Origin of the sequence: Pseudomonas farsensis, assembly GCF_014268805.2 — a bacterium.
Taxonomy (GTDB): Bacteria; Pseudomonadota; Gammaproteobacteria; order Pseudomonadales; family Pseudomonadaceae; genus Aquipseudomonas; species Aquipseudomonas farsensis.
In genome coordinates this window covers 400197-457867 of sequence record NZ_JABWRF020000001.1, presented here as the reverse complement: position 1 = coordinate 457867, position 57671 = coordinate 400197, and the positions used below count along the sequence as shown (strand labels likewise).

The window sequence follows — 57671 nt, the reverse complement described above, 5'->3', positions numbered from 1 at the left end:
GGTTGGATGAGCCGCAAGATCAGGGGCCTGGCGAAGCGCAACAAGGTGGACTATTCGTTCTTGTTCGTTCGGCCTGATGGGGCGCAGCTTGGGGAGATAGGCAAGTTGGTTGAAGCGGAGCGGATCAAGCCGGTGATTGATCAGGTGTTTGCCTTCGATCAGGCGCAGCAGGCGCTTGATTACCTGGCCCAGGGGCGGGCTCGGGGGAAGGTTGTGGTGAAAGTTCGCTCAATGGATGGCTGAAGCTGGTCGGGCAAGAGCGTTCTCAATCACTGCGGAACATGCGTCGCATGCGCCATAACGCCACAAGCCCGCAAGACAATTAGCGGGCAAGCGCGATCACCGTAGCGGATGGCCCGCTGATCAGGGCTATGAGATATAAAACAAGCAGTAGTCCAACAGTGCCTTTTCGACACTTTGCTTATCTCTCAATACCAGTGCAACTACGATGGCCTGATCGTCCTCCACAATCTCGTAGAAAACGCGGTATCCGTTCGAATTGAGTTCTCGGTATTGAGAAATGCCCAGTTCCCCTGCTTGCGAGCTAACTGGGTACCTTGACGGAGCACCAAGGAGCTCGCCCTCAATGACGCGGATCTCGTCAGTAATTCGCTCGAACGCGGAAGAGAATCCCCTATAGGGTGCCAGATATTCGATCTGGTCTTCGATGCTTTGTTGCGCAACTTCTGTGTAGCGGATGTTCAATGTGGTCGTTTGAGTTCCTATCTCATTTGTGGGCGAACCTCCTGCTCAGGCGGGCTTTCAGGTCATCAGCCGAACAGTGTTTTCCTCGGGCATACTCGCGGGAACTCAGAGCAAGCATTTTCACCAAGGCGATTGCTTCATCGCAACGTTTACGCTCTGCGTAAGACTCAACAACATAGGCAGGAATACCGTTTTGCGTAACGACCATTGGCTCATCAAGAGGCAGGTCGGATGCGTATTTTTTCAAAAAGCTAACTGTTTCAACTCTCATGAGCGAAACCTCCATCATGGTGACGTGGCCATCTTGAGGGCTACGCCATATAGGGACCGATTCTGGGCGACGCTATACCCAGAATATCCATCGTGTTTCTCATAAACACTCATTATATCTGACGGTTTTATCGATACGTCACGGGCAAAAATACAGCAAATTAAGCCCAAATCAAGACCGAATAAAAAATAGATTATTGACTTTTTGTCAATTTTTATTTGAGATAAATTTTTTCGCGCGCGCTAGCCACTTCGTTACCACGAAGGCCCTCCCACAAAAAAGCCCGCAATTATGCGGGCTCTATGGATCCATCACTTATGGATTCGGGGCAATACTGAGATCATTCCCACTCAATCGTAGCCGGCGGCTTGCTCGACACGTCGTAAGTAACGCGCGAAATACCTTCGATCTCGTTGATGATACGGCCGCTGACGGTTTCCAGCAGTTCGTACGGCAGGTGCGCCCAGCGTGCGGTCATGAAGTCCACAGTCTCTACGGCGCGCAGCGCCACGACCCAGGCGTAGCGACGGCCGTCGCCGACCACACCCACCGACTTGACCGGCTGGAATACAACGAAAGCCTGGCTGGTCTTGTGGTACCAGTCAGCCTTGCGCAGCTCTTCGATGAAGATATGGTCGGCGCGACGCAGAATGTCGGCGTATTCCTTCTTCACTTCACCCAGAATGCGCACGCCCAGGCCTGGGCCCGGGAACGGGTGGCGGTAGACCATGTCGTACGGCAGGCCCAGCTCCAGGCCGATGCGGCGCACTTCGTCCTTGAACAGCTCACGCAGCGGTTCGACCAGCTTGAGGTTCATTTCCTCTGGCAGGCCACCGACGTTGTGGTGCGACTTGATCACGTGGGCCTTGCCGCTCTTGGCGCCAGCCGACTCGATCACGTCAGGGTAGATGGTGCCCTGGGCGAGGAACTGGATGTTATCCAGCTTGCTGGCCTCGGCATCGAAGATGTCGATGAAGGTGCGGCCGATGATCTTGCGCTTCTTCTCCGGGTCCGCTTCGCCTTCGAGGTTATCGAGGAACTGCTTCTCGGCATCGGCACGGATCACCTTGACGCCCATGTTCTCTTTGAACATGGCCATCACCTGGTCGCCTTCGTGCAGGCGCAGCAGGCCGTTATCGACGAATACGCACGTCAGCTGGTCGCCGATGGCGCGGTGCAGCAGCGCGGCAACCACCGAGCTGTCGACGCCGCCGGACAAGCCCAGCAACACGTTGGCCGAACCGACTTGTTCACGCACCTGGGCGATCGCATCTTCAACGATGTTGGACGGCGTCCACAGGGCTTCGCAGCCACAGATGTCCTGCACAAAGCGCGACAGAATGCGACCGCCTTGCTTGGTGTGGGTGACTTCCGGGTGGAACTGCACGCCGTAGTAGCCGCGCGCATCGTCGAACATGCCGGCAATCGGGCAGCTTGGGGTGCTGGCCAGTACATGGAAGTCGGCTGGCATCTGGGTGACTTTGTCGCCGTGGCTCATCCACACGTCCAGGCCCAGTACGCCGTCTGCGTCGACATGGTCTTCGATGCCGTCGAGCAGGCGGCTCTTGCCGACCACATCAACGCGGGCGTAGCCGAACTCGCGCAGCTCGGAGCCTTCGACCTTGCCGCCCATCTGCTCGGCCATGGTCTGCATGCCGTAGCAGATACCCAGAACCGGGACTTTCAGGTCGAACACCGCCTGCGGCGCGCGCGGGCTGTTGGCTTCGTGGACCGACTCGGGACCGCCGGCCAGGATGATGCCGCGTGGATTGAATTCGCGGATCGCTTCATCGGCCATGTCGAACGGGTGCAGTTCGCAGTACACGCCGATTTCGCGCACGCGGCGGGCGATCAGCTGGGTGTACTGGGAACCGAAATCGAGGATCAGGATACGGTGAGCGTGAATATCGAGGGCCATGACTCAATCTCGTCAGTGGAAATCGGAAACGACGCGGGGCTGTCATGACAGCCCCGCTTCAAAGGTTTAACTGGAAGCTCAACCTACGCGGTAGTTAGGGGCTTCTTTGGTGATCTGCACGTCATGCACGTGGGACTCGGCCATGCCGGCACCGGTGATGCGTACGAATTCAGGCTTGGTGCGCATTTCTTCGATGGTGGCACTGCCGGTGTAGCCCATCGACGAACGCAGGCCGCCCATCAACTGGTGGATGATCGCGGACAGCGCGCCTTTGTAGGGTACGCGGCCTTCGATGCCTTCCGGGACCAGCTTCTCGGCACCGGCCGAGGAGTCCTGGAAGTAACGGTCGGAGGAGCCTTGCGCCTGCGCCATGGCGCCCAGCGAGCCCATGCCGCGATAGGCCTTGTACGAACGGCCCTGGAACAGCTCGACTTCACCCGGGGCCTCTTCGGTACCGGCGAACATCGAACCCATCATCACGCACGAGGCGCCAGCGACGATGGCCTTGGACAGGTCACCGGAGAAGCGGATACCGCCGTCGGCGATCAATGGCACGCCAGTGCCTTCGAGTGCAGCTGCAACATTGGCGATGGCGCTGATCTGCGGCACGCCGACACCGGCAACGATGCGGGTGGTGCAGATGGAACCTGGGCCGATACCCACCTTGACGGCGTCGGCCCCCGCGTCGGCCAGGGCCTTGGCGGCAGCGCCGGTGGCGATGTTGCCGCCGATCACCTGCACTTGCGGGTAGGTTTCCTTGACCCAGCGCACGCGGTCGATCACGCCTTTGGAGTGACCATGGGCGGTGTCTACGACCACAACGTCAACGCCTGCAGCTACCAGGGCTGCAACACGTTCGCCGGTATCTTTGCCAGTACCGACCGCAGCGCCGACACGCAGACGACCTTGGTCGTCCTTGCTGGCCAGCGGGTAGGCCTTGGCTTTTTCGATGTCCTTGACGGTCATCATGCCCTTCAGGTTGAACGCGGCATCGACGATCAGGACTTTTTCCAGACGGTGCTTGTGCAGCAGCTCGCGGACTTCGTTCTTGTCGGCGCCTTCGCGGACGGTGACCAGACGCTCTTTAGGCGTCATCACGTCGCGGACTTTTGCATCCAGGCGGGTTTCGAAACGCACGTCACGGGAGGTGACGATGCCGACCAGGTCGCCGTTCGCCAGCACCGGCACGCCGGAGATGTTGTTCAGGCGGGTCAGGTCGAACAGGTCACGCACAGTGGCGTCGGCCTCGATGGTGATCGGGTCCTTGACCACGCCAGCCTCGAACTTCTTGACCTTGCGAACTTCGCCGGCCTGCTGCTCGATGGTCATGTTCTTGTGGATGATGCCGATGCCGCCTTCCTGGGCCATTGCAATGGCCAGACGCGCTTCGGTCACGGTATCCATGGCAGCGGAGACCAGGGGAATGTTCAGCTCGATGCCACGAGTCAAACGGGTCTTGAGACTGACTTCATTGGGCAATACCTCGGAGTAACCAGGTACAAGGAGGATATCGTCGAAGGTCAGGGCTTCTTGGCTGATACGCAGCATCGCGGGGGCTCCCGGGCGGGAAAAATGGAAGCGCGCCATTATACTCATGCACGGCGCGCCGCTCAATGCAAAATAAGGGCCTTCGGTCAGCCGTGTGGCAGTTTTACCTGCACCACCGCCACCGGCTGGTCGAGCCAGTCAGCAAAACTGTCGAGAAAGGCCTGGGTAAAACCGGCCTCGCCCCAGTTGTTGAAGATGAACCCCAGGTTGGAAAAGGCACATGGCTGCAGGTAAAGAAAGCCATTGATGTCATCTTCGAAGCCGCACAGCGGGCAGGTGAAGTTGTCGCTCACCCCCGGCATCCATTCTTCGAGGCTTTCGAACAAGGGCTCGCCGACCTCGCGCCGGCACTCCGGGCAGCCGGCTTCTTCGACAAAACCTTCGGTGGGGGTATAGATGCAGCGCTTGAGCATCACCTCAAGGCCGTTGACCGGCTCGCCAAACGGCAGCAGCTCGGGGCGCAGGGCAACCTTGCGGGCGCCCTGGGCCAGCCTGTAACCCATGCGGTTGCCGGTGCGCCCGCAGGTGGTCAGCTGCTCTTCGACGACTTTTTCGCGCACCAGCCAGCGCAGGATGGCCCGGGCGCGGGCTTCATGCGACGGCACGGTAGACAGTTTGGGGACGATGATGCTTTGCGTGTTCATGAACGAAAAGAGCCTGCGAACTGCGGTAATGGCGCAATTCTACCCCCTGCTCAGCTGCTCAGGTAGCGGCCGATCAGTGCCAGGCCACTGGCCAGTACCAGCCAGGTGACCAGCCGCACGAAGGCCTCGCGCGACAGTTTCAGGCTCAGGCGCCGGCCAGCCCACAAGCCGAGGAACATCACCGGCAGCAGGCAGGCCGCCAGCATCAGCAGCGCGGTGTCGGCATACACCCCGGCAATCAGGAACAACGACAGCCGCACCAAGGTGCTGCAACTGATCAGCGCACTTTGCGTGGCGCGCACTTGCTCCTTCGCCTCAAGCCGCGCGCTGAGGTAGATGGCATACAAAAAACCGCCGCTGCCGAACAGCGCGCCGAACAAGCCACCTACCGTACCCATTGGCACCGCCCACAGGCCGGACAATTGCGCCGGCCGGGCTTTGACCGCCAGGCTGTAGATGGCATAGGCGGTAACGAACAGGCCCATCAGCAACAGCAGCAGGTCGGACTTCAAGTGCAGCAAGAAGATCACCCCAAGGGTGCAGCCCAGCGCCATGCAGGGCAGCAACCGCAGCAGTTCGCTGCGCACCACATCGCGCCGTGACGGCAGCAGGTTGCCAAACGCTGCGACAAAATCCAGCAGCACCAGCAGCGGAATGATTTGCGACAGCGGCATGAAGTGGATCAACACGGGGCCGGCGACCAGCGCGGTGCCGAACCCTGCGATACCGAAGACAATGTAGGCCGCGGCGATGGCCAGCAGGATGGGCAACCAGTCGAGGCCGGTAAAAGACAGTTGGGCAAGCATTGCGGCAGCTCCAGAAAAGACAGCTGAAGGTTAGCCAGTGACGAGCCATGCCGACTAATATGCTTTTTCGCTACAAGCCATCTCAAAAAGGCATGCCATGAGTTCGATCCGCCAATTGCGCTATTTTGTCGAAATCGCCGAAAGCGGCAGTTTCAGCGCCGCCGCCGAGCGGCTGTACGTTGCCCAATCGGCGCTAAGCCGGCAAATCAAGGAGCTGGAAACCCAACTGGGTACCGCATTATTCGAGCGCACCGCCCGGCTGCCTCGGCTGACCGTGGCGGGCGAGGCCTTCTTGCAGCGTTGCCGACGGCTGCTGGCAGACCTCGACCAGGCCGAGCACCTGGCCCGCGAAATTGGCCAAGGCCTGCGCGGCAACCTGCGCCTGAGCCATTCCAGCACAGTGCCGCTGACTGGCCAGTTGCTGCAACGGCTCAGCGGGTACCTGGGTGCCAACCCAGACGTAACCCTGGAAATCGCCCAGCAGTCATCAGAGGCGCAACTCGAAGACATCGCCGAAGGGCGCCTGGATATCGGCCTGCTGCGCCTGCCGGTGCTGCGCCAGCACGAGGGGGTGGTGCTGCATGCATTGTTCGATGAGCCGCTGCTGCTGGCAGTGGCAGCGCAGCACCCGCTGGCCGCCGAGGCTTCGGTGCAACTTGAGCAGTTGCGCGAAGAACGCTTCATTTCTGTGCCGCACCGCCAGCGCGGCGGTTTGAGCTATCTGTCGGCATCGCTCTGCATGCAGGCTGGTTTTTTTCCGCGGGCGGCGCAGGTGGTGTCGCGCAAGACCACGCAATTGCAACTCATCCAGGCCGGTCTCGGGGTGGCGTTGCTGCCTGCCAGCATGCAGGACATCGCCCCGCCGACGGTGCGTTTCATCGCGCTGGCCGAGGCCTGCCAGAGCAGCGTGGCACTGGCCTGCCATCGCGATGCGGCCCCTTTGACGCGACAGTTTGCCGAGGCGATGGGGCCTGCGCCAGCCGCGCGGGCGGACGCTCAAACGGGGTAACGCTCCACCAGTGCGTAAAGGATCGCTGCGGTTTCACTGTCGAGCCTGCCGCTGTAATCGGCCGGCCGGAAGTGTAACTGGAACGCCCGCAAAACCCCACGAACAAAGGCATCGTCGGGCTGCTCGGGCACGCTGTAACCGTACTGGCGAAGCCTATCGAGCACCTGTGCCAGCTCAGGCATTTGCTGCGCAAAAATCGCCTGATAGTGCACTTTGCGCGCTTCTTCATACCAAGCGCCGATACCCGCCTGATGCAGGGCCTGCCAAGGGAACGCGGCACCGGGGTCGCTCTTGCGCCCGATGGACACATCGCTGTGAGCCAACACCGCAGTGGGTGAGATGGCCGGGTAGCGCTGCAAAATCTCCTGGCACAACTGCGTCAGCGCGGCGATCTGTTGCGCAGGATAGGCCGGGAAAACAAACTGGCCATTACGAACCGCAGCCTGATTGACCAATTCGATGCCGATCGCGGTGTCGTTCAGGCCACTGTGCCCGGCCCAGGCGCTGACCCCGGCATGCCAGGCGCGCTGGGGCTCATCAACCAGCTGGAACAGGCGTACCTCGTCAAAGCCCGCCTTGCGGTAGCTGGCATCCAAAGGGTCAGGCACCAGGTAGTGAGCGCTAACGGCATCGCCTTTGGCCAAGGCATTGATCGAGCCGTTGAAATTGACAGCCGTGTAATGAAGCAACAGAAAGCGCACCTCGCCCTTACGCTGATTAAAAGCCTTGGAGCGGTAGGTGGTGGAGTCGATGGTATACATGGTCAACCTCGCTGTAGAAGTTTGACCAGCGTGCTCACAGGCGCTTGGGCAAATAAGCGGCGAAGTCCGGTCAAGATCGCCGGCAAGTCTTGCGAGGCCATGGGAAAATCGGCCTGCGGCCGTCAGCACGGTGCATCTGCGCGTCGCCTCCTTTATAGTGCCCAGCATGATCAAAGACCCCTTCGAACGACTCGGCCTGGACCGCGAAGTCCTCACCGTCAGCCAGCTCAACGGCCGCGCCCGGGTGCTGCTGGAAGATGTGTTCCGCAGTGTCTGGGTGGAAGGCGAGATTTCCAACCTCGCCCGCCCGGCCTCCGGCCACCTGTATTTCACCCTCAAGGACAGCGGCGCGCAGATCCGCTGTGCGCTGTTCCGCCAGAACGCCGCCCGTGTGCGCCAGGCGCTGCGTGATGGCCTGGCGGTACGGGTGCGTGGGCGGGTTTCGTTATTCGAGGGCCGTGGCGACTATCAGTTGATCGTCGACAGCGTCGAGCCTGCCGGCGACGGCGCGCTGCGCCTGGCGTTCGAAGCGCTGAAAGAAAAGCTCAGCGCCGAGGGCTTGTTCAGCACCGAGCGCAAGCGGCCATTGCCTGCCCACCCGCAGCGCATCGGCATCATCACCTCGCCCACCGGGGCGGTGATTCGCGACATCATCAGCGTGTTCCGCCGCCGCGCGCCGCAGGTCGAGTTGAACCTCATTCCCACTGCGGTGCAGGGCCGCGAAGCCATCCGGCAGATCGTCCAGGCCCTGCAAATGGCCGACCGGCAAGGCTTCGATGCGCTGATTCTGGCGCGCGGCGGTGGCTCGCTGGAAGACCTCTGGTGCTTCAACGAAGAAGCCGTAGCCCGCGCTGTAGCGGCCTGCGTCACCCCGATAGTCAGCGCCGTCGGCCACGAAACCGACGTTTCGATCAGTGACTTTGTCGCCGACGTGCGTGCCCCCACGCCATCGGCTGCTGCCGAACTGCTGGCGCCCGACAGCAGCGGCCTGCAACAGCGCCTCGACAGCCTGCAGCGGCGCCTGCTGCTGCGCATCCAGAACCGCCTGTTGCACGACCGCCTGCGCGTCGATGGCCTGGCCCGGCGCCTGCGCCACCCCGGCGAGCGGTTGCGCCAGCAGGCGCAGCGTCTTGACGACCTGGACATGCGCCTGCGCCGGGCCTTCGCCCAGGACCTCAAGCAGCGCCACGACCGCCTCGGCCGGCTCGACATGCGCCTGGCCGCGCAGCATCCAGGGCGCAACCTGACCCTGCTCAGGCAGCGCCTGGACGCCCTCGGCGAGCGGTTGCCACGGGCCATGCGCGAGCTGCTCAAAGACCGCCGCCAGCGCTTTCAAGCGCAACTGCAAACCCTGCAAGTGGTCAGCCCCTTGGCCACCTTGGCGCGCGGCTACAGCATCCTGCTCGACGAGCACGGCCAGGCGGTGCGCAGCGCGGCGCAAACGCACAATGGCCAGCGCCTGACGGCGCGCCTTAACGAAGGCGAACTCAAGGTGCGTGTCGAAGACAACCACCAGACCCCGGTCACCCTTTCGCTACTGGACTGACACATGCCCCGTCTCTTTGCCTCCCTGCTGGCCTTCGCCCTGCTGCTGCCACTCAGTGCTGCCCAGGCCAGCTATATCACCCGCGCCCTGAACAAGCCGGTGCCCGGCGGCGTTGCCGTGGTCGACCTGGGCCCGGCGGCCAGCGCCCCCAGTGCCCGTTTTGATGGCAAGCCGGTGCTGGTGGTCAAGGAGCAGGACACCTGGCTTGCAATCGTCGGTATCCCGTTGACGCAAAAAACCGGCGCTGCGGTGCTGACACAGGGCGGCCGTTCGCTGCCGTTCACCGTTGGCAGCAAGAAATACCCCGAGCAGCACATCACCTTGAAGAACACGCGCCAGGTCAACCCGAACCCTGATGACCTCAAGCGCATCGACCGGGAGCTGGCCGAGCAGATCAAGGCCTACCGTAGTTTCAGCCCCGCGCTGCCCAGTAACCTGATCCTCGACAAGCCGGTCAACGGGCCGCTGTCGAGCAAGTTCGGCGTGCGCCGTTTCTTCAATGGCGAGGAGCGCAACCCGCACGCCGGCCTGGACTTCGCGGTGCCCGCAGGCACGCCGATCAAGACCCCGGCCAATGGCAAAGTGATGCTGGTGGGCGACTACTTCTTCAATGGCCGCACCGTGTTCGTCGACCATGGCCAAGGTTTTATCAGCATGTTCTGCCATATGTCGAAGATCGACGTGAAGCCCGGCCAGGTGCTGCGCCGTGGCGATGTGGTAGGGCGCGTGGGCTCGACCGGCCGTGCCACCGGGCCGCACATGCACTGGAACGTCAGCCTGAATGATGCGCGGGTCGACCCGGCGATTTTCATTGGGGCATTCCAGCCCTGATTGACCAGCGCGGGGCCCGGGGTTTTCCAGTGGGCGCAGGCTTGCCCCGCGATTTGCGCAATCAAAAAGCATCAAGCAACGAGCAATCAACAAAACCCATAAAGCAGACATAAAATCTCGCATAAATAGCTTTTTTAAGCATTTATCTCAATTTTTCCGCAGTGCTTGCCATCCCTCACCCCACTGGTTAGGGTTGAGCACATGAAAACCTCCAGCACCCTCATCCTGCTCCGACAACATCGCAGCCTCAACCTGGTCAGCGCACGACTACCAGGCTGAATCCCGCCGCCCCGCCTTTCATCTCGTTTTGCCCGGCAGGCCCGATTCAGGCCGCACACAAAAGGATTGCTTCCATGACCATGCTCAAAGACCCGTCGAAGAAATACCGCGCCTTCCCCACCATCGACCTGCCAGACCGCACCTGGCCGTCCAAGGCCATCACCGAGGCGCCAATCTGGTGCAGCTCAGACCTGCGTGATGGCAACCAGTCGCTGATCGAGCCGATGGATGCAGAGAAGAAACTGCGGTTCTGGAAGACGCTGGTCCAAGTGGGCGTGAAAGAAATCGAAGCTTCGTTCCCGTCGGCCTCGCAAACCGACTTCGACTTCGTGCGTACCCTGATCGAAGACGGCCACATCCCTGACGACACCACCATCCAGGTGCTCACCCAGGCCCGTGAAGACCTGATTGCCCGCACCTTCGAGTCGCTGCGCGGGGCCAAGAAGGCCATCGTCCACCTGTACAACGCCACCTGCCCGTCGTTCCGCCGCATTGTCTTCAACCAGGACAAGCAAGGCGTCAAGGACATCGCCGTCAACGCCGCCAAGCTGTTCGTCAAGTACGCAGCACAGCAGCCAGAAACCCAGTGGACGTTCCAGTACTCGCCAGAAACCTTCAGCGCCACCGAGCTTGAGTTCGCCAAAGAGGTGTGTGACGCGGTGATCGAGGTGTGGAACCCGACCCCGGACCACAAGATCATCCTCAACCTGCCGGCTACCGTTGAAGTGGCCACGCCGAACGTCTACGCCGACCAGATCGAGTGGTTCTGCCGCAACGTCAGCCGCCGCGACAGCGTGATCATCAGCCTGCACTGCCACAACGACCGTGGCACCGGCATCGCTGCCACCGAGCTGGGCCTGATGGCCGGTGCCGACCGCGCCGAAGGCTGCCTGTTCGGCAACGGCGAGCGTACCGGCAACGTCGACCTGGTGACCTTGGCGCTGAACCTCTACACCCAAGGCATCGACCCACAACTGGACTTCTCCGACATCGACGGCGTGCGCAAGGTAGTCGAGGAGTGCAACCAGTTGCCGGTGCACCCGCGTCACCCGTACGTGGGCGACCTGGTCCACACCGCATTCTCTGGCTCCCATCAGGACGCCATTCGCAAAGGCCTCACCAAGCAGCAAGAAGGCGAGCTGTGGGAAGTGCCGTACCTGCCGATCGACCCGGCCGACATCGGCCGCAGCTACGAGGCGGTCATCCGCGTCAACAGCCAGTCGGGCAAAGGCGGCATCACCTACCTGCTCGAACAGGAATACGGCATCAGCCTGCCGCGCCGCATGCAGATCGAATTCAGCCAGGTGGTACAGGGTGAAACCGACCGCCTGGGCCTGGAAATGACCGCCCAGCAAATCTACAAGCTGCTGCACAAGGAATACCTGCAGGCCAACGCCCCGTACGCCCTGGTCAGCCATCGCCTGCAAGAAGAAAACGGCAGCAGCAAGGTGGAAGTGGAAGTGGCCGGTGAAGGCGAAACCAACCTGCACTGGCACGGCAAGGGCAACGGCGCCCTGGAAGCGCTGGCCGCCTGCATGCCGGTAGCTGTGGAAATCATGGACTACAACGAGCACGCCATTGGCGCCGGCACCAACGCCAAGGCTGCGGCCTACATCGAGCTGCGCGTTGCCGGTGGCCGCCCGGTGCATGGCGTGGGCATCGATGAAAACATCACCACGGCAAGCTTCAAGGCGCTGTTCAGTGCCCTGAACCGCTCGCTGAGCCAGGAAGAGGCGAAAGCCGCCTAAGGCCAGCCCCTGTGCAAAAGCCCGCAGCGATGCGGGCTTTTTTGTGCGCGCAGGCTTTGTCGCCAAGGCCATCATTTTGCCGCGCAGACTGGATATACTGCGCCAGCCCTTCCCCCCCTCATGCAAGGACACCCATGAGCCACCTGCAGGACTGCACCCGATGAGTGTTTCGCTGAGCGAACAGATCGGTGCCATGGCCCTGGTCGATCAGCTTCGCCATCGCGAGATGGAAATCCAGGAGCACCTCGACCTGCCGCAACGCCGCGCCGAAGTGGCCGAGCGCATCCGCACCTATTACCAGAACAGCAGCATCAGCTTTGACGACGCGCAGATAGAAGAAGGCGTGCACCAGTTCTTCTCGCGCCGGCTAATGTTCGAAGCCCCGCCCCTGGGCCGCGTGCAACGCCTGCTGGTGCGCCTGATCATGGCCCGCCGCAAGCTGCTGAGCTGGGCCGGCGCCGCGCTGCTGACAGCACTGCTGAGCCTGGGTAGCTTCGCCCTGATGGAGCGGCGTCAGAACCTCATGGTGGAGCAGAACGCGCACCAGTTGATCCTCGACAGCCGCAGCTTGCAAAACGACATCACCCTCCAGCGCCAGCGCCTTGAGCAGGTGCGGGCACGCCTCAAAGCCAAGCCGCAGGCGCTGGTGGCAGACCTGGCCGAGAAGATCGAGCTCAGGCTGCCCAAGGCCTTGCCTGCGCCCATCGAGCTGCCGGCGTCGATCGACCGCGACAACCGCGGCCCGCTCAAGGCCCGCATCAGCCAGGCGCAGGCCGAGCTGAACGCTGCGCGCGAGAACGTCACTTCCGCGACCCGCCGCTTGAACCGAGTGGACAGCGTCTACGCGAGCCTGGACTACCAGCAGCAAGTACTCACCCGCCTCGACGCCATGCCGCTGTCCGCCGCCGATCGCAAACTACTGCTCGCCTGGAACACAGAAGCCAGCAACGACATCGCCGCGCTACGCCTGAAAAAAGCCAACGCTACCCTCAATGTACTCAAGGACTACCTTGATTATGCTGCGCGCCCGCTGAGCATCGAGCTGGTTGATCGGCCCGGGGTCAAGTCCGGGGTCGAGCGCTGCTACGAGGCGGCCGGGTGCAGCAAGAACAGCACCCGCGGCAAGAGCTGGTACCTGGTGGTCGAGCCGCTCGACGCCACGGGCAAGCCGACGAGGATGCCGGTTACCAGCGTGGAAACCGGCCAGACCCAGTGGGCCGACCTGTTCGCCGTACGCGTCAGCCGCGAGGAATATCTCAAGGTGCGCCAGGACAAGCTCGACGACGGCCATATCAGCGAGCGGATGATGGGCAACAAACCGGCCAACAGCCTGATGCCCCTCTTCAATCAACGCACCAGCAGTATCCCTGACATGATCCTGGAGTGGTAAGCCCATGACCCCGAGCGCACTCTTTCGCGCCCTCGAAGACAACTCGCGCCAGGCCGAACAGCAACTGCGCGAGGCTGAGCAAGCGCTGTATGAAGGGTCCGAGCAACAGGCCCGGCTGGAACAGCGGATAGCCTCCAGGCTAGGCGATATCGTCAGCCTGCAACTGCAGGACACCGCCGCCTTGGATGAACGCTCCCGCCAGCAGCTGGAGCAACGCGAGCAGGCCCAGGCCGCACTGCTGCAGACCTTGGAGCAGGCCGAGCGGATCATCGGCAATACGCTGACCAAGCACTATGCCCTGCGCCAGGACATCGCCAAGCTGGATGCCCAGGCCCAGGAGCACCTTGAACAAGACCCGGCCTCGCGCCAGTTGCTCAGCCAGCTCGAAGCCGCCCAACAGGCCGAACAGAGCGCCCACAGCGGCTACCAGGAAATTCGCGATGAATGCGCGAGCAAGTTGCAAGGCTACGCCGGCAACCCGCTGTACGCGTTCCTCAAAGCCCGCCACTACGGCACCCAACACTACCGCCCCTACCCACTGCAGCGCCCGCTGGACAACTACCTGGCCCGGCGCGTCGACTTTCATGCCAACCTGGCCAATGAGCAGATGCTGCTGGCCATGCAGGCACGCAACGAATCGTTGCGCCCGGCCCGCAGCACGCTGCGCGAGCAACTCGAGGCCCAATACCAACCACTACTGGAGCAGGCCCGCCAGTTGTTCGGCATGCCAAAACTGCAAGCCGAGGAGCAGGTGCTAAGCACCCTGTTGAGCGAATCCAAGGTGCGCGCCGCGTCGCTGCAGGCACAGCTGACCGAGTTCGCCGAACAGCGCGACCCGTACCTGTCGAGCATTCGCCAAACCATCACCGAACGGCTCAAGGCTCGCCCCCTGGCCGAGCTCGTGGCCGCCGCCGCACAAACCCCGGACACCCGTGACGACGTGCTGGCAGCCGAGTTGCAGGTTTTGCACGCGCGCCTGGAAGACCTACGCAAGGGCCAGAAAACCCTGCAGAAGCGGGTAGCCAATCGCCGCTTGTACTACGAACGCGCCAAGGCCATCGAGCACGCCCTGCGCACCGAGCATTTCCAGGACGCTCGCCACGAGTACACGCTGCGCCACTCCATCGAGCAGATTCTCGGCGAATACATGCGCGGCGCTGCGGACCAAAAGGCGATTGAAAAAATACTCAATGAAGCCCGCGAATACGTGACGCCCCGCCACCGTGGCTCTACGCGCTCCTCAAGCTCGGACAGCTTAAGCAGCTCAAGCAGCTCAAGCAGCAGCAGCGGTTTCCGAACTACCAGCAGTTCCGGTGGTGGCGGGTTCCGCACTACCGACAGCTTCTAAGCCCATCCCATCCAGACACCTACTCATGCAAGGACTCCCATGAGCCAATACCTCGAACGCGCCCTCGAAGGCCTGCGCAAACTCGGCATTTCCTTCGGCCAGCCCGCGCAACCTGCGCCGGTACTGATGCTGCTGGACAAGGTCGCGCACTATGACAACCAGCGCATCGCCGGCATCGCCGCGGTGTTGCAGCAGGCGACGCTGTTCAACCAGACCGTGCGTGAACAGATCGCCGGCATGGACATCTCCGACCGCTACCTGAACATCACCGACAGCTTCACCTCGATTCGTGAAGATGCCGCGGCCATGGCGTCGTGGATGGATGACGGCCGCCTGGATACCCTCGAACGCCTGAAGATGGCCTGGATGCACATGGTCCGTGGCTCGATCCCGAGCCGCTTCGAGGACATCCGCAAGCACTACCTGGATGTCAGCCTGGCCGCCAGCGACCAGATCCGCCGCGAAAGCCTGATTCTTGAGTCGTACATGGATTTCCGCCTGGCGATGAAAACCGCCGAAGTGGACGCACAGCAAGTGCTGGCCCTGGCCGGCAACGCCCTGCAAGAGCGCACCCAGGCGCTGGACGCCGCCAACGCCAGCGTCGCGGCCGCCGAAGGTGCAGACCCCGCCAGCCGCGCCGCGCTGGAACTGAGCCGCGACGAAGCGGTACGGGCGCTGCAGAACGAAGACAAGAGCTACCAGATCGTCAAGGACATCGCCGATGACCTGCGCGTGGGCTACAACACCGCCGAGATGGTGTTTGCCCGCATCAGCCAGGTGCATGTGGTCAAGGAGCGCCAGTACCAGCGCATGGTGTCGTTCTTTGCCACCAACGAGGTAGTGCTCACCAGCCTGGCGGTGTCGTTCACGGCCAACCAGGGCATGGCCGAAGCCACCCACACCCTCAACGCCACCACCGACGGTATCAACAAGGGCCTGGAAGCCCTGGGCGAGTTGGGCAACAAGCAGCTGGGCGCGGCCATGAAAGCCAGCTACGGTTCGACCTTGCGGGTGGAGTCGGTGCGCGCGCTGGCCCAGGCTACCCTGGACTTCCAGAGCGACATGAAAGGCCTGACCGCCACCTACCGCGCCGAGTCGAGCAAAGCGGCACAGGAAATTGCCGACGCCGTCGAGGATGCCAAGCGCGCGTTCTCTGCACTGCTGACCAAAGCCGCGCAGTAACGCGCCGAGCTGAAAAAAGCTGACCGTGTAAGATTCCATGTTTTGCGCAAGCTAGTGCTGGCCTCATCGCAGGCTGGCGCCAGCTCCCACAGAGACCGAGCGCCGCAGCAATATTGAGGTCTGGCTCGGATTCCTGTTGGAGCTGGCGATAGCCTGCGATGAGGCCGGAACAAGCCTGCACATAACTGCGCCCCAAAACTTGGCGTGCTCAGAAACCCTGCCGGTTTTTTTGGCTGATCAGCGCGGTCAGTCCTGGGCGCCTGTGCTATCGCAGGCGGTGTAGTCGATAGACCACAGGCCTTCATTGGTTTCAGGGTCGTAACCTTTCATCAATGCAGCCTCCTGAATGTCTTCCCAGCTCAACATCGGCACGCAGTGCTCCGAAGACACCGGCACGAGGGTATCGGTGGCAATCGAGGTCATGAAGTAAAGGTCCACGCGATCCGGGTGCTCTTCTGTCGGCCGGGCAAGGGTCTTGGCGTACTTGAAAGACCCGGCATGGTCTGCGGCCGACGTGGCGCAGTGAGCATGGACGATGTGCAGTTGGTAGACGCTGAAACCACCCGGCCCCTCCACTTCCACTTTGTGGACGCGAGCATTGGACCCATGTATACCTTCAGTAACGCCGTTACGGACCCTGCCACTTTCGCCCATGACTTCGTTAAAGTCCTTCGCCTGCACTTTCTGAACGCGGGCATTCGACCCATGGATGCCTTCAGTAACGCCGTTGCGGACCCTGCCACTTTCGCCCATGAACGGGTTAAAGTCCTTGCCCAGCCCCACCTCGGTTTTCACGTTTGAGTAGAAGGCGTTGCTGTAGCCTTCGACTGCCGAAATTTCCTGCTGATGCTTGGCCTTGCCGGGCACCGTGATGGTTTCAACCTGGACCAGGTAGGCCATGACCGGCACGCTGTAGGTTGCCCAGCCTTGCCCACCGATTTGCACGTCAGCGCAGACGGTATCCGCGCTGATCCAACAGCCGGGAATTACACCGTTGGTGCTGCGGAACAGGTGATTTTCGATTTCGTCGGGGGTCTCAAGATGCTCGAAACCGGCAATGATGCGCTCTGCGTTGTTGCTCATGATCCAATGTCCTCTTGCTTGATCGGAATGGTAGTGACCGCCACCAATCTAGAGCGCAGGCGCCGGCGAGCGCAGAGGGACAGGCTGCCCTTGCCGCTGCAAAGGCAGTGAGCCGGCAAGCGGGCTTAACCGAGGACAAAAAAAGGGGCGCCGACCAAGCGCCCCACAAGCCGTGCAACACACAACGAAAACGATCAGTCCAGCAGTGCCATCGCCTCGGCGCTGCACGCCTCGATGCGCGCCCAGTCACCGTTCTTGATCCAACTGCTGTCGAGCATCCAGGTGCCGCCTACGCACATGACGTTGGGCAGGGCCATGTAGTTGCGTACATTGGCAGGGTTGACCCCGCCAGTTGGGCAGAAACGAATATCACCGAACGGGCCGCCAAACGCCTTGATCGCCGCCACGCCGCCGCTGATCTCGGCGGGGAACAGCTTGAAACGCCGGTAACCGAGGGCATAGCCCAGCATGATTTCCGATGGCGTGCTGATGCCGGGCAGCAGCGGGATATCGCTGTCCACCCCGGCCTGCAGAATGTCCGGGGTAATGCCGGGGGTGACCACGAACTGCGCCCCGGCCGCCTCGACAGCGGCGAACATGCTGCGGTCAAGCACCGTGCCGGCGCCGACGCACAGCTCTGGGCGCTGCTCACGCAGCACCTGGATGGCCTTGAGGCCGTGCTCGGAGCGCAGGGTGACTTCCAGGGTGCGGATGCCGCCTGCAGCCAGGGCATCGGCCAGCGGCAGGATGTCCTGCTCGCGGGCGATGGTGATCACCGGGAGGATCCGCGCCTTGGCGCAGATGGCATCGATACGGGCGGCTTTCTCGGCCATCGAGAGCAAAGGCTGTGGGCGTTCGAGGGTGGTCATGACAGTGGATCCTTGGCTCATGGGCACCAGTAGATGCTCAGGGGGTCGTGAAGAAAGGCGCGAATCGGCATTTCGGAAAGGTCGTCGCCTGCCAGCGCGGCGCGCAGGGTAGCGAGTTTGCCCGCCCCTTGCACGGCCAGCACGATCAGCCCGGCGCTGGCCAGCAGTGCGCGGGTCATCGACAGGCGCTGGTGCGGCACGCTTGGCGCCAGCATGGCCAGGCAGCGACGGCGATTGGCAAGGTCCAGGCCTTGGGCAAGGTTGGGGCTGGCCGGGAACAGCGAGGCGGTGTGGCCATCGTCGCCCATGCCCAACACCAGCACGTCGATAGGCGGCAAGCCCGCCAGAGCCTCATCAGCAAGCTCCGCCGCGATGCCCAGGCTGGCAGCAGGGTGATAAAGCCCGATAAAGCGCGCCTTGGCCGCAGCCCCCTTGAACAGATGACGCGCCAGCAGGCCGGCGTTGCTATCGGCGTGCTCAACTGGCACCCAGCGCTCATCAGCCAGGCTCACCGTGACCTTGGGCCAGTCCAGCGGCTGTTGCGCAAGGGCCTCCAGAAACGGCACCGGGCTACGCCCGCCGGACAACACCAGGCAGGCCTGGCCTTGGCTGGCAATCGCCTGGCGCAGGCTTTCGGCAACGTCCGTGGCCTGGGCCTGTGCCAATTGGCTGGCATTGGCCAACGCATGTACCGTCACGTTCGTCGGCAGTTGCAGTTCAGATATCGCCATACCAGGCCCTCCCATCTCGTGTAATCAATGCGATCGAGCTCATCGGCCCCCAGGAACCTGCCGCATAGGGCTTGGGCGCCTCACCGCTGTTTTTCCAGCCGGCTATCAGCTGGTCGCACCAGGTCCAGGCGTATTCGATCTCGTCCTTGCGCACAAACAGGTTCTGGTTGCCACGCATCACCTCCAGCAACAGGCGCTCGTAGGCATCCGGAATCCGCGCGCTGCGCCAGGTATCGGAGAAATTAAGTTGCAGCGGCCCGCTGCGCAGTTGCATGCCTTTGTCCAGGCCCTGCTCTTTGGTCATCACCCGCAGCGAGATGCCTTCGTCCGGTTGCAGGCGGATGATCAGCTTGTTGCCGATTTGCAAACGCTGTTCCGGGGCGAAGATGTAGTGCGGGGTTTCCTTGAAGTGGATGACGATCTGCGACAGTTTTTGCGGCATGCGCTTGCCGGTGCGCAGATAGAACGGCACCCCCGACCAGCGCCAGTTGCGGATGTCGGCGCGCAGGGCAACGAAGGTTTCGGTGTCGCTCTGGGCGTTGGCGTTGTCTTCTTCCAGGTAACCGGGCACCGGTTTGCCATCGCTGTAGCCAGCAATGTACTGACCACGCACCACACGGGTGCTCAGGCCTTCGCCGGTGATCGGTGCCAGTGCCTTGAGCACCTTGACCTTCTCGTCACGAATACTGTCGGCGGACAGGTCGCTCGGCGGGTCCATGGCAATCAGGCAGAGCAACTGCAACAGGTGGTTCTGGATCATGTCGCGCAGCTGGCCGGCCTTGTCGAAATAGCCCCAGCGGCCTTCGATGCCGACTTTCTCGGCCACGGTGATCTCCACATGGGAGATGGAATTCTGGTTCCACTGGGTTTCGAACAGGCTGTTGGCAAAGCGCAGGGCGATGAGGTTTTGCACCGTCTCTTTGCCCAGGTAATGGTCGATGCGGTAAACCCGGCTTTCGGGGAAGAACCGCGCCACCGCATCGTTGACCCGGCGTGACGACTCAAGGTCGTGGCCAATGGGTTTTTCCAGTACCACCCGGGTGCGCGCGGCCAGGCCAACCTTGTCGAGGTTCTCGCAGATCGCGCCGTACACCGCTGCGGCCGTGGCAAAGTAGGCAATCAGCGGCCCATCAGCCGGGGCTTGTGCGGCCAGGGCCTGGTAGCCCTCGGCCTCGACGAAGTCCAGGTGCAGGTAGTCCAGGCGCGCCAGAAAGCGGCCCAGCGAGGCGGCGTCGATATCGGCCTCGGGCACATGGCGGCGCAGGTGCGCCTCGATGTTGTCCAGATGCGCCTGCGCACTGCCGGCCTCGCGGGCCAAGGCCAGCAGACGGGTATCGGCGTGCAGCAAATTGGCGCGGTCCAGCTGGTAAAGCGCCGGAAACAGCTTGCGCAATGCCAGGTCGCCCAACGCGCCAAACAGGGCAAAGGTGCAAGGTTCTACACTGATCGCAACCATGATGTTGGTTCTTTTATAAAGTTAACCTAGGAATAACCCGTTCAACCCTGTTTTTCAAGGGCCAATGTAGTAAAAACAACAACATTACCCACGTACCGTACAGACAAGTGGTGTGACAACCACGGCGACAGTACGATAGACAACTTTGCAAAAAGCCTGCTGTTACCACTGCCGGCTGTCTGCCCGAGCCGACTTTCCGACCCAAGGACACCCACCATGGACCGCGTGCGCAACCTCCTGGAACAAATCCAGGGCCGCCTGGACGAGCTGAACAAGGCCGAACGCAAGGTCGCCGAAGTTATCCTGCTCAACCCGCAACAAGCCACTCGCTTCAGCATCGCCGCCCTTGCCCAGGCCGCCAAGGTCAGCGAACCCACCGTCAACCGCTTCTGCCGCTCGTTCGGCGTCAGTGGCTACCCCGAGCTCAAGCTACAGCTGGCGCAAAGCCTGGCCAGCGGCGCAGCCTATGTCAGCCGTGCGGTTGAAGCCGACGACGACCCGGCAGCCTACACCCAGAAAATCTTCGGCAGTGCCATCGCCTCGCTCGACAGCGCCTGCCAGCAACTCGACCCGCAGCAGGTCAGCCGCGCCGTGGACATGATGATCCAGGCCCGGCAGATCCACTTCTTCGGCCTCGGCGCCTCGGCGCCCGTGGCGTTGGATGCGCAGCACAAGTTCTTCCGCTTCAACCTTGCCGTGTCGGCCCACGCCGATGTGCTGATGCAGCGCATGCTGGCCTCGGTGGCGCACACCGGCGACCTGTTCGTGATCATTTCCTACACCGGGCGCACCCGCGAGCTGGTCGAAGTTGCGCGCGTGGCCCGCGAAAACGGCGCCTCGGTGCTGGGCCTGACGGCAGCAGGCTCGCCATTGGCCCAGGCCTGCAGCATGAGCCTGCATATCCCGCTGCCCGAAGACACCGACATTTATATGCCGATGACCTCGCGGATCATCCAGCTCACCGTGCTCGACGTGCTGGCCACCGGCATGACCCTGCGCCGGGGCGTGGACTTCCAGCCGCACCTGCGCAAAATCAAAGAAAGCCTCAACGCCAGCCGCTACCCCGTCGAGGACGACGACCTCAACTGAGCCGGTGCGCCTGCAAACGCAGGTGCGCGCGCTCACCCGGCGCCAGGCTCAGGCCGGCATCGCTGCCGCTTGCCGCCTCGACACAGACAAACCCCTGGCACTCGCGCCCGCTTACACCCATCAGCGGCCGTCGGCCCGGGTGCCACACCACGGTGTCGTCGCTGTCGCCGGTATCGATGCACAGCTCGCGCTGCCAGGCCGGGTCATGCAACTGCACCTTGGGCGTGCCGGGGTACACCTTCTGGCAGCCGCCGCGCAGTTTCAGGGCACCGTCTTCACGGCAGGCCTGGCGGTTGAGACGGTCATAGCCTTCGATATCCTCAAGCCCGGACAGCGCTACCTTTGACACGTCACTGATACGCCAGTAAGCCAGCAGCGCATGGCTCAACTGGCAGGGTTCGCTGTCCTGGTGCTCGGTGCTCAGGCTCAGCTCCATGCTCGCCCCCAGCCGCGCGTGCAGGTCAACCTGCCAGTCGCACAGGTCCAGGCGCCACTTCAGGCTCACGCCGTCTTCGTCTTCAGAACTTTCGACCAGCTTCCAGTCCAGCAGCCGTGCCCAGCCATGGGCCGGCCACAAGTCCTCGCTGGGGTGGCGGCCGTACCACGGCCAGCACACCGGCACGCCGCCACGGATAGCGCCCACCTGCGGCCACTGTTCGGCGCACCACAACCAAGGCTTTTCGCCAGCAGGCTGGAAGTGCAGCAACTGCCCGCCCTGACGGCTGAACACCGCCTGGCAGCGAGGGTGGTCGATGATCAGGACATCGCGCTGCTGGTAACGCTCCCACTCGAACGTCGGCCGTGGCCGTTGCGTGGTGAAGAAGCGATGTAGCGGATGTTCAGGCATGGTTCCAGGCTCATTGTTGTTTGAGATAGCGCTGTCTCGACCCCGGCGCGCTAACCACTGCAGACCAGTGGTTAGCGGTAGGCCGAAAATGGATGGCGTAAATTTACAACAATTTTTCTCAGAATGACGACTGAATCTTCAGCCCTGCGACCAACGCGTTGTCCACCTGGTCAACGCCACCTGGGCTCTTGATGTACTGCAGGTTGGGCCGCACGGTCAGCCAGTTGGTGACGTGGAAGCCGTAATACAGCTCGGCGTTGTACTCGGTGCGCTGCAGCGGCACGAAGCTTGGGTTGTCGTAATCGTTGATACCGCTGATGGCATTGAGCTGCTCGGCGCGCTTCTTCACATCGTCGTTGACGTGGATGCGGGCGATGCCGAAACCGATGTCATCCTTGGGCCGGCTGTCGAAGGCGCCCTTGTAGACCATGCCCACCTGTTGGTAGTTGTCGACCACGTTGGTGGCCTTGTCGTGCACGGTGAAGTTGGCGAACAGGCTCAGGCCGCGGCTGGCATCGCTGGCGTGCGAGGTGACCTGCTGCTGCGCCACCACCCACCAGCCATGCTTGCTCGAATGCGACTTGAAGCCTGCACCGGTCAGGCCCTGCGGGTTGCCGTTGACGTCGTCGTAGACATCCTCGGCCTTGGCAGTGCTGTAGTAGTAACCCAAGCGGTATTCGCCGGGCAGGCCATTGACCTGCGGCGACCAGACCATTTCCACCGGCAGGATCGTGCCCTTGGTGCCGCTGCCGCTGAGCTTGAAGCCATTGCCGGTTTCAAGGTTGGAGGGGTTCTGTTCGAAGGCGCCCACCTGGACGAAGAATTCCGGGGTGATGTTGTATTTAACCCGCAGCGCCCACTGGCTGACGGGCCAGTTGTACCAGATGCCGCCCACCCAGTTGCCCACCTGCGAGCCGCAGAACGCCAGGTTCTGGAAGTCGCAGGGGAAGCTGTTGAAGTCCTCGCCGGGGCCGAAGCGGCCGGCTTTGACGTCCAGCGCCCCGTCGAAGTACTTCTGCTTGACCCACATCTGCGTCAAGCGCCAGGTCTGGCCACGCCCCCACACTTCCTGCACCGAGCTGAACTGCCCGGCACGCGGGTCGCTGATGCGGTCGTTGGACAGGTTTCGGCCGCTACGCTCGGTGATCGCCAGTTTGAATTCGGCATCATGCCAGCCGAAGATCTTTTGCAGGTCCAGGTGCGCGCCGAGGGCGAACTGGTCGCTGTAGCGTGCGGTTTTGTCGTCGTTGTAGCCCCCGTTGAGGTTGCCGGCCACTTCACCGACGTAGTCGAGGGTGAAGTCGTAGCCTTTGTCGAGCAACTCGGTGCGAGTGCCGCCCCAGTCGCCGGTCATCCATTTGGACTCCGACGAGAAAGCTTCGCCAGCCTGTGCGCCACTGCTGCCCACGATGGCCAACAAAGCCAGCGAGCCCAGCGTCCTGATGCGATTGCGCTGTTCCATCCCTTTGTGTCCTCTTTTCTTGTTATCGGTTGTACAGAACGGTGTATCAATCGTCTCTTCTGCAGGAGCGGCCTTGTGCCGCGAACGGCTGCAAAGCAGCCCCGGCAGGTTTGCAGGAGGCCCAGGCAGTGGGCCCGCTACGCGCGCCTTTCGCGGCACAAGGCCGCTCCTACACAGGGACCGCGTCGGGTTTGACGGCCCTTGAAAGGTCCAGCCGCTCGCCAGTGCTGGCATCGAACAGCAGCACCCGCTCCGGGTCGAACTGCAGGTCGAGGCTGTCCCCCACCCGGCATGCCACATCCGGGGCCAGGCGACAGCAGACCTTGGTCTGGTTGAGGGTGACGAATACCAACAGGTCCGGCCCGGTCGGCTCGGTCACCTGCACCTCGGCGCGGATACCCGGCAAACCATTGCCCGGCGCGCTGCCCAGGGTGATCTGCTCGGGGCGCACGCCAAGCATCAGCTCACGCCCTTCAAGGCCATCACCGGCGCTGCCCAGCGGCAGCTCGCAGCGCGCCTGGCCGCTGTCGAGCAGCGCCAGCACGCGGCCGTCCTGGCGGCTCAGGCGCACCGGGATGAAATTCATCGGCGGTGAACCGATGAAGCTCGCCACGAACAGGTTGGCCGGGTCGTTGTAGATCTGCTGCGGGGTGCCGAACTGCTGGATGATGCCGTCCTTCATCACCGCCACCTTGTCGCCCAGGGTCATGGCCTCGATCTGGTCATGGGTGACGTACACCGTGGTGGTCTTCAGGCGTTGGTGCATCAGCTTGATCTCGGTGCGCATCTCCACCCGCAGCTTGGCGTCGAGGTTCGACAGCGGCTCGTCGAACAGGTAGATCTTCGGCCGCCGCGCCAGCGCCCGGCCCATGGCCACACGCTGCTGCTGGCCACCGGACAGCTGCCCAGGCTTGCGCCCCAGCAGGTGCTCGATCTGCAGCAGCTTGGCCACCCGTGCAACTTCCTCGTCGATGGCCGCCTGGGGCAGCTTGCGGATCTTCAGGCCGAAGGCGATGTTGTCGCGCACGCTCATGGTCGGGTACAGCGCATAGGACTGGAACACCATGGCGATGTCGCGATCCTTCGGGCTCATGCCGCTGACGTCCTCGTCGTCGATCAGGATCGCACCGCCGCTGATGCTTTCAAGCCCGGCGATGCAGTTCATCAGGGTCGACTTGCCGCAGCCCGAAGGCCCCACCAGGATCAGGAACTCGCCATCGCGGATGGCCAGCTGGATATCCTTGAGGGTGTCCGGCAGGCCGCTGCCGTAGGTCTTGTGCACATTGCGTAGTTCGAGTGTTGCCATGATTTACCCCTTGACTGCGCCGGCGGTCAGGCCGCGCACGAAATACTTGCCTGCCACCACGTAGACCAGCAGCGTCGGCAGCCCGGCGATCATCGCGGCGGCCATGTCGACGTTGTATTCCTTGGCCCCGGTGCTGGTGTTGACCAGGTTGTTCAGGGCCACGGTGATCGGTTGCGAGTCGCCACTTGAAAACACCACGCCGAACAGGAAGTCGTTCCAGATCTGGGTGAACTGCCAGATCAGGCAGACCATGATGATCGGCGTCGACATCGGCAGGATGATCCGCCCGAAAATGGTGAAAAACCCGGCACCGTCCAGGCGCGCAGCCTTGACCAGCGCATCGGGAATGCTCACGTAGTAGTTGCGGAAAAACAGCGTGGTAAAGGCCAGCCCGTAGACCACATGCACCAGCACCAGGCCCGTGGTGGTGCTGGCCAGGCCTAGCTTGCCGAGGGTGAACGAGGCCGGCAGCAATACGGTCTGGAACGGCAGGAAGCAGCCGAACAGCAACAGCCCGAAGAACAGCTGCGAGCCACGGAAACGCCACATCGACAGCACATAGCCATTGAGCGCGCCGATGCTGGTGCTGATCAGCACCGCCGGCACCGTGATCAGGATCGAATTGACGAAGTAGCCACTGACCGTCGCCCAGGCCTTGCTCCAGCCGCTGCCGGTAAACTGAACCGGCCAGCTCAGCAGGTTGCCCGTACTGATGTCCTCGGGGGTTTTGAAGCTGGTCAGCAGCATCACCACCAGCGGCACCAGGTACACCAGCACGGCCAGCAACAGCACCGCATAGATGGCCAGGCGGCTGAGGTTCAGCGCAGGTTTTGCGTTCAGGCTAGTCATGGCGTTTGCCCCGCAGTTCCGAGTACAGGTAAGGCACCAGGATCGCCAGGATGGCGCCGAGCATCAGGATGGCGCTGGCCGAGCCCATGCCCATCTGCCCTCGGCTGAAGGTGAACGAGTACATGAACATCGCCGGCAGGTCCGAGGAGTAGCCAGGGCCGCCTGCGGTCATCGCCGCCACCAGGTCGAAGCTCTTGATGGCGATGTGCGAAAGGATCATCAGCGAGCTGAAGAACACCGGGCGCAGGCTGGGCAGCACCACGGTCCAGTAGATACGCGGCAGGCTGGCACCATCGAGCTGGGCGGCGCGGATGATCGACTGATCGACCCCGCGCAGGCCGGCGAGGAACATCGCCATGATGAAGCCCGAGGCCTGCCACACAGCGGCGATCACCAGGCAGTACACCACCCGGTCGGGGTCGATCAGCCAGTCCAGGCGAAACCCTTCCCAGCCCCAGTCACGCAGCAGCTTGTCAAGCCCCATGCCGGGGTTGAGCAGCCATTTCCAGGCGGTGCCCGTGACGATCATCGACAGCGCCATCGGGTACAGGTAAATGGTGCGGATGAAGCCTTCGCGGCGGATGCGCTGGTCGAGCAGCACCGCCAGCAGCACGCCGATGGCCAGGCTGATGGCGATGAACAGGCCACCGAACAGCAGCAGGTTCTTGCTCGCCACCCACCAGCGGTCGTTGTCGAACAAGCGTGCGTACTGCGCCAGCCCCGCCCACTTGTAGGTGGGCAGGAACGTCGAGGTGGTGAACGAGAGGACAAAGGTCCACAGGATGTAGCCGTAGAAGCCCACCAGCACAATGAACATGCTCGGCGCCAGCACCAGTTTCGGTAGCCAGCGCTGTAGCGCGTCCAGGGGTGAGGCCCGCAGGCGGGCGGTTGTTGCGGTCATGGTTCACCTCAAAGGCGCTGCACTCCCTGTAGGAGCGGCCTTGTGCCGCGATGGGCTGCACAGCAGCCCAAGGGCGCAAAGCCAACACCTACCTGAAAGATCGAGTGCGCAGGTTCAGGGGCTGCTGCGCAGCCCATCGCGGCGCAAGGCCGCCCCTACAATGGTTCGCGTCGGCTTTACTTGGCGGATTTGACCGCGGCGTAGAGCTTCTTCGCCGCATCGGCGGGGTCAGCCTTGGGGTCGTTGATGTAGTTGGTCACCACATCGAAGAACGCGCCCTGTACCGCCAGGGTGGTGGCCATGTTATGCGCCATGCTCGGCTGCAGGCCGCCGCTCTTGGCGTCGGCGAGGAAGTCCTTGGCGGCGGTTTGCGCGCAGCTGTCGAAGCCATATTTGCCCATGTCGGCGAGCATGTCGTTACGCACCGGTATCGAGCCCTTGTTGATGCTGAACACCTTCTGGAAGTCCTGGCCGAGCACCTTGCGCGCGATGTCCTGCTGGCCGGCTGCGGTGCCGGCGTCCTTCTGCTTGAACACCACCAGCGAGTCGATGTTGTACAGGAACGCGTTTTGCGTGCCGGGGAACGCTACGCACTGGTAGTCGGTGCCGGCGGTTTTCCTGGCCAGGGTCCATTCACTCTTGGCCCAGTCGCCCATGATCTGCATGCCGGCCTTGCCGTTGATCACCTTGGCCGCTTCCAGGTTCCAGTCCTGGCCCTTGCCGTCCGGGTCCATGTAGGTGGCGACCCTTTTCAGTTCGGTCAGCGACTTGACCATGCCCGGGCCGGTCAGGGCGTCTTCGTCCAGGTCGACCAGGGCCTTCTTGTAGCCATCGACGCCCATCACCGCCAGCACCACGCTTTCGAACACGGTGCTGTCCTGCCAGGGCTGGCCGCCGTGGGCGAGTGGGATGAAGCCTGCTGCCTTGAGCTTGTCGGCGGCGGCGTAGAACTCATCGAGGGTGGTCGGCGCCTTGGCGATGCCGGCCTTCTTGAATACGTCCGGGTTGATCCACAGCCAGTTGATGCGGTGGATGTTCACCGGTACGGCCACGTAGTTGCCTTCGTACTTGACGGTGTCGGCGACTTTCTTGTCGAGCAGGCCGTCCCACTGTTCCTGCTTGGCCACATCCTTGAGCACTTCATCGTCGAGCAGGCCGGTTGCGGCCCATTCCTGGATGTCGGGGCCCTTGATCTGCGCAACGCCCGGCGGGTTGCCGGCAACTGCGCGGCTTTTGAGCACGGTCATCGCGGTGGCGCCACCACCACCGGCAACGGCGCCATCCTTCCAGATGAAACCGTCTTTTTCGACCTGGGCCTTGAGCACATCGACGGCGGCTTTTTCGCCGCCGGACGTCCACCAATGGACCACTTCCACGCTGCCTTTGGAGTCGGCGGCATGGGCGCTGAGCGAGCACAGGGAAGCGAGGGAAACGGCAGCGGCGAGACGGAGCGTCGGGTGCATGGGAATACCTTTCTTGTTGTTATGCATGGCAAGACTGTCGCTTGCATTGCATGGAGTGTAAGTAGCGCGCGCCGCCCGGCAGGTAACGAACGGATGCGCGAATGTCATCAAATGGTTACAAAGCGAGAGCGCTGGCCAGGCTTGGCGCCAGCGGCAGGCGCGGCAGCAGCAGCGCCTGCAGGGCGTGATACAGGTCGGGCTTGCCGCCCCAGATACGCGCGCCGGGCAAGTTGGCGGGGTCGAGTTCGTGGTGCCAACTGCCATGCACAGGGTCGATGAAGTACTCGGCGATAAAATCCCAGATGCGGCGATAACAGCACTCGTACTGGCCTTCACCAGTACGTTTGAGCAGCGCTGCCGCCGTGGCACTGGCCTCGGCGTGTACCCAATGCAGGCGCTCGCGCACTACCGGGCGATTGCCCCAATCGAGGGTGTAGACCAGCCCCGGCGCGCCATCGACATGCCAGGCGTTGTGCCAGGCGCTGTCGAACAGCCCGCGCGCAGCCGGCAGCAAGCCGTCTGGCGCAGGCAGCCCAGCCCGTTGCAGCGACGCCTCCAGGTGCAGCAGCAGCCGCGCCCATTCGAAAGCATGGCCCGGGGTGGTGCCGTAGGGGCGAAAACCATCGGCGGGCAGGTTTTGGTTGTAGTCGGGCTGCGGCTGCCAGTGGCTATCGAAGTGCTCGGTAACACGCAAACCATCACCGGCGGCCTGGCGCAGAATCAGCCGTTGCACCACCGCCACTGCACGCTCCAGCCAGCGTGGCTGGCCGGTGACATCGGCTAGCGCCAGAAACGCCTCGACCCCGTGCATGTTGCTGTTGGCGCCACGGTAGGCTTCGCAGCTTTGCCAGTCGCGGCTGAACGATTCGCGCAGGGCGCCTTGTTCTTCGCACCAGAAATGCCGTTCGATCACCTCGATTGCGTCAGCGAGCAAGGCCTGCGCCTCGATCACCCCGGCCACCACGGCCGAGCTTGCCGCCAGGGCGACAAACGCATGCAGATACGCCGCCTTGCGCCCGTCGCCGTGCCCTTCGGGGGCGGCCAGCCAGCCGCCATGCAGCGCATCGTGCAACGGCCCTTGCAGGGCGGCGACGCCATGCTCGACCAGCCCTTTGCAGCCAGGCACGCCATGCAGATGGGCCAGGGCAAAGCTGTGGGTCATGCGTGCGGTGTTCAAGGTTTCGGCAACTGCGCCGCGCGGCAGGCGGCCAGCGTCGTCGAGGTTGCCAAAGCCCTGCGGCAGGCGGGAGGCGCGGGCGAAATCCAGCAGGCGCAGGGCCTCGCGGGTAAGCCAGGCATGGTGGGCGGGGGCATCGAGCCAGTAGTTGGCCATTGGCGGGGCTTCCTTGTTGTTGTCAGCCGATTCTAACCAGCCGTCCTGGCTGGCATGTCACGAAGGCCGGCGGGATTGTCACCGGGTAGTGACCTGCAAAACGACACTATCCGCTGTTGATTGTGTAGGAGCGGCCTTGCGTCGCGAACGGGGCGCGTAGCGGCCCCAGGATCTGCGCATCATGCAAAATCGGCGGGGCCGCTACGCAGCCCTTTCGCGACACAAGGCCGCTCCTACAGGGATCAGGCGCAGACGCGATAGTGATGTGATCCAGGCAAGCGCTCACTCGGCCATGCGCGGCAAGTACAAGGTCACCCGCAAGCCTCCCCCACGCAAGTTCAGCAAACTCACCTCACCGCCATGGCTATGGGCAATATTGCGCGCAATGCCTAGCCCCAGCCCATAACCCTGCTGCTGCCCAGCCAAGCGGAAATGCGGCTCGAACACCTGCTCCAGGCGCTGCTCCGGAACGCCCGGCCCTTGGTCATCCACTTGCAGCACGAAGCTCTCGCGGCTATCGATCACCCGCAAGTGCGCCCGCTCGCCATACTTGATTGCGTTGTCGATCAGGTTGCCAATACAGCGCCGCAGCGCCAGCGACTTGCCCAGATAAGGCGCCAGCGCACAGCCCTCAAGGGTGATGCGGCCGTCACCCAGGTAGGGTTCGGCGAGGATATCGAGCAACTGGTTAAGGTCGATCGGTTCGATGTTCTCGTGGATATCGGTGTCCTTCACACATTGCAGCGCCCCTTTGACCAGCAGCTCCAGCTCATCGAGGTCGCGGCTGAACCGGGCCTGCAACTGCTCGTCTTCCAGCAGCTCGACGCGCAGGCGCAGGCGGGTGATCGGTGTGCGCAGGTCGTGTGATACGGCACTGAACAACTGGGCGCGCTCGGTCAGGTAGCGGCTGATGCGCTCGCGCATGCTGTTGAACGCCCGGCTCACCTCCACCACTTCGCTGCCGCCCCCCTCGGCCAGCGGCGCAACATCGGCGCCCAGTGACATTTCCCGCGCTGCCCGCGCCAGGCGCTTGAGCGGACGGGTTTGCCAGTGCACCAGCAGGCCGATGAACACCAGCAGCATCAAGGTGGTCAGGGCGATGAAACCGATCTGCTGGCGCGGCAGGCGTTCGGCCTCAAGGCCCGTGTAGGGTTCGGGCAGCAGCGAGGCGATGTATAGCCATTCGCCCTCGCCCAGGCGGATCTGAGTCACCAGCACCGGTGGGTTGAGCGGCTCCAAGGTAAGCGAATAGTGCGCCCACGAGCGCGGCAGTTCGTCGAGCTTCAGGCCGCTGTTGAAAATACGCAGGTCGTCGGGGCTGACGAACTCCACCGACACTTCCATCTGCGCGCCCAGGCGTTCATGCAGCACCTGCTCGAACACCTCGATCACCGCCCGCTTGCGCGGGGTGACCGGCAGCACCGGCATATCCAGCGGCTTGTCATTGAGCGATACGAAAAACCGCGTGCCGCCCATGCTGCGCAACTGGTCCAGCACCAGTGGCCGGTAGGCGACCGGCAGCGAGCGGAAGTAGCTGACGCTGGCGCTCATGGAATGGGCCAGGCTGCTGGCGCTGGCGCGCAGCCCCTGCATCTGGCTGGCGCGCAGTTGTGCAACCCAGATCAGGCTCGAAAGGCCTTGGGCCAGTACCACCACCAGCAAGGTCAGCAGCAGCATGCGCCCCAGCAACGAGCGCGGCAGCAGGCGCCGCCGCGCCTCGCTAGGCCGGGCAGACATTGGCTGCCAGCAAGTAGCCACTGCCGCGCACGGTGCGGATCAGCCTGGGCGGTTTTTCACAATCGCGCAGGCGCTGGCGCAAGCGGCTGACCGCCATGTCGACGATACGGTCCAGCGGCATCGGTTCGCGGCCACGGGTGGCGTTGCCGATGGTGTCGCGGTCGAGAATCTGCTGCGGATGGTCGAGAAACAGCTTGAGCAGGGCAAAGTCGGCACCGGACAGAATCACCTCTTCGCCGTCGCGGTGGAACAACCGGTGGCTGACTGTGTCCAGGCGCCAGTCATCGAATGCCAGCACCGCACTGGGCGCCAGCGCCTGGCCAAACTCGGCGCGGCGCAGCAGAGCCTTGATGCGGGCCTGCAGTTCGCGCGGGCTGAAGGGTTTGCCCAGATAATCATCGGCACCCAGTTCAAGGCCGATGACCCGGTCGGCTTCATCGCAGCTTGCGGTCAGCATGATGATCGGTACCCGTGCCAGGCGCGGGTGCTGGCGCACCCAACGGCACAGGCTGAAGCCGTCTTCGTCGGGCAGCATCACATCGAGAATCAGCAGGTCGAAATTGCCAGCATCGAGCGCCCGGCGAAAGCCCTGGCCATCGGCTTCGGCCTGCACCTGCAAGCCTGCGCGGCTGAGGTAGGTTTGCAGCAATTCACGAATATCCTGATCGTCATCGACCATCAGGATCGATTTACCGGCAGTACTCACAATGGTCCATCCTCTGGTAATCGCAGATCTTTGTGTCTGCTGTTGGCGCCCTCACCGACCGTGGGAGCGGGCTTGCCCCGCGATGAGGTTTACTGATCCAACGCCTGCTGCAACGCCACCCCCGCCCCCAGCAACCCGGAAAACTCAGCGGTCACCAGCCACACCGGCACCCCGCTGAAGTAACCGCTCATGCAGCCTTTGTCGGCAAAGCTAGCCGCAAAACCGCTGCGCAGGAACAGCTCGGCAAAACGCGGTATCACTCCACCGACGATATACACCCCGCCGCGCGCACCCAGCGTCAGCACGTTGTTGCCCGCCACGCGCCCCAGAAACCGGCAGAACTGCTCCACCACCGCCAGCGCCCGCGGCTCGTTGCCCAGTGCTGCGTCGGTGATCTGCGCCGGAGTACGGTGCGTGGGGGTGTCGCCATCCAGCGCACACATGGCCTCGTACAAGCGCACCAGGCCACCACCACTGAGCACCGTTTCGGCGCTGACATGGCCGATCTGGCGGTGAATCTGTTGATGGATCGCCGCCTCGCGCAGGTTGCCGACCGGCAAGTCGACATGCCCGCCCTCCCCCGGCAGCGCCATCCAGTGTCGCTCGCCCAGCCGCAGCAGGCTGCCGACGCCCAGCCCGGTGCCTGGGCCGATAACCAGCGCTGGGCGCGACGGGTCGGGCTGGCCGGGGCAGACTTCGCGATACTCCCCTTCGTTCAGGCGGGTCATGCCCAGCGCCATCGCGGTAAAGTCGTTGATCAGCAGCAGTTGCTCGACTTGCAGCGTGCGGCAAAACGCCGTGCGGCTGAGGCGCCAATGGTTGTTGGTAAAACGAAACTCATCGCCGTCCACCGGCCCCGCCACTGCCAGGCACACCGCCGCAAGGCCGCCGGGGGCGATGTGCTGGTCGGCAAGGTAGGCGCCGATGGCTTGCTCGGGGCTGGTGTAGTCAGCGGTGGCAAACACCTGCACCGCATGCAGCTGGTTGCCTTGCCACAGGCCAAAACGGGCGTTGGTACCGCCAATGTCACCCACCAGCAAAGCCTTCATTCAAGGTTCTCCAGTGCCGAAGTGAAGGCGCTCGCGCCTTTTTCGGCGGTGCTGAACGCCACCCGCATGAAGCCGAACAGCTCGCGCCCGCAGCCCAGGTCGTTGCCCTGGGGCGGCGCCGGCAGCTCGCGGGCGGCTAGTTCTTCAGCCGACACCATGATCTGCAAGGTGCCTTCGACACCATCGACACGCACTCTGTCACCATCGCGCACCCGTGCCAACGGGCCGCCATCGAAGGCTTCAGGGCACACATGGATGGCTGCCGGAATCTTGCCCGAAGCGCCAGACATACGCCCATCGGTCACCAACGCCACCTTGAAGCCACGGTCCTGCAATACGCCGAGGAACGGCGTGAGCTTGTGCAGCTCGGGCATGCCATTGCAACGTGGGCCCTGGAAACGCACCACGGCGACGAAATCGCACTCAAGCTCGCCGGCCTTGAAGGCATCGGCCAGCGACTGCTGATCATGGAACACCCGCGCCGGGGCCTCGACCACCTGGTGCTCGGGGGCCACCGCAGACACCTTCATCACCCCACGCCCCAAGTTGCCTTCCATCACCCGCAGCCCGCCTTCAGCCGAGAACGGCCGCGCCACGGGGCGCAGGATGGTCTCGTCGAGGCTGTGCGGTGTGCCTTCGCGCCAGACCAACTGGCCATCCTCGAGGAAGGGCTCCTGGGTGTAGCGGCGCAGGCCCGGCCCGGCGACGGTATTGACGTTCTCGTGCAACAGGCCGGCATCGAGCAGCTCGCGGATCAGGAAGGCCATGCCACCACAGGCCTGGAAGTGATTGATGTCAGCTTTGCCGTTGGGGTAGACGTGGGACAGCGTCGGCACCACCTCGGACAGGTCGGCCATGTCCTGCCAGGTCAGCTGGATGCCGGCAGCCTGGGCAATTGCCGGCATGTGCAGGGTGTGGTTGGTCGAGCCGCCGGTGGCGTGCAGGGCCACGATGGAGTTGACCAGCGCTTTTTCGTCGACGATCTGCCCAATCGGCATGAAGCTGCCGCTGGCCTTGGTCATGCGCGTGACCTGGCGCGCCGCCTCGGCAGTAAGGGCATCGCGCAGCGGCGTGTAAGGGTTGACGAACGAGGCGCCGGGCAAGTGCAGGCCCATCACTTCCATCACCAGCTGGTTGGTGTTGGCGGTGCCGTAGAAGGTGCAGGTGCCGGGGCTGTGATAGCTGTTCATTTCCGATTCGAGCAGTTGCTCGCGGGTGGCCTTGCCCTCGGCGTAACGCTGGCGTACATCGGCTTTTTCCTTGTTGGAAATGCCCGACACCATCGGCCCGCCCGGCACGAACACGGTCGGCAGGTGGCCAAAGCGCAGCGCGCCCATCATCAGGCCCGGCACGATCTTGTCACAGATGCCCAGCATCAATGCCGCATCGAACATGTTGTGCGACAGTGCAATGGCGGTGGACATGGCGATCACTTCGCGGCTGGCGATAGCCAGCTCCATGCCCGGCTCGCCCTGGGTGACGCCATCGCACATCGCCGGCACGCCACCTGCAAACTGGCCGACCGAGCCAATTTCGCGCAGGGCCTGCTTGATCTGTTCGGGGAAGTGCTGGTACGGCTGGTGGGCCGAGAGCATGTCGTTGTAGGCCGAGACGATGGCCACGTTGGCAGCGTTCATCAGGCGCAGGGTCTGCTTGTCTTCGCCGCCGCAACCGGCCACGCCGTGGGCGAAGTTGGCGCATTGCAGGCTGGCACGCATGGGGCCGTCACTGGCCGCGCCGTGGATCAGCTCAAGGTAGCGTTCACGGGTACGGCGGCTGCGGGCGATCAGCCGTTCGGTGACCTCAAGGATGCGCGGGTGCATGTACTGACTCCAGGCTGACGGTAAGGGCGGGCCTCAGGGGAATTGTCCCTCCAAACGATTGCGGCCTAGGCTCAATAACAGCATGCCTGGCGCAGCCGTGGAGCGGCTTCCCGACCACTCGTTGTAGATTTAACAAAATACTGCCACTAAAAAGGCTTGTTTTCTATCCAGCAGTGCATAATCTTGTAATTCCAATAACAAAACCGTTTCAGTGAAGCTGCTCTTTGTGCCACAGGCTTCACCCGACTGCCAGAGGTAACGCCATGACCCTTCGCATCGCCATCAATGGATTCGGCCGCATCGGGCGCAATGTCCTGCGCGCACTCTACACGCAAGGCTATCGCCAGGACCTGCAGGTCGTCGCCATCAACGACCTGGGCGACAGCACGATGAACGCCCACCTGCTCAAGTACGACAGCGTCCACGGCATTTTCGACGCAAACGTTGAAGCCGACCATGAAAGCATCACCGTCAACAGTGACCGCATTGCCGTCAGTGCCATCCGCAACCCGGCAGAGCTGCCCTGGAAAGCCCTGGGTATCGATGTGGTATTCGAGTGCACCGGCTTGTTCACCGACCGCGCCAAGGCCGCCGCGCACATCAGCGCCGGGGCCGGCAAGGTGATCATCAGCGCGCCGGCCAAGGGCGCCGATGCCACGGTGGTGTACGGCGTCAACCACGACGTGCTGCGCGCCAGCCACCAGGTTATTTCCAACGCCTCGTGCACCACCAACTGCCTGGCCCCGGTGGCCCAGGTGCTGCACCGCGAGTTCGGCATCGAGCAAGGCTTGATGACCACCATTCATGCCTACACCAACGACCAGGTGCTGACGGATGTGTACCACGGCGACCCGTACCGGGCGCGCTCTGCCACCCAGTCGATGATCCCGAGCAAGACCGGCGCTGCCGAGGCGGTGGGCCTGGTGCTGCCGGAGCTGGCAGGCAAACTCACCGGCATGGCGGTGCGGGTCCCGGTGATCAATGTGTCGCTGGTGGATTTGACGGTGAACCTCAAGCGCGAGGCGAGCGCCGAAGAGGTCAATCAGGTGATGCTCGAAGCCAGCCGGCATTCCCGTGTGCTGGGCTACAACACGCTGCCGCTGGTGTCTTGCGACTTCAACCACAACCCGTTGTCGTCGATCTTCGATGCCAACCACACCAAGGCCAACGGGCGCATGCTCAAGGTGCTGGCCTGGTATGACAACGAGTGGGGCTTCTCCAACCGCATGCTCGACAACTGCCTGGCGTTGTTCCAGGCCAGGTAGCCGGGCCGGAATTATCCTGTGGGAGATTCTATGGTTTTGTACAAGCCTGTTCCCGCCAGATATATCTCCTTGTGGCGAGCGGGCTTGCCCGCGTTGGGCTGCGCAGCAGCCCTTGTTTTCAGGGCTGCTGCGCAGCCCAACGCGGGACAAGCCCGCTCGCCACAACGCTCTGTCATTTCCCACAGGATTGGGTCCAACCAGCAATGTGCGGTTGAGCAGGGCCTGCGATGAGGCCGCAACAGCTCTGCACATAACTGCGCACCCAGAACCCGCGGAGTGCTTTAACCATTATCCCTTTGTGACATATTCCCGCTTGACCGCGCCTACGGATGATAAGCATTATCATTAACCCCGGACGGTCAGGTTTCCCCGTGAGTCAGTCTCGCTTCAATTCAGTGTTCCTCACCCAGCGCCTCAGCCTGTTGCGCACCCTGCAACGTATGGTGGGCAACCCGAGCACCGCCGAGGATCTGCTGCAGGAAACCTATCTGCGGGTCACCCGCGCCTTGGGCGAGCGCCCCATCGAGCACCTCGAACCTTTCGTTTTCCAGACCGCGCGCAACCTCGCGCTGGACCACCTGCGCGCCCGCCGGGTGCAGGCACGCTTGCTGGTCGATGACCTACCCGAGCAGGTGCTGCACAACGTCGCCGCCCCGGCGGGCAGCAGCGAAGACGCCGCCGCGGCCGAACAACTGCTCAAGCACCTGAGCATCAGCCTCGGCCAGTTGAGCGAACGCCAGCAGCAGATTTTCATCCAGAGCCGCCTGCACGGCGCCAGCTACCTGGAAATTGCCGAACAGCTGAAGGTTTCGGCCAGCACCGTCCAGAAGGAATTGAAACTGATCATGGCCATCTGCATGGGCGTTGCCAACCGTCACCAGTGACCCGCGCGCGCCGCAAAGGCCTTGCCATACGCAGGGCCTGCACTGATCATGCGCAGCACATGCTGCCCAAGGACTCCCCGTGACTGACCAGCCCTCCTCTCGCCCGACACCTGCCGAGCCGCAAGCCCGCGCCCGTGCCCGCGAACAGGCGATGGACTGGCTGATCCGCCTGCAGTGCGCCAGCGAGCAGGACACCGAAGCCTTCGAGCATTGGCTGGGCGCAGAGCCGCAAAACGCCGAAGCCTATGTCGAGGCCGAAGCGCTGTGGAACGGCGCGCCTTTGCGCCAGGCTGCAGTAGAGCTGCACAACAACCGCCGCCGCTCGCTCGGCAGGCGCGTACGCCGCCACTGGAAACCGCTGGCCACCGCCGCCTTGTTGCTGGTCGGGCTGTTCACCTTCGGCAACCTGCCGGTGCGCCTGCAGGCCGACCATCTCACCGTGGTCGGCGAGCGCCAGCGCCTGCAACTGGGCGACAGCGTCAACGTGCTGCTCAACACCAACTCGGCGTTTGCCAGCGATCTGCACGGCGCCCGTCCGGTTGCACGGTTGCTGCAAGGCGAGGCGTATTTCGAAGTGACCGGCAATGGCCAGCCGCCGCTGGAAGTGCAAGCTGGCCCCTTGCGCGCACGTGTGAGCGACACCGACTTTGCCGTGCGTTACCTGGACGGCGAAGCCCAGGTGCGGGTGCAGCGTGGCGATGTCGACCTGCAAGGCAGCACCGACCAACGCATCCGCCTCAGTGCCGGCGACAGCATCAGCGTCGGCCCCCAGGGCTTCGGCCCGCGCCAGCGCCCGGACCTGCGCCAGGAACTGGCCTGGGTCGATGGCCGGCTGGTGTTCGAGAACTGCCCGCTGAGCCAGGTGCTGGCCGAACTGCAGCGCTACTACCCAGGCTGGATCATCAACCGCAACGCCCAGCTGGAACAGGTGGCCGTCACCGGCAACTACCGCCTCGACCAGCCGCTGCAAACCCTGCGCGCCCTCGCCCACATCACCTCGGCGCAGCTGCACGAATACCCCGCACTGGTCATTCTCAACTGACCCAAAGTTTTTTTACGCGATCACCACGCCCCGCCCGTCTCGTTATAGCCAATACGACTGATTCTCGTTCGAAACCTCGAATTCGGGAACAACCAACGCCTATAACCTTGCGTGACAGGGAGCGCTTTCGATGTCCTCAGGTCCAACCCGCCCGTCTATTACTGCCCGTTGCGGCCAGCTTTCGCTGTTAACCCTGGCGCTGCTCGCCAGCGCCGCTGGCAGCCTGCCCGCGGCAGCAGCCGAACCCGCCCAGGCCAACAGCCCGCGAATGGGCGACTACCGCTTCGCCATTGCCCAACAGCCGCTGGTGTCGGCAGTCAATGCGTTCAGCGCGGTGACCGGTTGGCAGGTCGGCTTCAGCGCCGAGCTGGCCGACGGGGTAGCGTCGCCGGGCGTACGCGGCGCGCTCACGCCGGAAGCGGCACTACAGCGCCTGTTGCAAGGCACGGGCCTTGGCTACCGCAAGATCGGCAACGGCAATGTGGTGCTGGAGCGTCAGACGGCAGGCAACGTCATCGCCCTGCAACAGATGACCGTCAGCGCCACCCGCAGTGCCCAGGACGTCAGCCAGGTGCCAAGCACCGTCAGCGTTCAGGGCCGCGAACAGCTCGACCGGCAGAACGTCAATTCCATCAAGCAACTGGTGCGCTACGAACCGGGCGTGTCGGTGGGTGGCGTCGGCCAGCGCAGCGGCCTGAACGGCTACAACATTCGCGGTATCGACGGTGAACGCATTCTCACCCAGGTCGATGGGGTGTCGATTCCTGACAGTTTCTTCTACGGCCCTTACGCCCAGACACAGCGCAACTATGTCGACCCCGAGATCATCAAGCGCGTGGAGATTCTGCGCGGCCCGGCTTCGGTGCTGTACGGCAGCAATGCCATCGGCGGCGCCGTCAGCTACTTCACCCTCGACCCGGAGGACATCATCAAGCCCGGCAAGGATCTCGGTGCGCGCCTGAAAACCGGCTACAGCTCGGCCGACGAAAGCTGGCTGACCTCGGCCACCGTTGCCGGCCGCCAAGGCGACTTCGACGGTTTGCTGCACCTGAGCCAACGTAAGGGCCATGAGACCGAGTCCTATGGTGAACGCGGCGGCACCGGCCTTGAGCGCACCGCGGCCAACCCGGCCGATGCGCGCACCACCAACGTGCTGGCCAAGCTCGGCTGGAACTACGCCGATGACGCGCGCCTGGGGCTAACTTACGAGCACTACAAAGACGACCGCGACCAGAACCTGCTCAACGCCGTGGGCGGGCCATTCGTTCCTGGCTTCCCTGCTTTCAACTCGTACCGCATGCGCCAGGGCAGCGACACCATCACCCGCGAGCGGCTGGGTATCAACCAGGAGTTCGGCCTCGACAGCCTGCTGGCCGACCATATGAAGTGGAGCCTGAACTACCAGATCGCCAAGACCGATCAGCGCACCGAGGAACTGTATTTCACTGGCGGGCGGCAGATGTTCCGCGACCGTCAGACCACCTACAAAGACCGCCAGTGGGTACTCGACGCCCAGTTCGACAAGGCCTTCAGCATTGGCGCCACCGATCACCTGCTGACTTACGGCACCACCCTCAAGCACGAGAAAGTCACCGGCCTGCGCCAGGGCACCGGCACCTGCCTGAACGTCGGCGGGCTGTGCACTGCCATCGGCCAGGTCCTGCCCCGCGACAGCCAGGCACCGGTCAGTGATTTCCCCGCCCCGACCATCAACACCTACAGCCTGTTTGCCCAAGATGAAATCCGCTGGAACAACTGGACCTTCCTGCCCGGTGCCCGCTATGACTACACCCACCTGAAACCGGAAATGACCGACGAATTCCTGCTAGGCGTGCAAGCCGGCCTGGCCACGGGCGCCACCGATTTCGATGATTCCGCGAAGAAATGGCACCGCTTGTCACCCAAGTTCGGCGTGACCTACGCGTTCAACGACCACTACACCTGGTACGGCTCCTATGCCGAAGGCTTCCGCACGCCGACCGCCAAGTCTATGTACGGCCGCTTCGAGAACACGACCCTGGGGTACAGCGTTGTGCCCAACCCGAACCTTGAGCCGGAAAAGAGCAAGAGCTACGAGACCGGCCTGCGCGGCAACTTCGAGGCAGGCAACTTCGATGTGGCAGTGTTCTATAACAAGTACCGCGACTTCATCAACGAGGACGCGGTCAAGGCCTCCGACCTGACCTCCGAGTTCCAGGCCAGCAACATCAAGCACGCCACCATCAAGGGCGCCGAGGCCAAGGGCCGCCTCAACCTCGAGCACTTCGGCGCGCTGCCGGGCCTGTACACCCAAGGCTCGGTGGCCTACGCCCAGGGCCGCAACGACGATAGCGGCGAGCCGCTGAACAGCGTCAACCCGCTGACCGCCGTGATCGGCCTGGGCTATGAACAGCAGACTTACGGCGGCCTGCTGAGCTGGACCCTGGTCAAGCGCAAGGACCGCGTGGACGACACCAGCTTCTTCGCCCCGGACGGCAGCAGCAAGCGGTTCCGCACACCGGGCTACGGCGTGCTCGACCTGAGCGGTTTCTACAAGGTCACTGACGACGTCACCGTCAATGCCGGCCTGTACAACCTGACCGACAAGAAATACTGGCAGTGGGATGACGTGCGCGGCTATGACGCCCAGGGTGAAGCCTCGGTGACCCAACCGGCCAACCTTGATCGCCTGACCATGCCGGGGCGCAACTTCGCCGTCAATGTGGTGTGGGATATCTGATCTACATCTGCTCTTTGCAAACCTGCACCGGCCTCATCGCAGGCTGTCGCCAGCTCCCACCGAGATCGCGCGCAGCCGCAGTATTGAGGCCTTGCCCAGATCCTGTGGGAGCTGGCGACAGCCTGCGATGAGGCCGGTGCAGGCTTGCACAGAACCATAGGATCTCCCACAGGAAAATCCCCGCTGACATGCCCTGTGTGTCGCGAAGCGGCCCCAGGATGTGCGCACCATCAAGAATCGCCGGGCTCGCGCCGGTTTTGCCGGCGGTTTTTTTACTGTCCCTGACCCGCTGCTTCGTCTTGTCACTAGACGCCCTATCAATCAAGGATTACCCATGACCGATCGCCCAACCCTGCGCTCGCAACGCCTCAACCAGGTGACCCACGCCCCGCACACCGAGCTGGATGCGCTGGTGAAGTCGCACAAGCCTTTCGACAGCCGCGAAAGCTTCGCCCGCTTTGTCGTCGCCCAGTACCTGTTCCAGTCCGAGCTGCAAGCGCTGTACACCGCCCCGCAACTGATCGCCATCATCCCGGACCTGGCAGCGCGCTGCCGCGCCGACCAGGCCCGCCTGGACCTCGCCGACCTCGGCACCGAAGTGCCCACCGCACACCCCGGCGCCTTGCACAGCCCAAGCCTGGGTGAAGCGCTGGGCTGGATCTTCGTCTCCGAAGGCTCCAAACTGGGCGCCGCGTTTTTGATCAAACGCGCCGTGGCGCTGGAGCTGTCCGATACGTTCGGCGCCCGTCACCTCGGTGAGCCGGCCGGTGGCCGCGCTGAAGGCTGGAAACAGTTCACCCGTATTCTCGACAGCCTGGAGCTGTCGGCCGAAGAAGACGCCGCCGCCGAACGGGGCGCAGTCGCCGCCTTCGAGCGTTTCACCGAACTACTCAAAGCGGCTTACGCCGCAGACGCCGCGCTGGCCTGACACGCTTTACCCGGGCCCCCAGCGGGGGGCCGCACTGTTGCAGTGAGACCATGACCCGAATAGCCCGCTCGAAACTGTCCCGCCTGCTGTATGCGATCCTGGCCTATGTGAGCCTGGGCATTGGCCTTGTGGCCATCGTCATCCCTGGTTTGCCGACCACCGAGTTCATTCTGCTGGCCGCCTGGGCCGCGACACGTAGCTCCCCGCGCCTGTCGGCGTGGCTGGAGAACCACCGGTTGTTCGGGCCGATCATCTACAACTGGCGCAATGGCAAGGTGATCAAGCGCCGGGCCAAGGTCAGCGCCACCCTGAGCATGCTGCTGTGCGCCGGCATCATGCTGGTTGTGCTTGGCCTGCGCTGGCCGGTGTATCTGGCAATCGGCGGTATGGCCCTGGGTAACCTGTGGATCTGGTCGCGCCCGGAACAACTACCCACCCCCACAGGCATCGACCAAGCCGCTGGCAAATAGCCTGCTTATAGGCTCAGCACTCCGCTATACAACGCATATGCCGCCACCCCGGCACCGGCAAGCACCAGGGCGAAAATCAGCTTTTCCCACCCGGTAAACAAACGCTGCCCCTGCTCATGCCTGGCCCGGGCAAACAGGATCACCCCAGGCGCGTACAACAACGCCGACAGCAAGACGTACTTGAGCCCGCCTGCATACAGCAGCCACACCGCGTACAGCAACGCAACCAGCCCCACCAGCAGGTCCTTGCGGCGCAAACCTGGCTGGCCGGCATAGCTTTCACCGCGCAGCGCCAGCAACACCGCATAGGCCGCCGACCAGAAATACGGCACCAGAATCATCGATGACGCCAGGTAGATCAGGCTGGTATAGGTGCCTGCCGACACCAAGGTAATCAGCAGAAACACCTGGATCATGCTGTTGGTCAGCCATAGTGCGTTGGCCGGTACGTGGTTGGCGTTCTCGCGGGCCAGAAAACGCGGCATGGTGCGGTCGCGGGCGGTAGCGAACAGAATTTCAGCGCAAAGCAACGCCCACGACAGCAGTGCCCCAAGCAACGAAACCGCCAGCCCAATGCTGATCAGCAACGCCCCCCACGGCCCGACGATATGCTCAAGCACCGAGGCCAGCGACGGGTTCGGTAACCCGGCAAGCTCAGGCTGGGTCATTACCCCAAGCGACAGCACGTTGACCAGCACCAGCAGCGCCAGCACCCCGAGGAACCCCAGCACCGTCGCCTTGCCGACATCCGAGCGGCGCAGCGCCCGGCCTGAATAGACGCTGGCGCCTTCGATGCCGATGAACACGAAGACTGTCACCAGCATCATGTTGCGCACCTGCTCCAGCACGCTGCCGAACTGCGGGTTGCTCAAGCCCCAGATATCGCGGGTGAAGATATCGGCGCGGAAAGCAAACGCGGCAATGACGATGAACAACAGTAACGGCAGCACCTTGGCCACCGTGGTCACCTGGTTGATGAACGCGGCCTCCTTGATGCCGCGCAGCACCAGAAAGTGCACCGCCCACAACAGCAGCGAGGCGCAGCCGATGGCCAGTGGCGTGTTGCCCTCGCCAAAAGCCGGAAAGTAGAAACCCAAGGTGCTGAACAACAGCACGAAGTAACCGACATTGCCCATCCAGGCGCTGATCCAGTAACCCCATGCCGACGAGAACCCCATGTAGTCGCCAAACCCGGCCTTGGCGTAGGCATACACCCCCGAGTCCAGTTCGGGCTTGCGGTTGGCCAAGGTCTGGAACACGAACGCCAGCGCCAGCATGCCGACGGCAGTGATACCCCAGCCGATCAGCACCGCGCCCACATCTGCGCGTGCGGCCATGTTTTGCGGCAACGAGAAGATGCCGCCACCGATCATCGAGCCGACCACCAGCGCGATCAGTGCACCAAGGCGCAGTTTATGTCCGGGTTCGCTCATTGCGCCTCCTTGAGGCCTATTTGTAATAACGCTGAAACAGCACGTTAACTAACGGCGCGATAACAAGCGCCAATGGCAATCAAACCGGGTGTATTGATAGCCATAGCGTCTATCAAAAACGCGGTAATTACCGAGTTTTTAGCCGATAAATGTTGGTCTTGCGCAGTCCACCGCGTTTTTAAGTGAACAATTTGCGAAACAGGCAAAAGCGACTAGTTTGAAAGTTCGCAGGTGAAACGGAGTGTTTGCTTTGGAAAGACATGGAGGTGCCAGCGCACAAGGCCTGCAGCAGAGCTGTCGGCATCCTCCAGGAGTCGCATGAAGGATTTTTCCGTACCTTCATGTGGGCATGACCTGATCTAAATCAGCGAATGGTAAAGGCGTCAGATTTAATCTGATGTCAACTTTCTCCTGGCACGGAGTCAATAAATGTCTGATTCTCCCGGAAAACTCAAACTGGGTGCACTGGTTGCACTTGTCGTCGGCTCGATGATCGGTGGCGGCATCTTCTCGCTGCCGCAAAACATGGCCGCCAGTGCAGGCGTCGGTGCTGTCTTGATCGGTTGGGCCATCACCGCAGTCGGCATGCTCACCCTCGCCTTCGTGTTCCAGACCCTGGCCAATCGCAAGCCTGACCTGGACGGCGGGGTGTACGCCTACGCCAAGGCCGGGTTCGGTGACTACATGGGCTTTTCCTCAGCCTGGGGCTACTGGATCAGCGCCTGGCTGGGCAACGTCGGCTACTTCGTGCTGTTGTTCAGCACCTTGGGCTATTTCTTCCCGGTGTTCGGTGAAGGCAATACCCCAGCAGCGGTAATCGGCGCCTCGGTGCTGCTGTGGGCGGTGCATTTTCTGGTGCTGCGCGGCATCAAGGAAGCAGCGTTCATCAACCTGGTCACCACCGTGGCCAAAGTGGTGCCGCTGGCGCTGTTCGCGCTGATCTGCCTGTTTGCCTTCCGGCTCGACATCTTCACCGCCGACATCTGGGCGGTGGGCACGCCGGAGCTGGGCAGTGTGATGGACCAGGTGCGCAACATGATGCTGGTCACCGTGTGGGTGTTCATCGGCATCGAAGGCGCAAGCATCTTCTCTTCACGCGCCGAGAAACGCGCCGATGTCGGCAAGGCGACCGTGATCGGCTTCGTCACCGTGCTGCTGTTCCTGGTGCTGGTGAACGTGCTGTCGCTGGGGGTGATGACCCAGCCAGAACTGGCCAAGCTGCAGAACCCATCGATGGCCGCCGTGCTTGAGCATGTGGTCGGCCACTGGGGCGCGGTGCTGATCAGCGTGGGGCTGATCATCTCGCTGCTGGGGGCGCTGCTGTCGTGGGTGCTGCTGTGCGCCGAGATCATGTTCGCCGCCGCCAAGGACCACACCATGCCGGAGTTCCTGCGCCGCGAGAACGCCAACCAGGTGCCGGCCAACGCCCTGTGGCTGACCAACGCCATGGTGCAGATCTTCCTGGTGATCACGCTGTTCTCCAACAGCACCTACCTGTCGCTGATCTACCTCGCCACCTCGATGATCCTGGTGCCTTACCTGTGGTCGGCGGCCTACGCGGTGCTGCTTGCCTGGCGCAACGAGACCTACGAACAGGCCCTGGCCGAGCGCAAGAAGGACCTGATCATCGGCGGCATCGCCCTGGTGTACGCCATCTGGCTGCTGTATGCGGGCGGCGTTAAGTACCTGCTGCTGTCGGCGCTGCTGTACGCCCCTGGCGCGATCCTGTTCGCCAAGGCCAAGCACGAGATGGGCCAGCCGATCTTCACCAGCCTTGAAAAGCTCATTTTCGCCGCCGTGGTAATCGGCGCGCTGGTAGCCGCCTATGGGCTCTACGACGGCTTCCTGACCTTGTGACCCCTTTACTGGAGGAATAGACCATGTCCACTGAGAAACAGAAATACGGCGTCCACTCCGAGGCCGGCAAACTGCGCAAAGTGATGGTGTGCTCCCCGGGCCTGGCGCACAAGCGCCTGACCCCGAGCAACTGCGACGAACTGTTGTTCGACGATGTGATCTGGGTCGACCAGGCCAAGCGCGACCACTTCGACTTCGTTACCAAGATGCGCGAGCGCGGCGTCGATGTGCTGGAGATGCACAACCTGCTCACCGACATCGTCCGCCAGCCCGAAGCGCTGAAGTGGATTCTGGACCGCAAGATCACCGCCGACACCGTCGGCCTGGGCTTGACCAGCGAAGTCCGCAGTTGGCTCGAAGGCCTGGAGCCACGCCACCTGGCCGAGTTCCTGATTGGCGGTGTCGCCGGCCAGGACCTGCCGCAGAGCGAAGGCGCCGATGTGGTCAAGATGTACAACGACTACCTCGGCCACTCAAGTTTCATCCTGCCGCCACTGCCCAACACCCAGTTCACCCGTGACACCACCTGCTGGATCTACGGCGGCGTCACCCTGAACCCCATGTACTGGCCGGCGCGACGCCAGGAAACCCTGCTGACCACCGCCATCTACAAGTTCCACCCCGAGTTCACCGGCGCCGACTTCCAGGTGTGGTACGGCGACCCGGACAAGCAGCACGGCAATGCCACCCTCGAAGGCGGTGACGTCATGCCGATCGGCAACGGCATCGTGCTGATCGGCATGGGCGAGCGCACTTCGCGCCAGGCCATTGGCCAGTTGGCGCAGAGCCTGTTCGAGAAAGGCGCGGTCAAGGAAGTGATCGTCGCCGGGCTGCCCAAATCCCGTGCGGCGATGCACCTGGACACCGTGTTCAGCTTCTGCGACCGCGACCTGGTGACGGTCTTCCCGGAAGTGGTCAGCGAGATCGTGCCGTTCATCATTCGCCCGGACGAAACCAAGCCGTACGGCATGGATGTGCGGCGTATCAACAAGTCGTTCATCGAGGTGGTGGGCGAGCAGTTGGGCGTCAAGCTGCGCGTGGTCGAGACCGGCGGCAACAGCTTTGCCGCCGAGCGCGAGCAGTGGGATGACGGCAACAACGTGGTGGCCCTGGAACCGGGCGTGGTCATCGGCTACGACCGCAACACCTACACCAACACCCTGCTGCGCAAGGCCGGGATCGAGGTCATCACCATCAGTGCCGGCGAACTCGGCCGGGGCCGTGGCGGCGGCCATTGCATGACCTGCCCAATCGTGCGCGACCCTATCGATTACTAACGTCCACTGACCCAGGCGGGCGCCCACCCGGCGCCGGCCTGGCGATTACCGAACCTAAGGAGAATCATCATGGCGTTCAACATCCATAACCGTAACCTGCTCAGCCTCGAACACCACACCACCCGCGAGCTGCGTTACCTGCTGGACCTGTCGCGCGACCTCAAGCGCGCCAAGTACACCGGCACCGAGCAGCAACACCTGAAGGGCAACAACATTGCCCTGATCTTTGAAAAAACCTCCACCCGTACCCGCTGCGCGTTCGAGGTGGCGGCCTACGACCAAGGCGCCAATGTCACCTACATCGACCCCAATTCCTCGCAGATCGGCCACAAAGAAAGCATGAAGGACACCGCCCGGGTACTTGGGCGCATGTATGACGCCATCGAGTATCGCGGCTTCAAGCAGGAAATCGTCGAGGAGCTGGCCAAGTTCGCCGGGGTGCCGGTATTCAACGGCCTGACCGACGAGTATCACCCCACGCAAATGATCGCCGACGTGCTGACCATGCGTGAAAACAGCGACAAGCCGCTGCACGACATCAGCTATGCCTACCTGGGCGATGCACGCAACAACATGGGCAACTCGCTGCTGTTGATCGGCGCCAAGCTGGGCATGGACGTGCGCATCGCCGCCCCCAAGGCGCTGTGGCCCCATGACGACCTCGTCGAACGCTGCCACAAGTACGCCGAAGAAAGCGGCGCGCGCATCACCCTGACTGAAGACCCGAAAGCGGCGGTCAAGGGGGTGGACTTTGTGCACACCGATGTCTGGGTGTCGATGGGCGAGCCGGTCGAGGCGTGGGGCGAGCGCATTCAGCAACTGCTGCCCTACCAGGTCAACAAGGAGCTGATGAAAGCCACCGGCAACCCGCGCAGCAAGTTCATGCATTGCCTGCCGGCGTTCCATAACAGCGATACCAAGGTGGGCAAACAGATCGCCGAACAGTACCCGCACTTGGCCAACGGCATCGAAGTCACCGACGACGTGTTCGAGTCGCCCGCCTGCATCGCCTTCGAGCAGGCAGAAAACCGCATGCATACGATCAAGGCGATCCTGGTGTCGACCCTGGCAGACCTGTAACGCCAAAGGCAGGTTCCTTGTGGGAGCGGGCCTGCCCCGCGATAGCGTCTGCTGCTGCGACGCCATCGCGGGGCAAGCCCGCTCCCACGGAACCGCCCCACAGCCCCACTGAAGGACTTCCCCATGCGTATCGTGGTTGCTTTGGGCGGTAACGCCCTGCTGCGTCGCGGCGAGCCGATGACCGCCGACAACCAGCGCAGCAATATCCGCACCGCCGCCGAGCGGATCGCAAAAATCCATGCCGGCAACGAGCTGGTAATCGCCCACGGCAACGGCCCGCAAGTGGGCCTGCTGTCGCTGCAGGGCATGGCCTACAAGCCCGATGAGGCCTACCCGCTGGACGTGCTCGGCGCCGAAACAGAAGGCATGATCGGCTACATGATCGAACAGGAACTCGGCAACCTGCTCGACTTCGAAGTGCCGTTCGCCACCCTGCTCACCCAGGTCGAGGTCGACGCCAACGACCCGGCATTCCAGGACCCGACCAAATTCATCGGCCCGGTCTACAGCAAGGACGAAGCCGAACGCCTGGCCAAGGAAAAGGGCTGGGTGGTCAAGCCAGACGGTGACAAGTACCGGCGTGTGGTCGCCAGCCCCAAACCCAAGCGCATTTTCGAAATCCGCCCGATCAAGTGGCTGTTGGAAAAAAGCAGCATCGTGATTTGTGCAGGCGGTGGTGGCATTCCGACCATGTACGACGAGAACCGCAAGCTCAAGGGCATCGAGGCGGTGATCGACAAGGACCTGTGCTCGGCGCTGCTGGCCGAGCAACTGGAAGCCGACCTTTTGATAATCGCCACCGACGTGGATGCCGCCTACATTGATTTTGGCAAGCCGACACAAAAGGCCATCGCCCAGGCTCACCCCGACGAGCTGGAAAAACTCGGCTTTGCCGCAGGTTCCATGGGGCCGAAGGTACAGGCTGCGTGCGACTTTGCGCGCCACACCGGCAAAGTCGCGGTGATCAGCTCGTTGGAGAACATCGAGGCTATCGTCAAAGGCACTGCCGGCACGCGGGTGTCTACGGCCCAGCCGGGGATCAGCTACCGTTGAATGCAGTTGGCCGGTGCCTGGCGCCGGCCGTTTTCACACTTTGCGGAGGATTTCACCGTGGCGCAGTTCCAACCTGGTCATGTCCATATCATGCGCACAGCGCTGAACAGCAACGACTACAGCTACGAGCTCAACATCAATTACGAAGTAGCCCAAGACCCCAGGGAAGGCCGCGGCATCGAGTTCCGCATGCATGGCAGCATCGAAGGCAAGCCGGTGGATGAGAAGTTCTTCCTGACCAAGGACCAGGTGTTGCCGAGCTTTCTCAGCATTACCACGCGCAAGGCTCAGTCCTACCTGCCCGAAGGCAAGAAGTTCGAAAGCCTGGGTTCGCCGCACAAATTGTACGACGCCATGTTCGAGGATATCCGCGCCAAGCTGGATGTGAAGTCCGGCGACCCGATCAAGCCTGAGCATTTGCAGTAGGGCAGGCACTCCTCACCCCCATGCTTTGCGCAAGCCTGTTCCAGCCTCATCGCAGGCTCGCGCCAGCTCCCACAGAGGCCATGTTCAACCGCAACATTGCGGGTTGGACCCAATCCTGTGGGAAATGATAGAGAGTTGTGGCGAGCGGGCTTGTACAAAACCATAGAATCTCCCACAGAAACCGCGTATCGCCGCAATATTGAGGGCTGGCCGAGATCCCTGTGGGAGCTGGCGCCAGCCTGCGATGAGGCCGGAACAGGCTGCGCGCATCCCTCGGCATTGGCACTGCAATAGGCTTAACCCGGCCCCCAAGGCATACTACTGCCCTCCCCGGCCACAACCTTCGCCTCCCCATGCGCATCCACGTCAGCTTCATCGACCGCGTCGGCATTACCCAGGAAGTCCTGGCCCTGCTCGGTGCCCGCAACCTCAACCTCGATGCCGTGGAAATGGTCCCGCCCAACGTCTATATCGACGCCCCGACCCTCAGCCCTGCCGTGCTCGAAGAACTGCACGATGCGCTGTTCGAGGTGCGCGGCGTGCAGTCGGTGGAAGTGGTCGACATTCTTCCCGGCCAACGCCGCCACCTGCAACTCGACGCCCTGCTGGCGGCGATGAGCGACCCGGTGCTGGCCGTCGACAGCGCAGGCCAGGTCCTGCTGGCCAACCCGGCGCTGATCGCCCTGTGCGGGCGTGAATCGGCCGGGCGCTCGATCGGCGAGCTGTTCGGCGACCCCGAACTGCTGCAAACCCTGCGCGACAACAACTTCCACCTGCCCATGCGCGAAATGCAGCTCAACGGCCAGAGCCTGCTGCTGGACGCCACGCCCATTACCAACGCAGGCGGCCTGCTGACGCTGTACCCGCCCACGCGCATGGGCGAGCGGCTATCGGCGCTGCACCACGACCATGCCGAAGGCTTCGACGCCATGCTTGGCGACTCCCCGGCCATCCGCACCCTCAAGGCCCGCGCCTTGCGGGTGGCGGCCCTGGATGCGCCACTGCTGGTGCACGGCGAAACCGGCACTGGCAAAGAGCTGGTGGCGCGCGCCTGCCACGCCATCAGCAGCCGGCGCGGCGCGCCGTTTCTGGCCCTCAATTGCGCAGCGCTGCCCGAAAGCCTGGCCGAGAGCGAACTGTTCGGCTACGCCCCCGGCGCCTTCACCGGCGCCCAGCGCGGGGGTAAACCCGGGCTGATGGAGCTGGCCAACCAGGGCACCGTGTTTCTCGACGAGATCGGCGAAATGTCGCCGTACCTGCAAGCCAAGCTGCTGCGTTTTTTAAGCGACGGCAGCTTCCGCCGGGTGGGCGGCGACCGCGAGGTCAAGGTCGATGTGCGGATCATCAGTGCCACCCACCGCGACCTTGAGCGCATGGTCGCCGACGGCACGTTCCGCGAAGACCTGTTCTACCGCCTGAACGTGCTCAACCTGCAGGTGCCGCCACTGCGCGACCGTGGCCAGGACATCCTCATGCTGGCGCATTTTTTCATGCAGCAAGCCTGCACCCAGATCCAGCGCCCGGCCTGCCGGCTGACCCCCGCCACCCATTCGGCGCTGCTGGCCAACCCGTGGCCTGGCAACGTGCGCCAGTTGCAGAACGTGATCTTCCGCGCCGCCGCCATCTGCGAAAGCACCCTGGTGGACATCGGCGACCTGGACATTGCCGGCACCTCGGTCGCCCGTGGGCACGACGGCGAAGTGGCCAGCCTGGAGCAGGCGGTGGGCGATTTCGAGCGTGAGTTGCTGCAGCGGCTGTACGCCAGCTACCCCTCGACCCGGCAACTGGCAGGGCGCCTGCAAACCTCCCACACCGCTATCGCACAGCGGCTGCGCAAGTACGGTATCCCTGGCAAGCCCTGAAAAATCAGACTTTTCCTAATCTTTTAGGACACAGATGGCTGCAAAAATGGTGACCCTTTAATTCAACTGTCACCGACGAGGCACAGGCCCGTTCCTGTCATTCAGGGCCGGCCCGCCTCCGAGAACAACAAAGAGCCCTCTGATGTTTGAACTCGATTTCTACGGGACACTGGTCGCCGCTTCATTGGTACTGCTGCTGGGCCGAGGCCTGGTGCAGCGGGTTGGTTTTCTGCGCGCCTACAACATCCCCGAACCGGTTGCCGGCGGCCTGCTGGTTGCCCTGGTGCTGCTGGCACTGCGCAGCTTCGACATACGGGTTCAGTTCGATACGTCCATGCAAACCCCGCTGATGCTGGCATTCTTTGCCACCATCGGCCTGAGCGCCGATTTCAGCAGCCTGAAAAAAGGCGGCCGGGTAGTTGTGGTGTTTCTGCTGGTGGTAACCGGCCTGCTGCTGGTGCAGAACGCCATGGGCATTGGTTTGGCCACAGCGCTTGGGCTCGACCCATTGATGGGCCTGCTGGCAGGCTCGATCACCCTCTCTGGTGGCCACGGCACCGGGGCTGCCTGGAGCGCGACGTTCAGCGACAAATACGGGCTCGCCTCAGCCGCCGAACTGGCCATGGCCTGTGCAACCTTCGGGCTGGTGCTGGGTGGGTTGATTGGCGGCCCGGTCGCACGCCTGTTGATCAAGCGCGCCAAGCTTCACAGCAGCGGAGAGTCAACGGCAATTCTGCCCAAGGGCTTCGAACAGCCGAACACCGAACGCCTGATCACCTCGTTCTCCTTCGTCGAAACCTTGGCCCTGATTGCGGTCAGCCTGCTGGCAGGCTCGCTGCTCAATGGTGCGCTGCTGGGTACTGCATTCGAACTGCCAACCTTCGTGTGCGTGTTGTTCGTCGGCGTGGTGCTGCGCAATGGGCTGTCGGCGCTGGGCATGTACCACGTGTTCGAGCGGGAAGTCTCGGTGCTGGGTAACGTCAGTCTGTCGCTGTTTCTGGCGATTGCGCTGATGTCGCTCAAGCTGTGGGACCTGGCGGCACTGGCGCTGCCGTTCTTCATATTGCTGGCCGCGCAAACACTGGTGATGGCGCTGTTCGCCATCTTTATCACCTTCCGCGTGATGGGCCGCAACTACGATGCTGCGGTACTGGCTGCCGGGCATTGCGGCTTCGGGCTCGGTGCCACGCCTACCGCCATTGCCAACATGCAGGCCGTAACGCAGCGCTACGGGCCTTCGCAGATCGCGTTTCTGGTGGTGCCGATGGTCGGGGCGTTCTTTATCGACATCATTAATGTGATCGTGATCAAGCTGTATCTGGCACTGCCGTTTTTTGTGGCGTTGTAAGCGGAAGATGATGGCTGAATTTCTATCGGTTTGAAGATGACGTCAATTCAGCCGGGGCAGCGATCCGCAATGGACACTGGCCCGGCTGAACTTCGGAGTCGCAGTACGATTCTTACAAACACATAAAAACTCTCAAGCAACTTAATTCATGTACTTTATTTGATCTTTATACGAAAAACACCTGAGTGACTTTTGTAGAAACTTTTAGTTTCAGTTCTTGGACGGGGCTCGGTGGTTGGAGGAAAAAGCGCGACTGACCCGTAACGAATTAAATACGCCGTATCGTAATCGCTACACGTGCGTTTTCCTGCGGGTCTGCAAGGGTTTGATACTCCATCCTTTTTTCTCTGCGCGCCGCCTGTAACGATTTCATTCCGAGGTTTTCATTCCACCCTGCTCATCACACGATCAAGTTATTGATTTATATGGCTTTTTAAATAATGGCCACATTATTGCTACGGAAACCTCAACCCAAGAGCGCGGCCCGACCGCGCCCAACACCCTGCTTCCCGAGGATGTCCCATGAGCGAGTTGCGTTTCACTGAAGATCACGAATGGCTGCGCGTCGAAAGCGATGGCAGCGTTACGGTCGGCATCACCGCCTACGCCCAGAACGCCCTTGGCGATGTGGTGTACGTGCAACTGCCTGAGCTTGCGCACTACGACAAAGGCGCCGAAGCTGCTACCGTCGAGTCGGTGAAAGCTGCCAGTGGCATATACATGCCCCTCAGCGGTGAAGTGGTAGCGGTCAACGAAGCACTCAACGACAGCCCGGAGCTGGTCAACGAAGACCCGCTGGCCGAGGGCTGGTTCTTGCGCTTCATCCCGGCAAATATCGACGAAGTGGCAGCCCTGCTCGACCAGGACGCCTACGACCGCCTGATCAAAGCCAACGATGACGCCTGAGGAATGACCATGACCCGCAATCTCGGTACCGCCAACGAATTCATCGCCCGTCACATCGGCCCGCGCGCCGCTGACGAGCAGGCCATGCTCGCCACCCTCGGTTTCGACTCGCTCGACGCCATGACCGCAGCGGTCATCCCCGACAGCATCAAGAACACCAGCGTACTGGGCAGCCAGGACGGCCAGAGCGAGGCCGATGCCCTCGCCGCGCTGAAGGCTATCGCCGGCAAGAACCAGCTGTTCAAGAGCTACATTGGCCAGGGCTACTACAACACCCACACCCCGGCGCCGATCCTGCGCAACCTGCTGGAAAACCCAGCCTGGTACACCGCCTACACCCCGTATCAGCCAGAAATTTCCCAAGGCCGCCTGGAAGCGTTGCTGAACTTCCAGACCCTGATCAGCGACCTCACCGGCCTGCCGATCGCCAACGCCTCGTTGCTCGACGAAGCCACCGCCGCCGCCGAGGCCATGACCTTCTGCAAGCGCCTGTCGAAAAACAAAGCCAGCCACAGCTTCTTCGCCTCCTCCCACTGCCACCCGCAAACCCTTGATGTGCTGCGCACCCGCGCCGAGCCGCTGGGTATCGAGGTGGTGGTTGGCGACGAGCGTGAGCTGGGGGATGTCAGCGCCTTCTTTGGCGCGCTGCTGCAATACCCGGCCAGCAACGGTGATGTCTTCGATTACCGCGAGCTGGTGCAACGCCTGCACGCCGCCAACGCACTGGTGGCGGTGGCCGCCGACCTGCTGGCCCTGACCCTGCTGGCCCCGCCAGGTGAATTCGACGCAGACGTCGCCATCGGCAGCGCCCAGCGCTTCGGTGTACCGCTGGGCTTCGGCGGGCCGCACGCGGCCTACTTCGCCACCCGCGATGCGTACAAGCGCGACATGCCGGGCCGTTTGGTAGGTGTATCGATCGACCGTTTCGGCAACAGCGCCCTACGCCTGGCCATGCAGACCCGCGAGCAACACATCCGCCGCGAGAAGGCCACCAGCAACATCTGCACCGCCCAGGTGCTGCTGGCCAACATCGCCAGCATGTACGCCGTGTACCACGGGCCGGAAGGCCTCAAGCGCATTGCCGAGCGCACCCACGCGCTGACCACCATTCTTGCCGCAGGCCTGGGTGAGATGGGCGTCAAGGTCGTCACCGAAAGCTTCTTCGACACCCTCACCCTGGCCACCGGTGCCGACACTGCCAAGCTGCACGAAAAAGCCCGCAACCAAGGCATCAACCTGCGCCAGATCGATGCCGCGCACCTTGGCCTTTCGCTGGATGAAACCACCAGCCAGGCCGACGTCGAGGCGCTGTGGGCACTGTTTGCCGAGGCCACCCCTGACTTCGCAAGCCTTGCCGCCAGCACTGCGCTGCGCCTGCCACACGCACTGCTGCGCGAATCGGCGATTCTCGAGCACCCGGTGTTCAACCGCTACCACAGCGAAACCGAGCTGATGCGCTACCTGCGCCGCCTGGCCGACAAGGACCTGGCGCTGGACCGCACGATGATCCCGCTGGGCTCGTGCACCATGAAGCTCAACGCAGCCAGTGAAATGATCCCGGTGACCTGGGCCGAGTTCGGCAACCTGCACCCGTTCGCACCAGCGGCGCAAAGCCAGGGTTACCTGCAACTGACCCGCGAGCTGGAAGCCATGCTCTGCGCCGCCACCGGCTACGACGCTGTGTCGCTGCAGCCCAACGCCGGCTCCCAGGGTGAGTACGCCGGCCTGCTGGCGATCCGCGCCTACCACCGCAGCCGCGGCGACAGCCACCGCGATATCTGCCTGATCCCGTCCTCAGCCCACGGCACCAACCCCGCCACCGCGCACATGGCTGGTATGCGCGTGGTGGTGACGGCGTGCGATGCGCGCGGCAACGTCGATGTCGAAGATTTGCGCGCCAAGGCCGTCGAGCACCGCGAGCGGCTTGCCGCGATCATGATTACCTACCCGTCCACCCACGGCGTGTTCGAGGAGGCCATCGGCGAAATCTGCGCGATCATTCACGACAACGGCGGCCAGGTTTACATCGACGGCGCCAACATGAACGCCATGGTCGGCCTGTGCGCACCGGGCAAGTTCGGCGGCGACGTCTCGCACCTGAACCTGCACAAGACCTTCTGCATCCCCCACGGCGGCGGTGGGCCGGGCGTCGGCCCGATTGGCGTGAAAGCGCACCTGGCGCCGTTCCTGCCAGGCCACGCGGCACTCGAAAACACCAGCGGCGCGGTGTGCGCGGCGCCGTTCGGCAGCGCCAGCATTCTGCCAATCACCTGGATGTACATCCGCATGATGGGTGGCGCCGGGCTCAAGCGCGCCTCGCAGATGGCGATCCTCAACGCCAACTACATCGCCCGCCGCCTTGAAGAGCACTACCCGGTGCTGTACAGCGGCGGTGATGGCCTGGTCGCGCATGAATGCATCCTCGACCTGCGCCCGCTCAAGGACAGCAGCGGCATCAGCGTCGATGACGTGGCCAAGCGCCTGATCGACTTCGGCTTCCATGCCCCGACCATGTCGTTCCCGGTGGCAGGCACGCTGATGATCGAGCCGACCGAAAGCGAATCGAAGGAAGAGCTGGACCGCTTCTGCGACGCCATGGTGGCCATCCGCGAAGAGATTCGCGCGGTCGAGAACGGCATCCTGGACAAGGACGACAACCCGCTGAAGAACGCCCCGCACACCGCAGCGGAACTGGCAGGTGACTGGGCTCACGGCTACAGCCGCCAGCAAGCGGTGTATCCGCTGGCAAGCCTGGTGCAAGGCAAGTACTGGCCACCGGTTGGACGGGTCGACAACGTGTTCGGCGACCGCAACCTGGTCTGCGCCTGCCCCCCCATCGAGAGCTATCAGGACGCCTGATGGCGCCAGCTGAACCCGGGGCCGCCTTGCGGCCCATCGCAGGCTGTCGCCAGCTCCCACACAGACCTGCGCCCGGCCACAGTATCGAGGCTTGGCCCGAATTCCTGTGGGAGCTGGCGACAGCCTGCGATGAGGCCAGAGCAGGCTTGCACAAAACCCTCATCGAACGTTGACTCGAACAACAACTCCAGGAGTTCCCGATGTCCGAAACACTGCAAAAGACCCCGCTGCACGCCCTGCACCTGGAACTCGGCGCTCGCATGGTGCCGTTCGCAGGCTTTGACATGCCTGTGCAGTACCCGCTGGGTGTGCTCAAGGAGCACCTGCACACCCGCGAACAGGCCGGCCTGTTCGATGTTTCCCATATGGGCCAGATCATCCTGCGCGGCAGCGATGCCGCCCGCGCCCTCGAAACCCTGGTGCCGGTGGACATCATCGACCTGCCCCAGGGCATGCAACGCTATGCCATGTTCACCAACGCGCAAGGCGGCATCCTCGACGACCTGATGGTCGCCAACCTGGGTAATGACACGCTGTTCCTGGTGGTCAACGCCGCTTGCAAGGACCAGGACCTGGCCCACCTGCGCGAGCACCTCGCCGAACGTTGCGAAATTCTACCGCTGTTCGAACAACGCGCCTTGCTGGCACTGCAAGGCCCGGCGGCGGCTACGGTATTGCAGCGCCTGGCACCGGAAGTGGCCAGCATGACCTTCATGCAATTGCGCGCCATCAACCTGCTGGGCCATGACTGCTACGTCAGCCGCTCGGGCTACACCGGTGAAGACGGCTACGAAATCTCGGTGCCCACCGACGCTGCAGAAGCCCTGGCCCGGCGCCTGCTGGCCGAGCCCGAAGTGCAGCCGATAGGCTTGGGCGCCCGTGATTCGCTGCGCCTTGAGGCTGGCCTGTGCCTGTATGGCCACGACATGAACAGCACAACCACGCCGATCGAAGCCAGCTTGCTGTGGGCCATCTCCAAGGTCCGCCGCGCTGACGGCGCCCGTGCCGGCGGCTTCCCGGGTGCCGAACGTATATTCGCCCAGCAGCAACAGGGCGTACCGCGCAAGCGCGTTGGCCTGCTGCCGCAGGAACGCACGCCGGTGCGCGAAGGTGCCGATATTGTCGATGCGCAAGGTAATACGGTCGGCAACGTGTGCAGCGGCGGGTTCGGCCCAACACTGGGCGCGCCATTGGCAATGGGTTATGTCGATAACGAACATGCAGCGTTGGACACGCCACTATTTGCACTGGTACGGGGCAAGCAAGTTGCACTTAAAGTGAGCAAAATGCCTTTTGTGGCGCAACGTTACTATCGCGGCTGAGTGTGGCAACGGGCGGGTTCGCTTATGCGCTTTCGAACCTGCCCGATAACGTTGCGCACTCGCTACAGCCCCCGCGAAACGGTGCTTCCAGCCGGATTTACGGGCATTGTAGAAAGCCCGATCGCAGCGGCGCCTGAGGGCTTGTTTTCGCTTCGAGAGTTGGCGTAGAGTCAGCGAACTGTGTTTGCATGGGTCGCAACAGCTCGTGACCTGGGCCAGTAGCCGCAGTCTGCTACAACCCGTTCGACGT

48 protein-coding genes (1 of these 48 only partly in view) are annotated in these 57671 nt (G+C 62.9%); 25 read left to right on the top strand and 23 right to left on the bottom strand.

The genetic code is table 11. The features are described from left to right. A protein-coding gene (locus HU719_RS02095; protein WP_186536204.1) for an NADP-dependent oxidoreductase crosses the window boundary here: on the top strand, positions 1 to 243 show its 3' end. The gene continues 771 nt to the left of window position 1, outside the view; 243 of the gene's 1014 nt are visible here — the last part of the coding sequence; the start codon falls outside the window, past its left edge; the stop codon is at positions 241 to 243. A 126-nt stretch (positions 244 to 369) separates the two neighbouring features. Here the strand turns inward: HU719_RS02095 and HU719_RS02090 are convergent, their stop codons facing one another. From HU719_RS02090 to HU719_RS02065, 6 genes are all read right to left on the bottom strand, one after another. After that, positions 370 to 705 (bottom strand): type II toxin-antitoxin system RelE/ParE family toxin, encoded by a 336-nt coding sequence (locus HU719_RS02090; RefSeq protein WP_186522763.1) that lies wholly within the window; start codon positions 703 to 705, stop codon positions 370 to 372. A gap of 22 nt (positions 706 to 727) precedes the next feature. Beyond that, positions 728 to 976: a prevent-host-death protein gene (locus HU719_RS02085; protein WP_186536205.1), complete on the bottom strand. Its 249-nt coding sequence runs from the start codon at positions 974 to 976 to the stop codon at positions 728 to 730. Positions 977 to 1316: 340 nt separating this feature from the next. Beyond that, positions 1317 to 2894: a glutamine-hydrolyzing GMP synthase gene (guaA, locus tag HU719_RS02080; RefSeq protein ID WP_186522776.1), complete on the bottom strand. Its 1578-nt coding sequence runs from the start codon at positions 2892 to 2894 to the stop codon at positions 1317 to 1319. 78 nt (positions 2895 to 2972) lie between these two features. Then, positions 2973 to 4442, bottom strand: coding sequence for an IMP dehydrogenase (gene guaB / locus HU719_RS02075; protein WP_186536206.1), 1470 nt, complete (start codon positions 4440 to 4442; stop codon positions 2973 to 2975). Positions 4443 to 4528: 86 nt separating this feature from the next. Beyond that, on the bottom strand, positions 4529 to 5086 hold the full coding sequence (locus HU719_RS02070; protein ID WP_186522551.1) for a sugar ABC transporter ATPase: 558 nt from the start codon (positions 5084 to 5086) through the stop codon (positions 4529 to 4531). 50 nt (positions 5087 to 5136) lie between these two features. Further along, positions 5137 to 5892 carry a sulfite exporter TauE/SafE family protein gene (locus tag HU719_RS02065; protein ID WP_186536207.1) on the bottom strand — a complete coding sequence of 252 codons (756 nt, stop codon included), beginning with the start codon at positions 5890 to 5892 and terminating at the stop codon, positions 5137 to 5139. A 97-nt stretch (positions 5893 to 5989) separates the two neighbouring features. Between HU719_RS02065 and HU719_RS02060 the strand changes: the two genes are divergently transcribed. After that, the gene (locus tag HU719_RS02060; RefSeq protein WP_186536208.1) at positions 5990 to 6901 is read left to right on the top strand and encodes a LysR substrate-binding domain-containing protein; all 912 of its coding nucleotides are present in this window, start codon (positions 5990 to 5992) and stop codon (positions 6899 to 6901) included. Here HU719_RS02060 and HU719_RS02055 read toward each other — a convergent pair. Next, positions 6889 to 7662 (bottom strand): N-acetylmuramoyl-L-alanine amidase, encoded by a 774-nt coding sequence (locus HU719_RS02055; RefSeq protein WP_186536235.1) that lies wholly within the window; start codon positions 7660 to 7662, stop codon positions 6889 to 6891. The two genes, HU719_RS02060 and HU719_RS02055, sit on opposite strands and share 13 nt — an antisense overlap. 166 nt (positions 7663 to 7828) lie before the next feature. On the opposite strand from HU719_RS02055, the gene xseA reads away from it, so the two are divergent. From xseA to HU719_RS02025, 6 genes are all read left to right on the top strand, one after another. Continuing rightward, a complete protein-coding gene (xseA, locus tag HU719_RS02050) occupies positions 7829 to 9208 on the top strand; it encodes an exodeoxyribonuclease VII large subunit (RefSeq protein WP_186536209.1) in 1380 nt (459 codons plus the stop codon). Between the two features lie 3 nt (positions 9209 to 9211). After that, positions 9212 to 10039 carry a peptidoglycan DD-metalloendopeptidase family protein gene (locus HU719_RS02045; RefSeq protein WP_186536210.1) on the top strand — a complete coding sequence of 276 codons (828 nt, stop codon included), beginning with the start codon at positions 9212 to 9214 and terminating at the stop codon, positions 10037 to 10039. 353 nt (positions 10040 to 10392) lie between these two features. Continuing rightward, on the top strand, positions 10393 to 12066 hold the full coding sequence (gene leuA / locus HU719_RS02040; RefSeq protein ID WP_186536212.1) for a 2-isopropylmalate synthase: 1674 nt from the start codon (positions 10393 to 10395) through the stop codon (positions 12064 to 12066). Between the two features lie 160 nt (positions 12067 to 12226). After that, positions 12227 to 13456 (top strand): DUF6384 family protein, encoded by a 1230-nt coding sequence (locus tag HU719_RS02035; RefSeq protein WP_186536214.1) that lies wholly within the window; start codon positions 12227 to 12229, stop codon positions 13454 to 13456. A 4-nt stretch (positions 13457 to 13460) separates the two neighbouring features. Further along, entirely contained in the window at positions 13461 to 14804 is a 1344-nt protein-coding gene (locus tag HU719_RS02030) for a coiled-coil domain-containing protein (RefSeq protein ID WP_186536215.1), read from the top strand. A 39-nt stretch (positions 14805 to 14843) separates the two neighbouring features. Next, entirely contained in the window at positions 14844 to 15986 is a 1143-nt protein-coding gene (locus HU719_RS02025; RefSeq protein WP_186522559.1) for a merozoite surface protein 3b, read from the top strand. 246 nt (positions 15987 to 16232) lie between these two features. On the opposite strand, the gene HU719_RS02020 is transcribed toward HU719_RS02025, so the two are convergent. The 4 genes from HU719_RS02020 to zwf form a co-directional block, all read right to left on the bottom strand. Further along, positions 16233 to 17069, bottom strand: a complete 837-nt coding sequence (locus HU719_RS02020) for a monalysin family beta-barrel pore-forming toxin (RefSeq protein WP_186536217.1) — start codon at positions 17067 to 17069, stop codon at positions 16233 to 16235. 194 nt (positions 17070 to 17263) lie between these two features. After that, on the bottom strand, positions 17264 to 17938 hold the full coding sequence (locus tag HU719_RS02015; RefSeq protein ID WP_186520822.1) for a bifunctional 4-hydroxy-2-oxoglutarate aldolase/2-dehydro-3-deoxy-phosphogluconate aldolase: 675 nt from the start codon (positions 17936 to 17938) through the stop codon (positions 17264 to 17266). Between the two features lie 17 nt (positions 17939 to 17955). Continuing rightward, entirely contained in the window at positions 17956 to 18669 is a 714-nt protein-coding gene (gene pgl / locus HU719_RS02010; RefSeq protein ID WP_186536219.1) for a 6-phosphogluconolactonase, read from the bottom strand. After that, the gene (zwf, locus tag HU719_RS02005) at positions 18656 to 20125 is read right to left on the bottom strand and encodes a glucose-6-phosphate dehydrogenase (protein WP_186536221.1); all 1470 of its coding nucleotides are present in this window, start codon (positions 20123 to 20125) and stop codon (positions 18656 to 18658) included. Before zwf ends, pgl begins: the two co-directional genes overlap by 14 nt. A 225-nt stretch (positions 20126 to 20350) precedes the next feature. Between zwf and hexR the strand changes: the two genes are divergently transcribed. Continuing rightward, a complete protein-coding gene (gene hexR / locus HU719_RS02000) occupies positions 20351 to 21214 on the top strand; it encodes a DNA-binding transcriptional regulator HexR (RefSeq protein WP_217843707.1) in 864 nt (287 codons plus the stop codon). Here hexR and HU719_RS01995 read toward each other — a convergent pair. From HU719_RS01995 to edd, 11 genes are all read right to left on the bottom strand, one after another. Further along, positions 21207 to 22061, bottom strand: a complete 855-nt coding sequence (locus HU719_RS01995) for a D-hexose-6-phosphate mutarotase (RefSeq protein WP_186520826.1) — start codon at positions 22059 to 22061, stop codon at positions 21207 to 21209. The genes hexR and HU719_RS01995 overlap by 8 nt on opposite strands. A gap of 118 nt (positions 22062 to 22179) precedes the next feature. Next, positions 22180 to 23523: a carbohydrate porin gene (locus tag HU719_RS01990; RefSeq protein ID WP_186520827.1), complete on the bottom strand. Its 1344-nt coding sequence runs from the start codon at positions 23521 to 23523 to the stop codon at positions 22180 to 22182. A 169-nt stretch (positions 23524 to 23692) separates the two neighbouring features. Then, the gene (locus tag HU719_RS01985; RefSeq protein WP_186536225.1) at positions 23693 to 24829 is read right to left on the bottom strand and encodes an ABC transporter ATP-binding protein; all 1137 of its coding nucleotides are present in this window, start codon (positions 24827 to 24829) and stop codon (positions 23693 to 23695) included. Positions 24830 to 24832: 3 nt separating this feature from the next. Next, positions 24833 to 25678 carry a carbohydrate ABC transporter permease gene (locus tag HU719_RS01980; protein ID WP_186520829.1) on the bottom strand — a complete coding sequence of 282 codons (846 nt, stop codon included), beginning with the start codon at positions 25676 to 25678 and terminating at the stop codon, positions 24833 to 24835. Further along, a complete protein-coding gene (locus HU719_RS01975; protein WP_186520830.1) occupies positions 25671 to 26579 on the bottom strand; it encodes a carbohydrate ABC transporter permease in 909 nt (302 codons plus the stop codon). The genes HU719_RS01980 and HU719_RS01975 overlap by 8 nt, the downstream gene beginning before the upstream one ends. Positions 26580 to 26755: 176 nt before the next feature. After that, the gene (locus HU719_RS01970; protein WP_186536226.1) at positions 26756 to 28042 is read right to left on the bottom strand and encodes an ABC transporter substrate-binding protein; all 1287 of its coding nucleotides are present in this window, start codon (positions 28040 to 28042) and stop codon (positions 26756 to 26758) included. Positions 28043 to 28157: 115 nt separating this feature from the next. Then, the gene (locus HU719_RS01965) at positions 28158 to 29375 is read right to left on the bottom strand and encodes a D-mannose isomerase (protein WP_186536228.1); all 1218 of its coding nucleotides are present in this window, start codon (positions 29373 to 29375) and stop codon (positions 28158 to 28160) included. Between the two features lie 282 nt (positions 29376 to 29657). Next, complete coding sequence (locus tag HU719_RS01960) at positions 29658 to 31112, bottom strand: ATP-binding protein (RefSeq protein WP_186520833.1); 1455 nt, start codon at positions 31110 to 31112, stop codon at positions 29658 to 29660. Further along, entirely contained in the window at positions 31096 to 31818 is a 723-nt protein-coding gene (locus HU719_RS01955; RefSeq protein ID WP_186536230.1) for a response regulator, read from the bottom strand. The genes HU719_RS01960 and HU719_RS01955 overlap by 17 nt, the downstream gene beginning before the upstream one ends. Before the next feature lie 89 nt (positions 31819 to 31907). After that, positions 31908 to 32867 (bottom strand): glucokinase, encoded by a 960-nt coding sequence (locus HU719_RS01950; protein WP_186536231.1) that lies wholly within the window; start codon positions 32865 to 32867, stop codon positions 31908 to 31910. Beyond that, entirely contained in the window at positions 32864 to 34690 is a 1827-nt protein-coding gene (gene edd, locus HU719_RS01945) for a phosphogluconate dehydratase (RefSeq protein WP_186536233.1), read from the bottom strand. Before edd ends, HU719_RS01950 begins: the two co-directional genes overlap by 4 nt. Before the next feature lie 263 nt (positions 34691 to 34953). On the opposite strand from edd, the gene gap reads away from it, so the two are divergent. From gap to HU719_RS01915, 6 genes are all read left to right on the top strand, one after another. Then, the gene (gap, locus tag HU719_RS01940; protein WP_186520837.1) at positions 34954 to 35955 is read left to right on the top strand and encodes a type I glyceraldehyde-3-phosphate dehydrogenase; all 1002 of its coding nucleotides are present in this window, start codon (positions 34954 to 34956) and stop codon (positions 35953 to 35955) included. A gap of 371 nt (positions 35956 to 36326) precedes the next feature. Further along, complete coding sequence (locus HU719_RS01935; protein ID WP_186520838.1) at positions 36327 to 36839, top strand: sigma-70 family RNA polymerase sigma factor; 513 nt, start codon at positions 36327 to 36329, stop codon at positions 36837 to 36839. 79 nt (positions 36840 to 36918) lie between these two features. Then, entirely contained in the window at positions 36919 to 37881 is a 963-nt protein-coding gene (locus HU719_RS01930) for a FecR family protein (RefSeq protein WP_186536899.1), read from the top strand. A 130-nt stretch (positions 37882 to 38011) separates the two neighbouring features. After that, entirely contained in the window at positions 38012 to 40600 is a 2589-nt protein-coding gene (locus HU719_RS01925) for a TonB-dependent receptor (protein ID WP_186536900.1), read from the top strand. 334 nt (positions 40601 to 40934) lie between these two features. Continuing rightward, positions 40935 to 41528: a biliverdin-producing heme oxygenase gene (locus HU719_RS01920; RefSeq protein ID WP_186536901.1), complete on the top strand. Its 594-nt coding sequence runs from the start codon at positions 40935 to 40937 to the stop codon at positions 41526 to 41528. Positions 41529 to 41578: 50 nt separating this feature from the next. Continuing rightward, the gene (locus HU719_RS01915) at positions 41579 to 41998 is read left to right on the top strand and encodes a YbaN family protein (RefSeq protein ID WP_186536902.1); all 420 of its coding nucleotides are present in this window, start codon (positions 41579 to 41581) and stop codon (positions 41996 to 41998) included. 5 nt (positions 41999 to 42003) lie between these two features. Here HU719_RS01915 and arcD (HU719_RS01910) read toward each other — a convergent pair whose 3' ends face one another. Further along, positions 42004 to 43431, bottom strand: a complete 1428-nt coding sequence (gene arcD / locus HU719_RS01910) for an arginine-ornithine antiporter (protein ID WP_186536903.1) — start codon at positions 43429 to 43431, stop codon at positions 42004 to 42006. A gap of 429 nt (positions 43432 to 43860) precedes the next feature. Between arcD (HU719_RS01910) and arcD (HU719_RS01905) the strand changes: the two genes are divergently transcribed. The 10 genes from arcD (HU719_RS01905) to gcvT all read left to right on the top strand — a co-directional run bounded on the left by arcD (HU719_RS01905) (position 43861) and on the right by gcvT (position 57421). Further along, complete coding sequence (arcD, locus tag HU719_RS01905; protein WP_186520844.1) at positions 43861 to 45288, top strand: arginine-ornithine antiporter; 1428 nt, start codon at positions 43861 to 43863, stop codon at positions 45286 to 45288. A 23-nt stretch (positions 45289 to 45311) separates the two neighbouring features. Beyond that, entirely contained in the window at positions 45312 to 46565 is a 1254-nt protein-coding gene (arcA, locus tag HU719_RS01900) for an arginine deiminase (RefSeq protein ID WP_186520845.1), read from the top strand. A 69-nt stretch (positions 46566 to 46634) separates the two neighbouring features. Next, a complete protein-coding gene (locus tag HU719_RS01895; protein ID WP_186520846.1) occupies positions 46635 to 47645 on the top strand; it encodes an ornithine carbamoyltransferase in 1011 nt (336 codons plus the stop codon). Positions 47646 to 47768: 123 nt separating this feature from the next. Then, positions 47769 to 48698 carry a carbamate kinase gene (gene arcC / locus HU719_RS01890; protein ID WP_186520847.1) on the top strand — a complete coding sequence of 310 codons (930 nt, stop codon included), beginning with the start codon at positions 47769 to 47771 and terminating at the stop codon, positions 48696 to 48698. A gap of 57 nt (positions 48699 to 48755) precedes the next feature. After that, the gene (locus tag HU719_RS01885) at positions 48756 to 49124 is read left to right on the top strand and encodes a DUF5064 family protein (protein WP_186536904.1); all 369 of its coding nucleotides are present in this window, start codon (positions 48756 to 48758) and stop codon (positions 49122 to 49124) included. Positions 49125 to 49477: 353 nt separating this feature from the next. Further along, the gene (gene gcsR, locus HU719_RS01880; protein ID WP_186536905.1) at positions 49478 to 50986 is read left to right on the top strand and encodes a transcriptional regulator GcsR; all 1509 of its coding nucleotides are present in this window, start codon (positions 49478 to 49480) and stop codon (positions 50984 to 50986) included. Positions 50987 to 51128: 142 nt separating this feature from the next. Next, positions 51129 to 52334, top strand: coding sequence for a sodium/glutamate symporter (gltS, locus tag HU719_RS01875; RefSeq protein WP_186536906.1), 1206 nt, complete (start codon positions 51129 to 51131; stop codon positions 52332 to 52334). 522 nt (positions 52335 to 52856) lie between these two features. Further along, entirely contained in the window at positions 52857 to 53240 is a 384-nt protein-coding gene (gene gcvH / locus HU719_RS01870; protein ID WP_186536907.1) for a glycine cleavage system protein GcvH, read from the top strand. A gap of 9 nt (positions 53241 to 53249) precedes the next feature. Beyond that, positions 53250 to 56099 (top strand): aminomethyl-transferring glycine dehydrogenase, encoded by a 2850-nt coding sequence (gcvP, locus tag HU719_RS01865; RefSeq protein ID WP_186536908.1) that lies wholly within the window; start codon positions 53250 to 53252, stop codon positions 56097 to 56099. A 200-nt stretch (positions 56100 to 56299) separates the two neighbouring features. Next, complete coding sequence (gene gcvT / locus HU719_RS01860) at positions 56300 to 57421, top strand: glycine cleavage system aminomethyltransferase GcvT (RefSeq protein ID WP_186536909.1); 1122 nt, start codon at positions 56300 to 56302, stop codon at positions 57419 to 57421. The last annotated feature ends 250 nt before the right edge of the window (positions 57422 to 57671 follow it).

Bases quoted from the DNA above. Each gene is read 5' to 3' on its own strand.
- HU719_RS02085 (WP_186536205.1), bottom strand. From the start codon at position 976: ATGAGAGTTGAAACAGTTAGCTTTTTGAAAAAATACGCATCCGACCTG.
- guaA (WP_186522776.1), bottom strand. From the start codon at position 2,894: ATGGCCCTCGATATTCACGCTCACCGTATCCTGATCCTCGATTTCGGT.
- guaB (WP_186536206.1), bottom strand. From the start codon at position 4,442: ATGCTGCGTATCAGCCAAGAAGCCCTGACCTTCGACGATATCCTCCTT.
- HU719_RS02070 (WP_186522551.1), bottom strand. From the start codon at position 5,086: ATGAACACGCAAAGCATCATCGTCCCCAAACTGTCTACCGTGCCGTCG.
- HU719_RS02065 (WP_186536207.1), bottom strand. From the start codon at position 5,892: ATGCTTGCCCAACTGTCTTTTACCGGCCTCGACTGGTTGCCCATCCTG.
- HU719_RS02060 (WP_186536208.1), top strand. From the start codon at position 5,990: ATGAGTTCGATCCGCCAATTGCGCTATTTTGTCGAAATCGCCGAAAGC.
- HU719_RS02055 (WP_186536235.1), bottom strand. From the start codon at position 7,662: ATGTATACCATCGACTCCACCACCTACCGCTCCAAGGCTTTTAATCAG.
- xseA (WP_186536209.1), top strand. From the start codon at position 7,829: ATGATCAAAGACCCCTTCGAACGACTCGGCCTGGACCGCGAAGTCCTC.
- HU719_RS02045 (WP_186536210.1), top strand. From the start codon at position 9,212: ATGCCCCGTCTCTTTGCCTCCCTGCTGGCCTTCGCCCTGCTGCTGCCA.
- leuA (WP_186536212.1), top strand. From the start codon at position 10,393: ATGACCATGCTCAAAGACCCGTCGAAGAAATACCGCGCCTTCCCCACC.
- HU719_RS02035 (WP_186536214.1), top strand. From the start codon at position 12,227: ATGAGTGTTTCGCTGAGCGAACAGATCGGTGCCATGGCCCTGGTCGAT.
- HU719_RS02030 (WP_186536215.1), top strand. From the start codon at position 13,461: ATGACCCCGAGCGCACTCTTTCGCGCCCTCGAAGACAACTCGCGCCAG.
- HU719_RS02025 (WP_186522559.1), top strand. From the start codon at position 14,844: ATGAGCCAATACCTCGAACGCGCCCTCGAAGGCCTGCGCAAACTCGGC.
- HU719_RS02020 (WP_186536217.1), bottom strand. From the start codon at position 17,069: ATGAGCAACAACGCAGAGCGCATCATTGCCGGTTTCGAGCATCTTGAG.
- HU719_RS02015 (WP_186520822.1), bottom strand. From the start codon at position 17,938: ATGACCACCCTCGAACGCCCACAGCCTTTGCTCTCGATGGCCGAGAAA.
- pgl (WP_186536219.1), bottom strand. From the start codon at position 18,669: ATGGCGATATCTGAACTGCAACTGCCGACGAACGTGACGGTACATGCG.
- zwf (WP_186536221.1), bottom strand. From the start codon at position 20,125: ATGGTTGCGATCAGTGTAGAACCTTGCACCTTTGCCCTGTTTGGCGCG.
- HU719_RS01995 (WP_186520826.1), bottom strand. From the start codon at position 22,061: ATGCCTGAACATCCGCTACATCGCTTCTTCACCACGCAACGGCCACGG.
- HU719_RS01990 (WP_186520827.1), bottom strand. From the start codon at position 23,523: ATGGAACAGCGCAATCGCATCAGGACGCTGGGCTCGCTGGCTTTGTTG.
- HU719_RS01985 (WP_186536225.1), bottom strand. From the start codon at position 24,829: ATGGCAACACTCGAACTACGCAATGTGCACAAGACCTACGGCAGCGGC.
- HU719_RS01980 (WP_186520829.1), bottom strand. From the start codon at position 25,678: ATGACTAGCCTGAACGCAAAACCTGCGCTGAACCTCAGCCGCCTGGCC.
- HU719_RS01975 (WP_186520830.1), bottom strand. From the start codon at position 26,579: ATGACCGCAACAACCGCCCGCCTGCGGGCCTCACCCCTGGACGCGCTA.
- HU719_RS01970 (WP_186536226.1), bottom strand. From the start codon at position 28,042: ATGCACCCGACGCTCCGTCTCGCCGCTGCCGTTTCCCTCGCTTCCCTG.
- HU719_RS01965 (WP_186536228.1), bottom strand. From the start codon at position 29,375: ATGGCCAACTACTGGCTCGATGCCCCCGCCCACCATGCCTGGCTTACC.
- HU719_RS01960 (WP_186520833.1), bottom strand. From the start codon at position 31,112: ATGTCTGCCCGGCCTAGCGAGGCGCGGCGGCGCCTGCTGCCGCGCTCG.
- HU719_RS01950 (WP_186536231.1), bottom strand. From the start codon at position 32,867: ATGAAGGCTTTGCTGGTGGGTGACATTGGCGGTACCAACGCCCGTTTT.
- edd (WP_186536233.1), bottom strand. From the start codon at position 34,690: ATGCACCCGCGCATCCTTGAGGTCACCGAACGGCTGATCGCCCGCAGC.
- gap (WP_186520837.1), top strand. From the start codon at position 34,954: ATGACCCTTCGCATCGCCATCAATGGATTCGGCCGCATCGGGCGCAAT.
- HU719_RS01925 (WP_186536900.1), top strand. From the start codon at position 38,012: ATGTCCTCAGGTCCAACCCGCCCGTCTATTACTGCCCGTTGCGGCCAG.
- HU719_RS01920 (WP_186536901.1), top strand. From the start codon at position 40,935: ATGACCGATCGCCCAACCCTGCGCTCGCAACGCCTCAACCAGGTGACC.
- HU719_RS01915 (WP_186536902.1), top strand. From the start codon at position 41,579: ATGACCCGAATAGCCCGCTCGAAACTGTCCCGCCTGCTGTATGCGATC.
- arcD (WP_186536903.1), bottom strand. From the start codon at position 43,431: ATGAGCGAACCCGGACATAAACTGCGCCTTGGTGCACTGATCGCGCTG.
- arcD (WP_186520844.1), top strand. From the start codon at position 43,861: ATGTCTGATTCTCCCGGAAAACTCAAACTGGGTGCACTGGTTGCACTT.
- arcA (WP_186520845.1), top strand. From the start codon at position 45,312: ATGTCCACTGAGAAACAGAAATACGGCGTCCACTCCGAGGCCGGCAAA.
- HU719_RS01895 (WP_186520846.1), top strand. From the start codon at position 46,635: ATGGCGTTCAACATCCATAACCGTAACCTGCTCAGCCTCGAACACCAC.
- arcC (WP_186520847.1), top strand. From the start codon at position 47,769: ATGCGTATCGTGGTTGCTTTGGGCGGTAACGCCCTGCTGCGTCGCGGC.
- gcsR (WP_186536905.1), top strand. From the start codon at position 49,478: ATGCGCATCCACGTCAGCTTCATCGACCGCGTCGGCATTACCCAGGAA.
- gltS (WP_186536906.1), top strand. From the start codon at position 51,129: ATGTTTGAACTCGATTTCTACGGGACACTGGTCGCCGCTTCATTGGTA.
- gcvH (WP_186536907.1), top strand. From the start codon at position 52,857: ATGAGCGAGTTGCGTTTCACTGAAGATCACGAATGGCTGCGCGTCGAA.
- gcvP (WP_186536908.1), top strand. From the start codon at position 53,250: ATGACCCGCAATCTCGGTACCGCCAACGAATTCATCGCCCGTCACATC.
- gcvT (WP_186536909.1), top strand. From the start codon at position 56,300: ATGTCCGAAACACTGCAAAAGACCCCGCTGCACGCCCTGCACCTGGAA.